We start from the raw sequence: 56,140 nt of genomic DNA, 5'->3' as shown, positions 1-56,140 counted from the left end.
GGAGCGCGAGTCGGGCGAGGGCGAGAGCCGCGTCGAGTACATCGCCCCGGAGACGGTCACGGGCGTTTCGGCATCCAACAGCTCACCGGCACCCGAACGGCCTTCGAGGCGCGGACTGTTGACGGCCGCGGCGGGCGGGGCGCTGGTCGCAGCCACCGGGGGAGCGGGGTGGTGGGTGTGGCAGCGGGGGAACGGAACGCAGGGAGCAGGAACCTCCACGCCCCCCGCGACCGCGTCCGCCGTGGGTGTGGAGAATCCCGCCGCGCTCGCCTGGCAGTACGACGCCGCCGGGCTCGGCGGCCTGCACGGACCCTGCGTCGCCGTGTCGCCGGACGGCGAAACCGTCTACTTCGGTGACGCGAACGGAAAGCTGCACGCTCTGTCCCGTGCGGGCCGGCGACGCTGGGCGGTCAGGCTCGGTGAGTCGGTGTCGACGCCCGTCGTCACCCCGGACGGAATCTTCTGCGTCGTGTGGGACCGGGAGAGGGTGCGGCGCCGGCTGTGCGCGGTGGACGAGGCGGGCAAGCCCAGCTGGAGCGAGGCCGTCGGCGAGAACGGCTACGCCCCGCCGGTTCTCGCGGGTGAGGGCGTGGTGGTGGCCACCGGAGACACCGACGAGGGCGGGCTCCGCTGCTACGCGGCCGACGGCAGCGTGCTGTGGAGTGCGGCCACGCCCGCCGGTCCGACCGAGGTCCCCCTGGTGGCGGACGGTGTGATCTATACGGGTACCTTCGGCGACCAGCTGGTGGCCCTGGACGCCGACGACGGGACCGAGCTCTGGTCGGTCACCGCGGGCATGGACATCGGCCGGCCCGCGCTCGTCGGCGACATCCTCGTCGTCGCGTCGGGCGGACTCGTGAACCGGCACGCGTTCGGCCTGGACGGCAAGCGGCTGTGGTCGGACGAGACCGACGGTGGACCGATGGTCGCCGGGAACCGGTCGCTCGCGATCACCACCGGGCAGGGCACCATCGAGGCGGTCAGGGCGGTCGACGGCAGCACGGCGTGGACGTACGAGATAGGCGGCGACTGGCTGCCGGACCCCCTGGTGAGCGGGGACCGGATCTATCTGCGAAGCGGGCTCGTCCTGTGCGCCCTGGGACTGGACGGCAAGCCGGTGTGGAGCGAGGCGCTCGGCGACTCGACCGGAGAGGACCAGCACAGCCCCGTGCTCAGCGGTGAGCGTCTCTATGTTCCCTCGGGGGACGGAATCGCCGCCGTGGACATCAGCGGCTGAGTGCGGACGAGGCCCGGCCGCGGGCTCTCAGCCGTCCAGGCCGATCGCGAACGCCGCCTCCAGGTCGTGCTGGGAGTACGTGCGGAACGCCACGTGGGTGTCCGTGCCCTCGACGCCCGGGATCTTGCTGATGCTGCCCGGGATGACGTCCGCCAGGTCGTCATGGGCCTTCACGCGGACCATCGCGATCAGGTCGTACGTACCGGTGACCGAGAAGACCTCGCTGACGCTGTCGAGGGCGGCGATCGATTCCGCGATCTCGGGGATCCGGTCCACGCTGGTCTTGATGAGCACGATCGCGGTGATCACGGCTGGTTTTCTCCCTCGGGGGCCGCGGCTGGGGCTTTTACTCTAGTCGTCCGGCCGAAACGCACCCACGCGTAGCCGAAGCCGAGGGAGAAGCCCACCAGGTGGGCCAGATAGGCGACCCCGGGGCCGGCGGAGGCGCGGCCCGCCGCCAGCCACTGCAGGGTCACCCAGAAGGGCAGCACCACCCAGGCCGGGAAGCGCAGCGGCAGGAAGAAGAGGAACGGGAAAAGACTGGTCACCCGCGCCTTGGGGAACAGGTACAGGAACGCGCCGAGCACCGCGGAGATCGCCCCGGAGGCGCCGACCAGGGTCTGCTGGGACTCCGCGTTGGCGACCGCGTAGCCCAGCAGGGCGAGAGAGCCGCAGCCCAGATAGAAGAGGGCGAACTCGACGCGGCCCATCCGTTCCTCCGTCATCACCCCGAAGACGTAGAAGAAGAGCATGTTGCCCAGGAGGTGGAGCCAGCCGCCGTGGATGAACAGGGCCGTGGCGGGCGTGAGCGCCGCACGTGGGTCGCCGGTGAGGAGTTCGGAGGGGATCACACCCCAGCGCCGGAAGTAGGCCCGCTGGGCGGCCAGCAGCTCGTCCCCGGTGCCGTACACCGGATTGAGGCCGGACGCCGGGCCGATCACGAAGATCAGGCAGGACAGGGCGATCAGCCCGTACGTCACCGGTGCAGGCCGACTCCGCACCGCCCTGCCGACCGTCGTACTCCAGTTGCCGATCATGGTGCAGAGCATGGCGTAACAGGACGGATGCGCACAGAGTGCCTCGCCGCAGTGGACGGCCGAGCGTCGAGTACCCGCCAGGCCTTAGGGTTACGAGCCATACACGCCAGGGAGACTGGCGCGGTACGAACACCAGAAGGAACGACACCACATGACGGTTCCCCTCCCGACTGCCGAGACCCGGTGGCGCTGCACGCTCTGCGGCAACCTCACGCGTTTCGACGTGACCCGCTCGTCGAAGGTCGTCGAGTATGTGCATCTCGACCTCGCCGGGGAACCCAAGGTCGAGGAGCGCGAGGTGGTCAGTGAGACCATCGAGTCGGTGCGGTGCCGCTGGTGCAACGCGTTGGACCAGGTGGAACTAGTGGACAGGCCGGGCGCCGGCTCCTGAGGGAGCGGGCCCCGCACACGTAATGGGGTGACGGATGGTGGAGACCACAGGCGGGGAGCCGGACGACGGCACCGCCGAGGTGCTCGACCGTCCGCTGCCCGACGGTGTGCGCCGGCGGGTCGTGCAGATCGTCTCCGACGGCTTCGGCGGGCTGACCATCGGCGAACTACCCACGCAGTTGCGGCAGTTCGCACGGTTCGCGCCCAATCGACGGGCCAAGTTCGCCGGTAACGCCATGGCGGCCGCGCTGGAGACGGACCCTCTCTTCAGACAGCGCATCGCCGAGAAGCTGAGAGAGGCGCAGTCCGAGCTGACCGGCGCACTCGACTCGGGCGCGCCGCCTCCGGCCGCGGATCCGCTGGACGTGGCGGCCGCGGCCTATGTGCTGCGCCCGACGGGCTGGGTGAAGCTGGTGGCCGCCGCGGGCGAGGAGGCCCTGCGGGCGGACGCCGAGCGCGCCGACGAGGAGAGCCGCGCCGAAATGGAGCGGCTGCGTCACGAGCTGGCGGAGGCCCGCGCCCAGACGAAGGCGGAGACCGAGCGGCTGCGTACGGAGCTGGAGTCGGCGAAGAAGGAAGCCGAATCGCTTCACCGCAAGCTGCGCGGGGCGCTCAGTGACGTCAAGCGCGGCGAGGCGGCCGTACGGAAGCTGCAGGCCGAGACGGACACCGGGCGGGCGGAGGCGCAGGTCCAGGTGTCCGCCGCCGAGAGCGAGATCCGGCGGCTCAAGACGCGGCTCGGGGAGGCCGAGGCGGCCCTGGAGGCGACCCGGAGAGCGACACGCGAGGGCCGCAGCGTCGAGGACATGCGCGTACGACTGCTGCTCGACACCGTCCTTGAGGCCACCCAGGGGCTGCGGCGGGAGCTCGCACTGCCGCCCGTGTCCGTGCGGCCCGCCGAGACGGTCGACGCGGTCGAACCGGGAAGGATGACGCCGAAGGACATCGCGACCCGGGCGCTTTCCGAACACGACCCGGCGATTCTCGATCAGCTCCTTGCACTGCCGCAGGCCCATCTGGTGGTCGACGGCTACAACGTCACCAAGACCGGCTATCCGCAGATGCCGCTGGAGAAGCAGCGGCTCAGGCTGCTCGGGCAGCTCTCGCAGCTCGCCGCGCAGACCGGGGCCGAGGTGACGTGTGTCTTCGACGGGGCCGAGCTGGCCGCGCCGGTGCTGCTCGCGCCGCCGCGCGGGGTGCGCGTGCTGTTCTCCAAGCCCGGTGTCACGGCGGACGAGTTGATCCGCCAGCTGGTGCGCGCCGAGCCGCCGGGCCGGCCGGTCATCGTCGTCTCCACCGACCGTGAGGTGGCCGACGGGATCGCCAAGGCGGGTGCGCGGCCGGTGGCTTCGGTGGTGCTCCTCAAGCGCTTCTCACGCGGCTAGCCGGATGCCGCGTACGCCCCATAGGCAACCTAAGTGCCATGCGTAACGTCTGGGTGTGATGCCCGGATTGGCGCGACCTTCACGCAACGTAGTGTCAAGTGCGCATTACTGCTTGTGAGTTGTCGGCAAAGAAACCCTCAGTGACCGAGATTTTTCCTGTCAGGATTTGAACTGATCACAAGAAGGTCACTAGGGTCAGGCCTCGAACCTCTGCTCGGGTGATCACTCATTGGGAGTGACGGCGGAGGGGGCCCGCCCGTCGGAGCAATCGGCAGGCGGCTGGAGGAAGAAGGAGCTCGCCTTCGTGGCGTCCCACCGTCGACCCAAGCAGCCGAGCCGCGCCCGTGTGACCGTGCTCACCACCGCCGCGGCCGCAGCCGTGGTCCTCAGCGCGAATGCCGCCAACGCCGCGCCGAGTGAGAAGCCGAGCGTGGACGAGGTCAAGTCCCAGGTCGACAAGCTCCAGGACGAGGCCGAGCAGGCCAGCGAGAAGCTCAACGGCGCCACGGAGAAGCAGGACAAGCTCCAGAAGGAGATCGACACCCTTCAGGACAACGTGGCCCGCGGCCAGCAGGAGCTCAACGACCTGCGCGACGGCCTCGGTTCGATGGCCACCGCCCAGTACCGCACCGGCGCCATCGACCCCTCCGTACAGCTCTTCCTCTCGGCGGACCCGGACGACTACCTGGACAAGGCGTCCACGATGGACCAGCTGAGCAATCAGCAGGTCGAGACGTTGAAGGAGGTCCAGGAGAAGCAGCGCGCGCTCGCCCAGCAGCGTTCGGAAGCCTCCGAGAAGCTCAAGGACCTCGCCGCGACGCGCACCGAGCTCGCCAAGAACAAGAAGGAAGTCCAGGCCAAGCTCGCCGAGGCCAACACGCTCCTCAACACCCTCACGGCCGCGGAGCAGGCAGCCCTCGACGCGAAGGAGGCGCAGGCCAGCACCGCCGCCCAGAACGCCGCGCTGAGCGGCTCCGGCGCTCCCGCCTCCGGCCGCGCCGGCTCCGCGTACGCCGCCGCGCAGTCCGTGATCGGCTCGCCGTACGTCTACGGCGCCTCCGGCCCCTCCTCGTTCGACTGCTCGGGTCTGACCTCCTGGGCCTTCGCCCAGGCCGGTGTGTCCATACCCCGGACCTCGCAGGAACAGGCCAACGCCGGCACCCGGATCTACTCGCAGAGCGACCTGCAGGTCGGCGACCTGGTCATCTTCTACGACGATCTGCACCACGTCGGTTTCTACGCGGGCAACGGCCAGGTGCTGCACGCCCCGCGCTCCGGCACGGTCGTGCGCTACGAGTCGATCAACAACATGCCCTTCCAGTTCGGCGTCCGGATCTGACGCACGCGCTCCGAGAAGGCCCTCGCCACGCCGCCCGAACGGGCGAATCGCGGTGACGTCGGCTGACCCCCCACCCCGTCGGTGACCTGCGTCTCCGGCGGGGTGTCACGTTGTGTGCCCGCCGGGGTCTTTGGCCAGTGCGTAGTCGCACGGCTACTGTCTGCGGCGTTTCCTCCAACTCCGGGGGAGCGTCAGCGGAAGGGAGAGCGGCTACTCGTGGGGTCCCATCGCCGCTTTGCAGCGCCCGGCCTGGACCGGGGCGCCGGTGCCGCCGGTCTCGCCGTCTGCGTGATGTCCGCCGCCGCCGCGGCCCTCGGCGCCGTACCGGCCGCCGCAGTGCCACAGGACGACACCCGGGCCGAGGTGGACCGCCTGTACGAGCAGGCCGAGCAGGCCACCGAGGCGTACAACAAGGCCGACGAGCGCGCCGACTCGCTGCGCGAGGAGGTGAGTGAGGCCCAGGACGAGATCGCCCGGCAGCAGGAGCGGATCAACACCAGGCGTGACGCGCTCGGTTCGCTCGCCGGGGCCCAGTACCGCTCGGGCGGTATCGACCCCTCCCTCGCGCTGCTGTTCTCCGAAGACCCGGACGACTACCTCGACAAGGCCGCCGTCCTCGACCGGATCAACACCCACCAGGCCGGCGAGCTCAAGGAGCTCCAGTCCGCCATGCGCGACCTCGCCCAGCACCGCGAGGAGGCCACCGGCAAGCTCGCCGAGCTGGAGAAGAGCCGCAAGGCCGTCGCCGAGCACAAGAGCACCGTCGAGCAGAAGCTGACCAGGGCGCGGCAGTTGCTCAACGCGCTGCCCGACTCCGTGCGCGCCGCCTATGACCGGGCGTCCCGCTCCGGGCGCTCCGACATGCCCGACTTCGCGGGCTCGGCCCCCGCGTCGGGGCGCGCGGCAGCCGCCGTCGCCGCGGCCCGTTCCGCGCTCGGCCGCCCGTACGTCTGGGGCTCCAACGGGCCCGGCGGCTTCGACTGTTCGGGCCTCATGCAGTGGTCGTACGGGCAGGCCGGGGTCGGTCTGCCGCGCACCTCGCAGGCCCAGCGGTACGCCGGACGGCAGGTGCCGCTCGCCCAGGCACAGCCCGGTGACCTGATCGCCTACCGCGACGACGCCAGCCACATCGCGATGTACATGGGCAACGGGCAGGTGATCCACGCGCCCTACCCGGGCGCGCCCGTCCGCTACGACCCCGTGGGCATGATGCCCGTCTCGTCGGTCACCAGGGTCTGACCCCGCGCGAAGTCACCGTACGATCGGGAACGTGGCTGGTCGAAGGCGCGCATCGCGAGCGGGGCTCTCCCTGGTGCTGCTGCTCGCCGTGCTGGTCGGCTGCGGCGGCAGCGCGGTCCCGGACACCGCGGCGGCCGAGGTGCAGCGGGTCCTGGACCGGCGGGCGGTGGCCCTCCTGGACCGGGACGAGCAGGCGTACCGGTCCACCGAACAACCGGGCGCCCCCGTCACCGAGTTCGGGAATCTCCGCGAGGTGCCGCTGGCGGCCTGGTCGTACCGCGTGACCGGCTTCCACCGCTCCGGCGACCGGGCCACCGCCGACGCCGAGCTGAGCTACCGCGTCGACGGCTACGACACCGCGCCCGTGACGGCCGCCCGCACCCTGAGCCTGACCCGCACCGACGGTAACTGGTACGTCGCCTCGGACAAGCCCGCCGAGGACGCGAGCGAGCAGTTGTGGGAGCAGGGCGCGGTGACGGTCCTACGGGGCGAGCACAGCCTGGTGATGGGGGTCGGCCAGTCGCAGGACCGGCTGCGCGCCTACGCGGATCTCGCGGACCGTGCCGTGCCCGCCGTGTCCAAGGCGTGGGGCACCGACTGGTCGGGTCACGTCGTCGTGCTCGTACCGCGGTCGCTGGAGGGCATGGCGGGGCTGCTGGGCGCTCCGGCGTCCGGGTACCAGGGCATCGCGGCGGTCACCACCGGCGAGGCGGGGGCCTCGGCGAAGGCGCCCGCGGACCGGATCATCGTCAACCCCGACGCGTACGGCATCCTCGGTGACCTCGGCAAACAGGTCGTCCTCACCCACGAGACCACGCACGTCGCCACCCGCGCCCACACCGACGCCGCCACGCCGCTGTGGCTCTCCGAGGGCTACGCGGACTGGGTCGGCTACCTCGGCAGCGGGCGCACCGTCACGCAGATCGCCCCGGAGCTGGAGCGCGCCGTCGCGGACGGGCATGTACCGGCCGCGCTCCCGCACGATGCGGACTTCGGATTCACCGGGGACGGGGCACAGCTGGCGCAGGCGTACGAAGGCGGCTGGCTGGCCTGCCGGCTGATCGCCGAACGCTGGGGCGAGGCCCGCCTGAACGACTTCTACCGGGCCGTCGGCGGCCACGACGAGCGGACGGGAGCGGTCGAGGACGCCCTCCGGGACGTGCTGCACACGACACCGGAGAAGTTCACGGAGCAGTGGCGGGAGTATCTGCGGGCGCAGCTGGGCTGAGGTCGGGAGGCGCAACCCAGCGGGATGCAGGGCGTGTTCAGCTCTCCGTTCGCGAGCCACTTTCGCTCCGCCCGCGGTGCGTGCCGTCAGGAGGACGCCGAGGTCTCCTTGGTGCGGGTCGCCTGAGCGGGGAGTGTCGGGGTGGGGTGGGAGACCGTGTCGCGCCACAGGGTCACCGCGGCGGTCACGGTGGCGATCACCAGCAGGCCGTTGCGGACGAACAGGAGGGTGACACCGAGGCCGTCGCTGACCACGACGTGCGAGAACCAGATCGGGAACTCCAGGACCGTCACGAACGACGCGATCAGCACCAGGCCGACCGGCACCGTCATCCGGCTGGCACGGAAGCAGAGACAGACGGCCGCGAGGCCGACCAGCCACACCATGTACTGCGGGCTGATCACCCGGCTCGTGGTCGTGAACATCAGCACCGCCACGAACGCGGCGTCGGCCGGCGTGTGCGTCAGGAACCGCTTGGCGCACAGCCGCCACAGCAGCAGCCAGCCGAAGGCGAGCGCCGTGAGCACCAGCGCCAGCGTGCTCACCAGGTCGACGCCCGGGCCCAGGAACTCCACGGAACCGTAGTTGAGCAGCACCTGGCCGTCCCAGCCGTACTGCCGGGCCACATGGAAGACGAGGGACCCCAGCGACTCCACCTCGGTGCCGCGGTCGCGCTGGAAGGTCAGGAAGGCGAAGGCGCCGGGCATCGACACCGCGAACAGCACCGCGATCCCCGCCGCGGAGACCGCCGCCGCGGCCCACGCACGGCGCCTGACGACCCCGACGAGCAGCAGCACCGGCCACACCTTCAGCATCGCCCCGAAGCCCACCAGCGCCCCCATCACCCGCGGATGACGCGCCCCGGCGAGCAGCGCCGCCACCGCGACGGCCGTCACCATGACGTCGTAGCGCGCGTAGACGGTCGGCCCTAGCAGCGGTACGCCCACCACCCACACCCAGGCGCCGCGCAGCGACCTGCCGGAGCGCTGTCCCGCGTACTGGAGAAGCCAGAACACCAGGACGTCGGCGGCGAAGGCCAGCAGGAAGAAGGCCGACGCGTAGTCGAGGAAGGGCAGCAGGCCGGGGGAAAGGATCGGCAGGGCGGCGGCCGGCGGGTACTGCCAGGTGACGTCGTCCAGCGGGAAGGTGCCGGTGCGCAGAACCTCGTACCAGCCCCGGTAGATCACGGAGACGTCGCTGGTGACGTCCGGGCCCGGGAAGACGAAGTACCTGAAGACGAAGAGCAGCAGTAGCAGCCTGGTCAGGCCCCAGATTCCCGTCATCGCGTACGGGAACCTCGCCCCCTTTGCGCCCGTCATGCGTACCTGGCCCTCGTTCGTCCGGATCTCGCGCGAGCCGACGATGCTCTGCGGATGTGTTTTGGCGGGGTCATGATGGCGCGCGATGCTGTGCGGAGCCATCAAGCGCGGCCGTACGGAGCTGTGAGTATAGGTTCGATAGTGTCGAACGCGATGCACAAGACCCTGATCGTGACGAACGACTTCCCGCCCAGGCCCGGCGGCATCCAGGCATTCCTGCACAACATGGCGCTGCGCCTGGATCCCGAGCGGCTCGTCGTCTACGCCTCCACCTGGAAGCGGGGCCGTGAGGGCGCCGAGGCGACCGCCGCCTTCGACGCCGAGCAGCCCTTCACCGTCGTACGGGACCGCACGACGATGCTGCTGCCCACTCCGGCCGCCACCCGGCGCGCGGTCGGGCTGCTGCGGGAACACGGCTGTACGTCGGTGTGGTTCGGGGCGGCGGCCCCACTCGGCCTGATGGCGCCCGCGCTGCGCAGGGCGGGCGCGCGGCGGCTGGTGGCGACCACCCACGGGCACGAGGCCGGGTGGGCCCAACTGCCCGCCGCACGTGGGCTGTTGCGCCGGATCGGCGATTCCACGGACACCCTCACCTATCTCGGGGAGTACACGCGCTCGCGGATCGCCGGCGCGCTGACCCCCGAGGCGGCCGGGCGGATGGTCCAACTGCCGCCCGGTGTCGACGAGAAGACCTTCCACCCGGGCTCCGGCGGCGCCGAGGTCCGCGCCCGGCTCGGGCTCACCGACCGCCCCGTCGTCGTGTGCGTCTCGCGGCTCGTCCCGCGCAAGGGGCAGGACACCCTCATCCTCGCGATGCCCCGCATCCTGGCCGAGGAGCCGGAGGCGGTGCTGCTGATCGTCGGAGGCGGGCCGTACGAGAAGGAGCTGCGGAAGCTCGCGCACGAGACCGGTGTCACCGACTCGGTCCGCTTCACCGGCGCGGTGCCCTGGTCGGAGCTGCCGGCCCACTACGGCGCGGGTGACGTGTTCGCCATGCCCTGCCGTACGCGGCGCGGCGGGCTCGATGTCGAGGGGCTCGGCATCGTCTATCTGGAGGCGTCGGCGACCGGTCTGCCCGTTGTCGCGGGGGATTCCGGGGGCGCGCCTGACGCGGTGCTGGACGGCGAGACGGGGTGGGTCGTCCGCGGCGGGTCGCCCGAGGCGGCGGCCGATCGCATCCTCCCGCTGCTCGGCGACTCCGAGCTGCGGCGCCGGATGGGGGAGCGGGGGCGGGAGTGGGTCGAGGAGAGGTGGCGCTGGGATCTGCTGGCGGGGCGGTTGCGGGAGTTGCTATAGCGCTGGCAGGGGTGCCGCTTGCCGGCTCCCGGCGGCTGCGGGTGGTTGTGGGTTGCTCGCGCAGTTCCCCGCGCCCGCGCCCCTGAAGGCGCGCTTCTGCGGAGGCGCCCTGAAGGGGCGCGGGGAACTGCGCGACCAGCCACGCACGGCCGGTGGTTCGTCATCGAACCTTCGCCCCTACGGCGGGAGTTCGTTTCCGGGGCGTCAGCCCCGGTAGATCTTCTCGATCTCGTCGGCGTAATCCTTCGCCACCACGTTCCGCTTGAGCTTCAGCGAGGGCGTGAGATGCCCCGACTCCTCGGTGAACTGCGAGCCGAGGATCCGGAACTTCCGCACCGACTCCGCCTTCGACACCGCCGCGTTGCCGTCGTCGATCGCGCTCTGGATCGCTGCCAGCAGGTCCGCGTCCTCGCCCAGCGACGTTGCGGTGGAGCCGGCCGGCTTGCCGTGCTCGGCGGCCCAGCGGCCCAGGAACTCGTCGTCGATGGTGATGAGCGCGCCGACGAAGGGGCGCCCGTCGCCGACCACCATGCACTCCGCGACCAGTGCGTGCGCGCGGATGCGGTCCTCGATCACGGCCGGGGCGACGTTCTTGCCGCCCGCGGTGACGATGATCTCCTTCTTGCGGCCGGTGATCCGGAGATAGCCGTCCTCGTCGAGCGTGCCGATGTCACCGGTGTGGAACCAGCCGTCGGCAAGGGCCTCGGCGGTCGCCGCCTCGTTGTTCCAGTACTCCTTGAACAGGTGCTCGCCGTGCAGCAGTACCTCGCCGTCGTCCGCGATCCGCACCACCGAACCGGGCAGCGGCTGGCCGACCGTGCCGATCTTCTGGCGGTCCCACGGGTTGAAGGCGGTGGCCGCGCAGGACTCGGTCAGGCCGTAGCCCTCCAGGACCGTGAAGCCGATGCCCCGGAAGAAGTGGCCGAGGCGCTCGCCGAGCGGGGCGCCGCCGGAGATGGCGAACTCGCCCTTGCCGCCGAGCACCGCCCGCAGCTTGCTGTAGACGAGCTTGTCGAAGGTCCGGTGCTTGATCTTCAGACCGAAGGACGGGCCCGAGGGGGTGTCCAGCGCACGGCTGTACGCGATAGCCGCGTCCGCCGCCTTGTCGAAGATCTTGCCCTTGCCGTCCGCCTGCGCCTTGGCGCGCGCCGAGTTGTAGACCTTCTCGAAGACGCGCGGCACACCCAGGATCAACGTCGGCCGGAACGAGGCCAGTTCGTCGGTGAGGTTCTTGATGTCGGGGACGAGGCCCAGCTTGATCGGCGCCATCATCGGCGCGACCTGCACCAGGCGTCCGAAGACGTGCGCGAGCGGCAGGAAGAGGAGCACCGAGCATTCGCCCGTACGGAACAGGGGGCGCAGCCGCTCCACGATGTTGCCGCACTCGGCGAAGAAGCTGCGGTGGGTGAGGACGCACCCCTTGGGGCGGCCGGTCGTCCCGCTCGTGTAGACGATGGTGGCCGGGTCGTCGGCCTTGGCGAGCGAGCTGCGCACCTCGACCGACTCGTCGGTGATGTCCTTGCCCGCGCGGCCCAGCTCCTCCACGCCGCCGCCCTCGATCTGCCACACCTGCTTCAGCGCGGGCAGCCGGTCGCGTACCGACTCGACGGTGGCCGCGTGCGCGTCCAGCTCGACGACGCAGGCGGTCGCGCCCGAGTCGCTGAGGATCCACTGCACCTGCTCCGCCGAGCTGGTCTCGTACACCGGCACGGTGACCGCGCCCGCGCTCCAGATCGCGAAGTCGAGCAGGGTCCACTCGTAGCGGGTACGCGACATCAGGCCGACGCGGTCACCGGGCTCCACGCCCGACGCGATCAGACCCTTGGCGGCGGCCCGCACCTCGGCGAGGAAGACGGTGGCGGTGACATCCGTCCACGTGCCGCCCACCTTTCGGGCGATGACGGCGACGTCGGGATGCTGCGCGGCGTTTCTACGGACGATGTCGGTCAGATTTCCGTCCGCAGGGACCTCGTACAAAGCCGGAAGGCTGAACTCGCGCAAGACTGCTGCTCCTCATTGGGCACCGACGCCACGACTCTGTGTGCTGCGACGGTGCGTTCCAAGGCTTGGGCAGGCACTCAGGGGGATCATTGTTGAAAACCTGAGTACGAATGGACTGCCCGGACGTTACCCGTCGGTATGGCTACTTCGACAGGGGGGTCGGACGAGATGTTCGCCGTGTCACACAGGTTGCTGTTCCTTGGCGCAGAGTAGTCCACGGCTTTCTCGACTGGCCAGTAACCGCTGGTCCGGCCCGCTCCTGTTCACGTATGCCGCACACGCCTACGCTTGATCGTCATGGCACTCACACCAGGCGGTAACGGCAGGACGCGCATTCATGTGGTCAGTGACGTGCACGGCAATGCCCGTGACCTGGCCAGGGCCGGCGATGGCGCGGACGCGCTGATCTGCCTCGGTGACCTCGTGCTCTTCCTCGACTACGCCGACCACTCGCGCGGCATCTTCCCCGACCTCTTCGGCGTCGAGAACGCGGACCGCATCGTCGAGCTGCGCACCGCCCGCCGCTTCGAGGAGGCGCGGGACTTCGGGGCCCGGCTGTGGGCCGGCGTCGGCACGGGCCGGGCGACCACCATCGAGAAGGCGGTGCGCAAGCAGTACGCCGAGCTGTTCGCCGCTTTCCCGACACCGACGTACGCGACCTACGGCAATGTCGACATGCCCCTGCTGTGGCCGGAATACGCCGGACCCGGCACGACGGTGCTCGACGGCCAGCGGGTGGAGATCGGCGGCCGGACCTTCGGCTTCGTCGGCGGAGGGCTGACGACCCCCATGCGCACGCCCTACGAGATCAGCGACGAGGAGTACGCGGCGAAGATCGAGGCCGTCGGCGAGGTCGACGTGCTGTGCACCCACATCCCGCCCGAGGTGCCGGAACTGGTCTACGACACGGTGGCTCGTCGCTTCGAACGCGGCAGCCTGGCCCTCCTGGACGCGATCCGCCGTACCCGGCCCCGCTACTCGCTCTTCGGCCACGTCCACCAGCCGCTGGCACGGCGAATGCGGATCGGGGCGACCGAGTGCGTGAACGTGGGCCACTTCGCCGGCTCAGGGCGGCCGTGGGCCCTGGAGTGGTGAGGGACCGACCCTGCTCCCGGCCGGGTGCGGGTGACGGCACCCCGTCCGTTGCGCGGTAGCCTTCACGCTGCACACACGTGCGCACCACCCTCCCTCACCGGACCGTATCTGGAGGAGCCACGGCGATGGCTGAACACACCAGTTCGAGCATCACGATCGAGGCGGCACCGGCTGATGTCATGGCGGTCATCGCCGACTTCGCCCGCTACCCGGACTGGACCGGCGAGGTGAAGGAGGCGGAGGTACTCGCCACGGACGACCAGGGCCGCGCGGAGCAGGTGCGCCTCGTCATGGACGCCGGCGCCATCAAGGACGACCAGACCCTCGGATACACCTGGACCGGCGACCACGAGGTCTCCTGGACCCTGGTCAAGTCCCAGATGCTCCGCTCCCTCGACGGCTCGTACATCCTCAAGCCCGCGGGCACCGGCGCCACCCAGGTCACCTACCTGCTCACGGTCGACGTCAAGATCCCCATGCTCGGCATGATCAAGCGCAAGGCGGAGAAGGTCATCATCGACCGTGCGCTGGCGGGCCTGAAGAAGCGGGTGGAGGAGACCAAGTAGCCCAAGATCTTTCAGCCCGTCCGGGGCTGAGATCTTTCCTCTTCAGCCCGTCCGGCGTTTGAGGACGAGCGCGTTCAGCGCGATACGGGGGTCTGGGGGCGGAGCCCCCAGGAACAAGGGACGGGCAGGGGCGGAGGGGGCGAAAAACGCCTCTACGCCGACACGGGCGCCGGGTGCCAAGCAAACGGGGTTGCACCGAACCCCGCCAAGGCGCCCCCGCCAGCCCAGGTACCGTTCACCCTCATGCGCACCATCCTGATCACAGGCCCCGGCGGCTCCGGCCGTACCACCGTCGCCGCGGCCACCGCGCTGAAGGCCGCCCGCGACGGCACCCGCACCCTCGTCCTGAGTGCCGACCGCACGGACACCCTGGGCGCCGCCCTCGGCGTACGGACGGGGCCCGCTCCGGCAGAGGCGGGCGACAACCTCACCACCTGGCGCCCCGACGCCACCGAGCGGTTCCGCGCCGACCTCACCGCCTTCCAGGACCGCGCCACCACCGCCCTCGACCTGCTCGGCGCCAACCGACTGGACGCAGAGGAGGTCACCCCCCTGCCCGGCGCCGAGGAACTCGCCCTGCTCCGCGCCCTGCGCGACGCGGCGACCTCGGACACGTACGACCTTCTCGTCGTCGACCTTCCCCCGGCCCCGCAGGCCCTCGCCCTCCTCTCCCTCCCCGAGGAGCTCCGCCGCTATCTGCGCCGCCTCCTCCCGGCGGAACGCCAGGCGGCGCGCGCCCTGCGTCCCGTCCTCGGCCGCCTCGCGGGGGTCCCGATGCCCGCGGAGTGGCTGTACGAGACGGCGGCCCGCTGGGACCTCGAACTGGCCGCGGTGGAGGCAGTCGTCGAGGACCGTGCCACGACCGTACGACTGGTCGCCGAGCCGGGTCCCGCCGGTGCCGACGCCGTACGCGCCGCCGGCACCGCTCTCGCCCTGCGCGGCATCTCCGTCGACGCCCTGGTCGCCAACCGCGTGCTGCCGGGAGCCACGAACGACACCTGGCTCGCCGCCCTCGCCGCCCAGCAGCGCAAGGGCCTGGACGAGTGGCAGGAGGCGTACGACGTCCACGAGGTCCCCCACCGCGGCCACGACCCGCGCGGCACCGACGACCTCGCCGCGCTCCCCGTACCCGGTGTCGTCAACCGGACGCCGCCCCCTGTCGAGTGGCCCCTCGAGGACCGTCTTGCCGACGAGGGCGTCCTCGTCTGGCGCATCCCGCTCCCCGGCGCCATACGCGAGGAGCTGGACCTGATCCGGCGCGGCGACGAACTCGTCGTCACCGCCGGACAGTTCCGCCGGATCGTGCCGCTGCCCTCGGCCCTGCGGCGCTGCACCGTGGACGGCGCCGCCCTGCGTGAGGGCGAGCTGAGGATCCGATTCGCGCCGGACCCCGGACTGTGGCCGCGCACACGGTGAATCACGTACCTCCGTTCGGGTAACGTCGGAGGGACGAAACGTAGTCAGGAGAACCGCCATGAGCGAAGAGCGCACGCCGTCCGACGCCGCTCAGGAAGCGGCTGGTGAAGCCCGTGCGGCCGACGTCGATGCCGACGCCTGGGCGCACGCGGTGGCCGAGGATCTCGCGGCGGAGAAGGCCCGGCGCCGCGCCCAGTACGGCACACCGCCCGGCTCGGCCGCCGAGGAACTGCGCAAGCTCGTCGACACCGTCGCCGACAAGCTGTCCGGACTGCAGTCGCCGCTCCTCGGTGCGGTCGCCGGCGGCGCTGCCCAGCAGATGGTCAACCAGGTCGTACAGCAGGCCAAGGCAGCCGTCGAACCCGTCATAGAGCGCAACCCCGAGGTCTTCGACCACCTCGCGACCGCGGGCTCCGAGCTGCTCGCCGCCTACCGGTCGGCCGTCGAGGCACAGGAACGGCGCTGGACGACCCGGGACAGGGGTCCTCACGACGAGGGCACCGGTCCAGGGGAACACATCGACTTGGACTAATGGCAGCTCGGGTACGGTTGGCCGTAGCGGGGCTCGACCGAAACTGAGGGATTCATGGGACTCACCATCGGCGTCGATATCGGCGGCACGAAGATCGCGGCCGGTGTGGTCGATGAGGAAGGCAACATCCTCTCGACCCACAAGGTGCCGACTCCCACCACGCCGCAGGCCATCGTGGACGCCATCGCCTCCGCGGTGGAGGGTGCGCGCGCCGGGCACGAGATCGTGGGCGTCGGTATCGGTGCGGCGGGATACGTGAACCGCCAGCGCTCGACGGTGTACTTCGCGCCGAACATCGACTGGCGGCAGGAGCCGCTGAAGGCCGAGGTCGAATCGCGCGTGGGGCTGCCGGTCGTCGTCGAGAACGACGCCAACGCGGCCGCCTGGGGCGAGTACAAGTTCGGCGCGGGCAAGGGCCACCGGAACGTCATCTGCATCACGCTGGGCACGGGTCTCGGCGGCGGCATCATCATCGGCAACAAGCTGCGGCGCGGGCACTTCGGTGTCGCCGCCGAGTTCGGCCACATCCGGATGGTGCCCGACGGCCTGCTGTGCGGGTGCGGGTCGCAGGGGTGCTGGGAGCAGTACGCCTCCGGGCGGGCGCTCGTCCGGTACGCCAAGCAGCGGGCGAACGCGACTCCCGAGAACGCGGAGATCCTGCTCGCGCTGGGCGACGGCAGCCCCGACGGCATCGAGGGCAAGCACATCTCGGTCGCCGCGCGTCAGGGTGACCCGGTCGCGGTGGACTCCTACCGTGAGCTGGCCCGTTGGGCCGGTGCGGGCCTTGCCGACCTGGCCTCGCTCTTCGACCCGTCCGCCTTCATCGTGGGCGGCGGTCTGTCGGACGAGGGCGAGCTGGTTCTCGACCCCATTCGCAAGTCGTACAAGCGGTGGCTGGTGGGGGGCAACTGGCGGCCCGTCGCTGATGTGATCGCGGCGCAGCTGGGGAACAAGGCCGGACTTGTGGGGGCGGCGGACCTGGCCCGGGAGCCGGATCCGATCATGTGACGTCCGCTGTGTGATGTGCGCCCGCCGTGCCCCTCTCCGGGGGGCGGCGGGCGTTGTCGTGCGTCTGGTGCGTCTGGTGCGTCTGGTGCGTCTGGTGCGACCAATGTGACCAGTGCGTGGGCGGCTGCGGGTGTTCCCCCGGCGGTCATCCATGCGGGCGCGGGGCGTGCCGGGGTCTCGGAGGCTGTGTTGTCGTATCTTGATCGTCATGCCTACGAACTCGTCCGGTGGGGTCAGGGTGCTGCCCAACTCCGGTACTGAAGCTGATGGTTCGGCTGTTGTTCGGGTCCTCAGTTACAACGTTCGGTCGATGCGTGATGACACGGATGCGCTTGCGCGGGTGATCGGTGCCTGTTCGCCGGACCTTGTGCTGGTGCAGGAGGCTCCGCGGTTCTTTCGGTGGCGGAAGAAGCTGGCGCGGCTTGCGGCGGCGTCCGGGCAGGTTGTTCTGTCGGGTGGGGGTACCGCGTCCGGGCCGGCGCTGCTGTGCTCACTGCGGGCGACGGTGGAGCGTACCGAGGACGTTCTGCTTCCGCTCACGCCCGGGCTGCACCGGCGCGGGTTCGCGACGGCGGTGGTCCGGTTCGGTGGTGTCCGGGTGGGGGTGGTGAGCTGTCATCTCTCGCTGCGGGAGGACGAGCGGTTCGAGCAGGGCGGCATGCTGCTCGAGCAGGTGGCCCGTCTTGGCACGACTCATGCTGTCGTGGGCGGCGATCTCAATGAGCGGGCGGACGGACGCACCTTCAAGCGGCTCGGCGCTGCCCTTCAGGACGGCTGGGCCACCCGGCCCTGGGGCGGTGAGCTGACCTCCACCGCGGTGGATCCGCACCAGCGGATCGACGCGATCTTTGCCACGGAGGGGGTGGAGGTGCTGGGCTGCGGGGTGCCGCTGGGCCTTCCGGGTGTTGCGGAGGGGGACCTTGTGAGGGCGACCGATCACCTTCCGGTGCTGGCCGCCCTCCGGGTGCCGATCAGATAGGACCTGTCCGGCCGATCAAGTCGCAGGAAAGGGCCAGGGCCTTGTGAACACCGTGAGCGGGGTGTGGTGCGTGCAGCTGCAAGGCGGAGGAGGGAGTCGACGCGGAGCGTCGGCGAGTGACGACAACGCGGCAGATGGGCGTGCCACACCCCGCGTCTGCGGCATGATCGGCCGGACAGGTCCTAGCGCAGTGCGGGGTCAGACCACCGCGCCCCGGCCCGGGTCGTCCCCGTCCTCGTCGTCGCTCTTCATGCGGGTCACCAGCGTGGCGAAGCCGCCGAGGAAGCCGCCGATGCCGAGGGTGGCGAGCCACCAGGTCATGTCCCAGCCGAGAAGGACGGCCAGCAGGAGCAGGACGGGGCCGCCGAGGACGGCGAGCCAGGCGAACTTGGCCGTGGTGTCGGCCGCGGGCAGCGGGGGCGGCTCGGGCGGTACGAAGTGGCCCTCGTCGTCCTCGTCGAAGTCTTCGTCGGCGGGCTCGGGAGCCCGGAAGTCACGCGGGCCGGCGACGCCGGGGGCGAAGGCGACCGAGCTGCCGACGGGCTTCGCGGGTGAGGACTTGTCCCCGGTCACGTCCCCGGTCACGTCCTCAGCCGTGTCGTCGGTCGTGCTCTCCGTCGCGGTCCCGGCCTTGTCGTCGTTCGTCTCGGGTTCCAGCAGGGCCAGGTCCTCCACCGACTTGAACGGCTTTGCGCCCGGCGGGTCCTTGGGCTCCTCGCCGTACCCGGAGACGATCGCCTGCCACGCGGCCTCCTCGTCGAAGGGCACGCTCTGTTCGTCGCCGAGGGGCTCACCGAAGGGTTCGCCCAGGGGCACGCCCTTCTCCTCGGAATCGTCGCGGTCCGCCTCGTGCTCAGCCACCCGTGGCCGTCCCTTCCTGCTGAACCGGTCGACCCGCGTCGGACTCCTTGCCGACGCTGGGTGCGAGCCGGCCGATGAACGCGTAGCTCTCCTCGAAGACCCGGTCCGCGTCGTGGTCCAACGTCGCGACGTGGTAGCTCTGTTCCAGCAGGATCTCCGTCACGTCCGTGGACGACACGCGGCTGAGGATCCGTGCCGAGTCGGCGGGCGGCACCACATGGTCCTGCGGGCTGCGCAGGAGCAGCATCGGCTGGGTGACCTGGGGCAGTTCGCCGTCGACGAGCCGGTAGAAACTCCGCATCGAGTGCGCCGCGTGCAGCGGCACCTTGGTGTAGCCGATCTCGATGCTGCTGTCCTTGGCGATGTCGCTCGTGATGCCGTGCACCGTGCGGACGACGTGCCGGATCACCGGAAGGGCGTACGCCGCCAGGCCGTGCACCTTGATCGCCGGGTTGACGACGACGATGCCGCTCACCTCGTCGCCGTGCTTCGCGGCGAGCCGCAGGGTCAGCGCTCCGCCCATGGAGAGGCCGAAGACGAACACCTGCGCGCACCGCTCGCGCAGGGCGCGCAGCTCGCGGTCCACCTCGGCGTACCAGTCCTGCCAGCCGGTGAGCTGCATGTCCTCCCAGCGGGTGCCGTGCCCGGGCAGCAACGGCAGAGCGACGGTCAGACCGCGCTCGGCGAGATACTCCGCCCAGGGGCGCAGCGACTGCGGGGAACCGGTGAAACCGTGGCAGAGGAGGACGCCGACCTCTCCGCCTTCATGGCGGAACGGCTCGGCTCCAGGAAGGACCGGCACCTTCGGTCTCCTGTTCATGAGACGGGCGGAATGGGACAAGCGGCGGGAGCAGGACACGACCCCGGGAGTTCGAGGCGTACTTCACCGTACGCGACCGCACTGACACCGACCAGGGTCGTCGGGCCCTTTGACAGTGCTCCGGGATAAGGTCTGACCTACTACACAGGAGGCACTCGGTTGATCTACGGCGCAATGAAGTTCTCCATCGGAGGGCCGCTGAAGCTCGCCTTCAGACCTTGGGTGGAAGGCCTCGAGAACATCCCCGCCGAGGGCCCCGCCATTCTGGCGAGCAATCATCTGTCGTTCTCGGACTCGTTCTTCCTGCCTGCAGTCCTCGACCGCAAGGTGACCTTCATCGCGAAGGCCGAGTACTTCACGACACCCGGGATCAAGGGCCGGATGACCGCCGCCTTCTTCAAGGGCGTCGGCCAGCTCCCGGTGGACCGCTCCGGTGCGCGCGGCGCGGGCGAGGCGGCCGTCAAGAGCGGTATCGACGTCCTGGAGCGCGGTGAGCTGTTCGGTATCTATCCGGAGGGCACGCGCTCGCCCGACGGCCGGCTCTACCGCGGCAAACCCGGTGGCCTCGCGCGCGTGGCGCTCGCCGGCGGGGCGCCCGTCATCCCGGTCGCGATGATCGACACCGAGAAGATCCAGCCGCCGGGCAAGGTGATGCCCAAGCTGATGCGACCGGGCATCCGTATCGGCAAGCCGCTCGACTTCAGCCGTTACAGCGGCATGGAGCACGACCGTTTCGTGCTGCGCGCGGTGACCGACGAGGTCATGTACGAAATCATGAAGCTCTCCGGCCAGGAGTACGTCGACATCTACGCGACGGCCGCCAAGCGGCAGATCGCGGAGGCGGCGAAGGCCGAGAAGCAGGCGCACAAGGAAGCCGAGAAGGAAGCCGAACAGGTAAGGAAGCAGGCTGCGAAGGCCGCCGAGGCCCAGGCTGCGAAGGCCGCCGAGGCCGAGGCCGAAAAAGCGGCTGCTGAGGCTGCCGCGAAGGAACGGGCCGGCTCCTAGACGCGTCCGTCATTGCTGTGGGGTTGGGGTATGGGGTGGGGGACATGGCCAAGCGCGAGCGAGTCATGAGGATGTCGGTCGAGCAGCCGCTGTGGCGTGCGCTCAGCGGCTACCGCTTGCTGACGATGGTGTACGCGATCGGGCTCTTCGTCACCGCCTACGACACCTTCGCCCGGCCCTGGGTGGCCATCGCGTACTTCGCCGTGCTGGCCGTGTGGACCGTCGCGACGCTGCCCAGGGTCGCCAACGCGGCCAGCTGCACCAAACGCTTCCTCGCCGCCGACCTGACCGTCGCGCTTGTCGGCATCCTGCTCACCCGGGTCGCCGACGACGCGGCCCGGATAGAGGCCGGCGGTCCGACCCTGCCGTCGATATGGACCGCGGGCTCCGTCCTGGCATTCGCGATCAAGGGCGGCTGGCGCTGGGCGGCGTTCGCCTCCACGCTCGTCGCGGTCGCCAACATCGTCCAGCGCGGCGCCCCGACCCGCGACACCGTCCACAACGTGCTCCTCGTCTGGGTAGCCTCCATCGCCATCGGATACGTCGTCGAGGTCGCCCGCGCCTCCGAGCGCACCCTCGCCCGCGCCCTGGAGATCGAGGCCGCCACCCGCGAACGGGAACGCCTGGCCCGCGACATCCACGACGGCGTGCTCCAGGTCCTCGCCATGGTCCAGCGCCGCGGCTCGGCCCTCGGCGGTGAGGCCGCCGAGCTGGGCCGGATGGCCGGCGAGCAGGAGGTGGCGCTGCGCACGCTGGTCTCGGGCGGCCTGCTGCCCGTCTCCCGGGTGTCCGAGGACGCGGCGCTCGGTGCCGTCGTACGCGCCGTCGAGGAACCGGACGACGACGAGGACCTCACGGGCCCGGTCGACCTGCGCGCACTCCTCGCCCCGTACACCACCGCGCGCGTGACCCTCTCCGAGCCCGGCGCGCCCGTGCCGCTCGCACCGGCCGCCGCCAGGGAGCTGACCGCGGCTGTCGGCGCGGCCCTGGACAATGTCCGCAAGCACGTCGGAGCAGACGCCCGCGCCTGGATCCTGGTCGAGGACGAACCGGACGCGGTGATCGTGACCGTACGCGACGAAGGCCCCGGCATTCCGGAGGGGCGGCTCGCCCAGGCCGAGGGTGAGGGGCGGCTCGGCGTCGCCCTGTCGATCCGCGGCCGGCTGCGAGAGATCGGCGGCGCGGCCGAGCTGATCTCGGTCCCCGGGCAGGGCACGGAAGTCGAGCTGAAGGTGCCGAAAGCGGCGGGGTCGGAGCAGCGTCCTGAAGTGCCGGCGGGTTCGAAGGGTTCACGGGGGAAGGTGGAGCGGGCATGAGTGAGCAGCAGACCGGGCCGATCAGGGTCATGGTGGTGGACGACCACCCCATGTGGCGGGACGCCGTCGCCCGGGATCTCGCCGAGTCCGGCTTCGACGTGGTGGCCACCGCGGGCGACGGTGAGCAGGCCGTGCGCCGTGCCCGGGCCGCCGAGCCCGATGTCCTCGTGCTCGACCTGAACCTGCCGGCCAAGCCCGGAGTCCAGGTCTGCAAGGAGCTGGTCGGAGCCAACCCGGCGCTGCGCGTCCTCGTCCTGTCGGCCAGCGGTGAGCACGCCGACGTCCTGGAGGCGGTCAAGTCCGGCGCCACGGGCTATCTGCTCAAGTCGGCCTCCACGGAGGAGTTGATCGACGCGGTGCGCCGCACGGCGGTCGGCGATCCGGTGTTCACGCCGGGCCTCGCGGGCCTGGTCCTCGGTGAGTACCGCCGCCTCGCCTCCGACCCCGGGCCCGCCTCGGGCGGCGACGAGCCCAGGGCTCCGCAGCTCACCGACCGCGAGACCGAGGTGCTCCGCCTGGTCGCCAAGGGCCTCAGCTACAAGCAGATCGCCGAGCGCCTGGTCATCTCCCATCGCACGGTCCAGAACCATGTGCAGAACACCCTGGGCAAGCTGCAGCTCCACAACCGGGTGGAGCTGGTCCGCTACGCGATCGAACGCGGCCTCGACGAGGTGTAGTAGGGCTCGCGCGCATGTGCCCGTTGCCCACCTTCGGGTGACGACAGGTGATCAACACCCGCACAATTCACCGGAATTGACCTTCCGCACCATGCCGAAGTGACCTGGATCACTATTAGCGTGAGTTCCATCAGCCAACCATGGCGAAGGGACTTTTCCATGCGGGTCGGAGTACTGACCGGAGGCGGCGACTGCCCCGGGCTCAACGCCGTCATCCGGGGCATCGTCCGCAAGGGCGTGCAGGAGTACGGCTATGACTTCGTCGGGTTCCGGGACGGCTGGCGGGGGCCGATCGAAGGCGACACCGTCCGGCTCGACATCCCCGCCGTACGGGGCATCCTGCCCCGGGGCGGCACCATCCTGGGCTCCTCGCGCACCAACCCGCTCAAGGTCGAGAACGGCATCCGCCGGATCAAGGAGACGCTCGCCGGGCAGGACGTCGGGGCGCTCATCGCGATCGGCGGCGAGGACACACTCGGCGTCGCCGCGCGCCTCAACGACGAGTTCGGCGTTCCCGTCGTCGGTGTACCGAAGACCATCGACAACGACCTGTCCGCCACCGACTACACCTTCGGCTTCCACACCGCCGTCAACATCGCCACCGAGGCGATCGACCGGCTGCACACCACCGCCGAGTCGCACATGCGGGTGCTCGTCTGCGAGGTGATGGGCCGGCACGCCGGCTGGATCGCCCTCCACTCGGGCCTCGCCGGCGGCGCGAACGTCATTCTCATCCCCGAGCAGCGTTTCGACGTGGAGCAGGTCTGCTCCTGGGTGACCTCCCGTTTCAAGGACTCGTACGCCCCGATCGTGGTCATCTCCGAGGGCGCCATGCCCAAGGACGGCGACGTGGTCCTCAAGGACGGTTCGCTCGACGCCTTCGGGCATGTCCGGCTCTCCGGTGTCGGGGAATGGCTGGCCAAGGAGATCGAGAGGCGCACCGGCAAGGAGGCCAGGACCACGGTCCTCGGGCACGTCCAGCGCGGCGGTACCCCCAGCGCCTTCGACCGCTGGCTCGCCACCCGCTTCGGCCTGCACGCCATCGAAGCCGTCCGGGACGGCGACTTCGGCAAGATGGTCGCCCTGCGCGGCACGGACATCGTCCGCGTCCCGATCGCGGAGGCCACGGCCAAGCTGAAGACGGTGGATCCCAAGCTCTACGAGGAGGTTGGCGTCTTCTTCGGCTGACCGAGGTCGGCACGGGCCGAGCCTGGGACTGGCCGAGCTGGGAACTGGCCGAGGTCTTCTGCACGGGGCCGGGCCGACGCCGGGACTGTCCGACGTCGGCCGGTGCCGGGCCCGGCCGGGGGCGGCGGGTGTCCCGACACCACCCTGGGCAACGTCCTCGACTACACCGCGGGCCGCCGCTCGGAGAACGTGCCGGCCCCGCGCAGCTGACCCAGCAACTCCCGTACGATCCCGGTGCCGCGCAGCGACAGCACCGACTCCGGGTGGAACTGCACGCCGGCGACCGCGTTCATGGGCACGCCTCCGGCACGACGCGGCCCACGCAGCGCATGCACCTCGCCTGTCCCGCCGCGGCTGACCTCGATGCCATGGGCCGACAGCTCGGCGGCCGTCTCGTCGTCGCAGTGCGCCACGAAGCTGTTGTAGAAGCCGACGGTCTCCATCCGCCCGAAGAGGTCGATCTCGGTCTGCGTGCCCTGGTGGGGCACCTCCTTGCGGACGATCTCCAGCCCCAGCTCGGCCGCGATCAGCTCATGACCGAGGCAGACCCCGAGCACGCCGTGGCCGTGGGTACGCAGAACCTCGGCGGTCAGCTCGCGCAGAAAACGCATCTTGGGGTCGTGCACATCGCACGGATCGCCCGGGCCCGGGCCCAGCACGAGCGGCCCCTCGTGCCGCACGACCGCCTCCCGCAGCCCCGGCTCGTCGTACCGACGCACCGTCACGTCAAGACCCGACGACCGCAGCACATGCGCGAGCATCGCCGTGAACGTGTCCTCGCCGTCCACGACCAGCGCGTGCCCTTCCAGGACGTCCGTCCGCTCCTGCATCCGGAGCCAGAACGGCGCGAGCGAGGCCCGGCGCCCGTCCAGCGCCGCCCGCACCCGCGGATCGTCGGCCAGCTTCGGCCGTACGCCCTCCGCGCGCGGCCTGCCGTCACGGACCCCCAGAGCCGTGAGCACCCCCGCCGCCTTGGCATGGGTCTCGGCGACCTCGCTCGCGGGATCCGATCCCCGTACGAGGGTGGCGCCGACCGGTACCCGCAGCCGCCCGGCCGCGTCGATGTCGGCGGTCCGGATGAGGATGGGGGAGTCGAGGGTCTGGGCGCCTCCCGCGTCCCGTCCGATGAGCGCCAGCGCGCCCGCGTAGTACCCCCGCCCGCCGACCTCGTGCCGCTCGATGACCCGGCAGGCGTTCTGCACCGGTGACCCGGTCACGGTGGCGGCGAACATCGTCTCGCGCAGCACATCCCGTACGTCCAACGACGAGCGGCCCCGCAACTCGTACTCCGTGTGCGCGAGATGGGCCATCTCCTTGAGCCGCGGCCCGATCACCACCCCGCCCATGTCACCGACGGTGCACATCATCTTGAGCTCCTCGTCGACGACCATCGAGAGTTCGTCGATCTCCTTGCCGTCCGCGAGGAAGCCGAGCAGATCCTCCGGCGTCGGGCCGTCGGCCGGGTAGCGGTACGTCCCGCTGATCGGGTTCATGACGACCGTGCCGCCCGACATCCGCACATGTACCTCGGGACTCGCCCCGACCAGCGTCCGCTCCCCGGTGTGCACGACGAACGTCCAGTACGCGCCCCGCTCGCCGACGAGCAGCCGCCGGAAGAGGGCCAGGGCGTCGGCCTTCCCGAACCCCGGGATCTCACCCTCGTACGTCCGCCGGATGACGAAGTTCGCGCCCTCGCCGCTCCCGATCTCCTCGCGCAGGACGCGCCCGACGATACCGGCGTACTCCTCGTCGCCGACGTCGAAGCCGCCGCCCTCGACCCGCACGCCGTGTGACGGCAGCTCCGCCAGGGCCCTCTCCAGCGGGAGTTCGTACGTCTCCTCGGCGGTCAGCACCGCGAGCGGCGTGCCGTCGTCGCGGACGTCGAAGCCGCGCTCCCTGATCTGGCGGAAGGGGATCAGCGCGAGGCCCTTGTCGGGGAGGTCGGCGAGACGGTCGCAGGTGCTGACGGGGCCGAGCAGGACCTCGACCGTGTCGTGATCGTGGCCGGGCGTGCGGCGGCGCAGCAGGGCGAACGGACGGGGATCGTCCAGCAGATCGAGCAGGTTCATCGGTCCTGTTCCTTCTCTCGGAGAGGTCTGGGTGGCTCAGAGAGGAACGGCTCCGGAAAACGCCGAAGGCCGCCCCTCGGGCGGCCTTCGCGAAGTCTTGAGTACGCGCAGTCAGCGGGCCGCCGGATGAGCGGTCCACCACCAGGTCTGGATCGAAAGCGCGAACATGCGCCGCACCCTACCCGACGCCGGTGGCCGGGCAACAGCGTGAACCGCGGGGGGACGGGGTTCGCGCTGCCCGGTAGGCGGCCATTGATGGGTTCACAGCCCGATCGAGGAGCCCGACCTAGGAGAGAGTCATTCACGCAGTTCGTTCACCCCTGTCCCGCCGGAGCGGCGCACGCGCGCTCACGGTCCTAGCCGCCGCCGCGGTCCTTGCCGCCGGCTGGCCCGGCGCCGCCCTGTCGGCCCCGCGCCCGGCCGAATCCGACGACATCACCCAGGTCGGCTACCGCGGCCACGAGTTCGCCGTCCCCGCCTCCTGGGAGGTCGTGGACCTGGAGAAGAACCCGGACGCCTGTGTCCGCTTCGACCGCCACGCCGTGTACCTCGGCACGCCCGGGGGCCGGCAGGACTGTCCGGCGCGCCTGCGGGGACGTACCGAAGCGCTTCTCGTCCAGCCCGCCACCGCAGCCGGGAGCACCGTCACCGAGAACCGCACGGCCCGCACCTACCGGGCCACCGCCGACCGTATCGCCGTGACCGCCGCCTACGGCGACGACCGCGGCAGCATCCAGCGGATCCTGCGCAGCGCCGGTCTGCCCGTCGCGACCGCGCAGCCCGAACAGGCCGCGGCGGCGCCCCTCCCCGCGAACGCCACGTCCTTCCGGGGCGAGGGCTTCGACGCCTGCACCGCGCCGAGCCAGTCCGCGATGAACGCCTGGCGGGACGCGTCCGAGTACGGCGCCATCGGCATCTACATCGGCGGGCTCAACCGCGCCTGCGCCCAGCCGAATCTGACCGCCGCCTGGGTGCGCACGCAGTACGCCAACGGCTGGCGCTTCTTCCCGCTGTACGTCGGCCGGCAGCCCTCGTCCGACGGCGGCAGCTGCGGTGGAGGCTGCGCGTCCATCACCGACCCGGTGCCGCAGGGCACCGCGGCCGCCGACGACGCGGCCAAGCAGGCCGCCGCGCTGGGGCTCGGCAAGGGGTCGGTGATCTACAACGACCTGGAGCACTACGCCCCCGGCGGCACGGTGACCGCCCGGGTACTGGCCTACATCGACGCCTACACCGAGCGCCTGCACCAGCTCGGCTACCGCTCGGGCGCCTACGGCAGCGTCTCGTCCCTGATCACCGACCTGGTGGCCAACGCCCAGAAGATCACCCCGCCCGACGTGATCCACTTCGCCCGGTGGAACTACGAGTCGACGACCACGGACTCCGCGATCCCCGCGAACCTGTGGCCCGACCACCAGCGGATCCACCAGTACGTGGGCGACACGACCGAGACCCACGGCGGCGTACGGATCAGCATCGACCGCAACCGCCTCGACGTCGACTAGCCGCCTCCTCCCTGCTCCGGGCGACCGTACGCACCCGTCGTACGGTCGCCCGGCGCGCGTCCCCGTCGAGTTCGGCCTGTCTCATTTTGTGAGCAGGTGAAAAGTGGCTCGACACGACCCCGTAATGTTTACGAGGTGACCGTGAACGCTGAATCCGAGGCCATCGCCGCCAAGGCGAGCTGGCTAGACCTGCCCGCGGCGCAGCAGCCCGAGTACCCCGATGCCGAGGCTCTGCGCGATGTGATCGCGGACCTCCAGTCGTATCCGCCGCTCGTCTTCGCGGGCGAGTGCGACCAGCTGCGCGCCCGTCTGGCGGCCGTCGCGAAGGGCGACGCGTTCCTGCTGCAGGGCGGTGACTGCGCCGAGTCCTTCGACGCGGTGAGCGCCGAGCACATTCGGGCCAAGCTCAAGACGCTGCTCCAGATGGGTGCTGTCCTCACGTATGCGGCTTCGGTGCCGGTCGTGAAGGTCGGCCGTATCGCGGGCCAGTACTCCAAACCGCGCTCCAAGGGCACCGAGACCCGCGACGGTGTGACCCTGCCGACCTACCGCGGCGACTCGGTCAACGGCTTCGCCTTCGACGAGAAGTCCCGCATCCCGGACCCCGAGCGCCTGAAGCGGATGTACAACGCGTCCGCCTCCACGCTCAACCTGGTGCGCGCCTTCACCACCGGCGGCTACGCCGACCTGCGTCAGGTGCACGCCTGGAACCAGGACTTCGTGAAGTCGTCCCCCTCGGGCCAGCGCTACGAGCAGCTGGCACGCGAGATCGACCAGGCGCTGAACTTCATGCACGCCTGCGGGGCCGACCCGGAGGAGTTCAGGACCGTCGAGTTCTACGCCTCCCACGAGGCGCTGCTCCTGGACTACGAGTCGGCGCTGACCCGGGTGGATTCGCGTACGGGCCAGCTGTACGACGTGTCGGGCCACATGGTGTGGATCGGTGAGCGCACCCGTCAGCTGGACGGCGCGCACATCGAGTTCGCCTCGAAGATCCGCAACCCGATCGGCATCAAGCTGGGCCCGACGACGACGGCCCAGGAGGCGCTGCAGTACATCGAGCGGCTCGACCCGGACCGTGAGCCGGGCCGTCTCACCTTCATCGTGCGGATGGGCGCGGACAAGGTCCGCGACAAGCTGCCCGAGCTGGTCGAGAAGGTCACCGCCTCCGGGGCGACCGTCGCCTGGATCACCGACCCGATGCACGGCAACACCTACGAGGCGGCCTCCGGCCACAAGACCCGCCGTTTCGACGACGTGCTGGACGAGGTCAAGGGCTTCTTCGAGGTCCACAAGGGTCTGGGCACCCACCCGGGCGGCATCCATGTCGAGCTCACCGGCGACGATGTCACCGAGTGCGTGGGCGGCGGCGACGAGATCTTCGTCGACGATCTGCACCAGCGCTACGAGACGGCCTGCGACCCCCGGCTGAACCGCAGCCAGTCTCTTGACCTGGCCTTCCTCGTCGCGGAGATGTACCGCGACCAGTAGCGGAGCCTAGTAGCGGACGCTCAGCCGTTTCGGCTGTTACAGGAGCGTGAATTGGGGCGCGGATCACATACGATCCGCGCCCCACCGCACTTTTACGGTCTCGGCGAGACGGGTAAGGTTAGGTTAGCCTCACCGATCATCGGGATGGCACGACCTAGGAATCCCCCGTCGGGAGGTGGACCGCGTGTACGTCTGCAACTGCTTCGGTGTCACCGAGGCGCAGGTGAAGAAGCACGCGGAGGACGGGGTCTGCACCCCTCGCCAGATAGCGTCGGTGAGCAAGGCGGGCACGGACTGTGGTTCGTGCGTCCGCCGCATTCAGGCCCTGCTGGGCCGGGGAGCGTGCCCGCGCCGCGAACTGGCGGACGAGGGCCGGCCGGTCCTTTCGCAGGTCCCGGTGCCCGCATCGCTGGACGAGGCGGCTTAGCGGGACGGTCAGCTGTCCGGCTGCTCGATCTGCTGTGCGATGTAGAGCGCCTCGCCGAGCTTCTCGACCAGTTCGAGCTGTGTGTCCAGGTAGTCGATGTGGTGCTCCTCGTCCTCGAGGATGTCCTCGAAGATGTTCGCGGAGGTGATGTCGCCCTTCGTGCGCATCACCTCGATCCCCCGCTTGAGACGGTCGATCGCCTCGACCTCCACCTGTCGGTCGGCCTGGAACATCTCGGTGAGCGTCTGCCCCACCCGGACGTGGAACAGCCGCTGGTAGTTCGGCAGACCGTCCAGCATGAGGATGCGCTCGGTGATCTTGTCCGCGTGCTTCATCTCATCGATGGACTCGGAACGCGTGTACTTGGCGAGTTTCGTCCAGCCGTTGTTGTCCTGGATGCGGTAGTGCAGCCAGTACTGGTTGATCGCCGTCAGCTCGCCGGTGAGCTGTTCGTTCAGAAACTCGAGGACCTCGGGGTCGCCCTGCATTGCAGAGGCTCCTTCCAGGCAGGCGGGGAACGGGGCAGATTGCGCCGCATCCTCGCACCGGCCCTCTCGGAACGTCCAGTAAGTGCACGCTTAGTAGGAGTTGCCGGAATCGCAGTCGGGCTGGTCAGGTGCATCGCCCGGGGTCTGTCAGGATGGAGTCATGGGTCAGCCGGTGGAGCGTGAATCTGGAGAAGCGGCGCAGTCCGAGCTTCCGCCGGGGCAGCGACTGCAGCGCGGCTGGCCGGTCACGCACTACGGTCCCGTACCCAAGTTCCGCCCCGAACGCTGGGAGTTCAGGGTCTTCGGAGCGACCGCCGACGGTGAGAAGCACTGCTGGAACCACGAGGAGTTCACGGCCCTGCCGTACGCCTCGGTGATCGCCGATCTGCACTGCGTCACGAAGTTCAGCATGATCGGGGCCGAGTGGGGCGGCATTCCGGCCCGTACGATCCTGGACATCGCCCCACCGGCACCCACCGTCACGCATGTCATGGTCTGGGCCGAGTACGGGTTCAGTTCGAACCTCCGCCTCGACGACTTCGCCTCCGACCGCACGATCTTCGCCACCCACAAGGACGGCGAACTCCTGACGGCGGAACACGGCTTCCCCCTCCGCCTCGTCGTGCCGCAGCTCTACGCCTGGAAGGGCCCCAAGTGGGTCCGTGGAGTGGAGTACATGACGGCGGACCGACGTGGCTTCTGGGAGGAGCGCGGTTACCACAACGTCGGTAACCCGTGGCGCGAGCAGCGCTACTCCTACCAGGAGGAGCCCGGGGACGGCCCCGAGCTCTGAGTCCCGCGTAGCTCCAGCTCCTGCTTCTGTGCGTGCTCCTGCTCCTGCTCCTGTGCCGGTCGGCGGCCGGTCAGTGGTACTGGTGCACCACCGCGTGGCCCTTGCCGCGGCCGATCATCCACTTGTTGACGGGGGTGGTGATCACGAACGCGGCGGCGAGGGCGATGGCCAGCACCCACCAGAAGGCCGCGTCGCCGAGCTCCGTGTCCATCGCACCCGGCCAAAGGACGATCACTCCGTTGTCGATCAGCTCCATCACGGCGATGGAGAGGGTGTCGGCGGCGAGCGCGACCCGGATCGCGGCCTTCAGGCCGATGCCCGCCTTCAGAACGCCGCGCAGCGTGAGCAGGTATCCGAAGAAGAAGGCGAGCGCGATCGCCAGGATCAGCGTCGGTACGTTGCCCCAGCCCAGCGCGGTTCCGATCACCATGCCGAGGACCTCGCCGATGGCGCAGCCGGTGAGGCAGTGGAGCGTTGCCTGGGCGGCCATGGACCAGGTGGCCCTGGCCCCGCTGCCGGGGCCGTGCGTCCCGTGACTGTGTGCTGCGTGACTGTGCGACGCGTGAGCGTGCGGTTCATGAGCGTGCGGCTCGTGAGCGTGTGCGTCGTGCTGCATGGTAGGCCCCCGGAGTCGGGTGGTGGTGCCTGTCGTCCAGCAAGAACTGGATACCCCCCAGGGGTATTCCTCACTCGCGGAGTTTCTTCAGGCGCTCGATGTCCCCCGCGTGTCCCTCCAGGCCGCCCGGCGTCTCGATGATCAGAGGCACGCCCTCGGTGGCCGGGTGGGTCATCAGGGCCCGGAACGGATCCTCACCGATATGGCCGGAGCCGATGTTCTCGTGGCGGTCCTTGTGCGCGCCCACCACATCCTTGGAGTCATTGGCGTGGATCAGCCTGAGGCGGCCCTCACCGACCGTGTCCACCAGCAGGTCGAGGGTCTGGTGCATCCCGCTCGGCCCGGTCAGGTCATGGCCCGCCGCGTAGATGTGGCAGGTGTCGAGGCAGACACCCAGCTTCGGGTGGGCGTCGAGCGCCTCGAAGTACGGTCCGAAGTCCCAGGTGCGGGAGCAGAGCGAGGCGCCCTGGCCGGCCGTCGACTCGAGCAGCAGGTACGGGTCGTCGTCGTGGGTCAGCTCGTCGAGCAGCGGCAGCATGTGCTCGCGCACCTGCGCCAGGGCCACGGCACGCTCCCTGCCTCCGGTGGCGCTCCCTGTGTGCACGACCACACCCAGCGCGCCGATCTCCCGGCCCCGGCGCAGCGAGTGCCGCAGCGATTCGACGGACCTCTCGACCGTCGCCTCGGTGTGCGAGCCGAAGTTGATCAGATACGGGGCATGGACGTACGCCGGGATCGACTCCGCGGCGCAGGTCGCGCGGAACTCCTCATCCTGCCGGGGATTACCGGCGGGCGTCGCCCAGCCGCGGGGATTGGCGACGAAGACCTGGACGGTCTCGGCCTTGAGCTCGCGGGCGTAGCCCAGGCCGACGGAGTTGAGGCCGCCGGCCACGGGGACATGGCCGCCGACGGGGTTGCGGAGCTGCTTGCTGGTCACACCCATCAGGGTGTCACGCGCCTGCGCCCGTCCCGTCGGCGGACCTCGTGCGGGGGACCGGTGAGGTGCGGTTCAAGCGATCTCGATCGTGATCGTCGACCCCTTGGGCGCCGTGTCGCCGCCGTCGACCGACTGGCTCTTCACCGTGTTCCCGAAGAGGTTGAGCAGTCCGCGGTTCTCGTCGACCTGGAACCCGGCGTCCTCCAGCGACTGCTTCGCGTCGTCCACGCTGTCGCCCACGACGTCGGGCACCTCGACCAGCTCGGGACCCTTGGAGATCGTCAGCGTCACGGTGTCGCCCTCGGCCGCCTCGCTGCCCTCGCCCGGGGACTGTTCGGCGACCAGTCCCTTGTCGAACTCCGAATTGACCTGCGTGGAGGCGATCTTCACCTTCAGACCCGCTTCCTCCAGCTCCGCGGTGGCGTCCTCGACGGACGCTCCGGTGACATCGGCCACCTCGACCGGGCTGCCCTTGCTGACGGTGATCGCGATGGCGGAGCCCGCACGGCGCTCGGTGCCCGCTGCCGGGTCCGTGCTGATCACGGAGCCGTTGGGGATGGCGTCGCTGAACTCCCGGGTGACCATGCCCGCTGCCAGACCGCTGTCCTTCAGCGTGGCCTTCGCACTGTCCAGGGCCGCGCCCTTGACGTCCGGCACCTTCACTGTCTCCGGGCCGTCGGAGATCGTCAGGTCCACGGAGTCGTTGTCCCGGATCCGGGCGCCGACCTCCGGGTCGCTGCTGATGACGCTGCCGCGCTCCACCGTGTCGCTGTACGCGTGCTTGACCTCACCGGCGTCCAGCCCGGCGTCCGCCAGCCGGTCCTTGGCCTGCTCCTCGGTGACCGCCAGGACCGCCGGGACCTTGGTGAACTGGCCCGAGTTGATGTACCAGACGCCCGCGCCCAGGCCGAGCACCAGAAGGACCGCGGTGACGATCGCGATCATTCCGCGCCGGGGGCGCCCAGGGGCGCGCCGTGCGGGCGGGGCGCCCTCGGACGCGAACTGGCTGGTCCGCTCGAACCGGCTGGTCGGGTTGAGTACGGCGTCCTCGCCCTGATACTCGTTCACCGGCAGCGGGCGCTGCAGGGACAGCGAGCGCGGGATCACGCTCGTACGGTCCTCGGCGTTGTGGTGCCCCATACCGAGGGCCTGCGGCGGTACGGCGTCGAGCTGCTCGGCGCTGAGCTCCGCCCGCGCCTCCAGCACCTGACCGAGCAGCGCCACCGCGTCGTACGGGCGGACCTCGGGGTTGCGTGCGGTCGCCGAGGTGACCAGCTCGTCGAGCTGGAACGCCAGATCCGGTACGGCGGCGGACGGCGGCGGTACGTCCGCGTGGAGGTGCTGGTAGAACACCTGGGCGGGGGAGTCACCGGAGTGCGGCTTGCCGCCGGTGAGCATCTCGTAGAGCACGATGCCGCACGCGTACACGTCGACGCGGGCGTCGGCGGTGCCGTGCTCGATCTGCTCGGGGGCGAGATACGAGACGGTGCCGAGGACCGCGCCCGTCGTGTTGGTGACGGTGTCCACGGCTCGTACGAGCCCGAAGTCCGCCACCTTGACCCGGCCGTCGTCCCCTATGAGCACGTTCTCCGGCTTCATGTCGCGGTGCACGAAACCGGCGCGGTGGGCCGCGCCGAGCGCCGCGAGCACCGGCTCGAAGATGTCGAGCGCGGCCCGCGGCTGGAGGGCCCCGCGCTCGCGCAGGACGTCGCGCAGGGTGCACCCGGCGACATACTCCATGGCCAGATAGACGTACGATCCGTGCGCCCCCTGGTCGAAGACCTGCACCACATTGGGGTGGGCGAGCCGGGCCACCGACTTGGCCTCGCGGATGAACCGTTCGACGAACGAGCCGTCGGCAGCCAGGGCCGGGTGCATCACCTTGAGGGCGAGCACACGGTCGAGGCGGGTGTCCAGGGCCCGGTAGACCGTGGCCATCCCGCCGACCGCGATGCGCGCGTCCACGCGGTAGCGGCCGTCGAGCAGCTGCCCGACAAGCGGGTCCTGAAGGGTCGTATCCACGCAGGTGAGTCTACGAGCCACCACTGTCAGCCCCACCCGTTCAGCCGATACCGGGGCTGGACTGAAGCCGACCTGTGACGCACGCCGCACAGGCCATGAGGTACCCGGCAGTCGCCGACGGCGGGTCGCCGCACGGGAGACCAGCACTTTTCAACGAGGTGGAAACGGGCGGTGCGCGGGCGGGAAAGTCCTGAAGCCGCAACCACGGACGGCGGACGGCCAAGGTCAGAACGCCGGCCGCTCCGGATCCAGCCGGGCCAGCCCCTCCGCAGGAGACGACGCCTCGGCGAAGTGCCGCCGAGGAATCCGCCCCGCCCGGTAGGCGAGCCGCCCCGCCTCCACCGCGTGCCGCATGCCCTCGGCCATGAGCACCGGCTCCTGGGCCCGCGTCACGGCCGAGGCGAGCATCACCCCCGCGCACCCCAGCTCCATCGCGAGCGCGGCATCGGACGCTGTCCCGGCTCCCGCGTCCAGGATCACCGGCACGCGCGCGTGCTCCACGATCAGCTGGAAGTTGTGCGGGTTGCGGATCCCGAGCCCGGACCCGATCGGCGACCCCAGCGGCATGATCGCGGCGCACCCGACGTCTTCCAGTTTCCGCGCGAGCACCGGGTCGTCGTTCGTGTACGGCAGCACGGTGAAGCCGTCGTCCACCAGCGTCTCCGCCGCGTCGAGCAGCTCGATCGGATCGGGCAGCAGCGTGCGCTCGTCGGCGATGACCTCCAGCTTGATCACGTCGGTGCCCAGGGCCTCGCGCGCGAGGCGGGCGGTCAGTACGGCCTCGCCGGCGGTGAAGCAGCCCGCCGTGTTCGGCAGCACCCGGATGCCGAGCCGGTCGAGGACGGAGAGCACGGAACCGTGTACGTAAGCGTTTACGCGCCGCATGGCGACCGTCGTCAGCTCCGTACCGGAAGCGACGAGCGAGCGCTCCAGGACATCGAGGCTGGGCGCACCCCCCGTACCCATGATCAGACGGGACGAGAAGGACGTACCACCGAGGACAAAGGGATCGTCGGCCATGGGTCAGCCTCCTTGGACGGCAGTGAGGACTTCGACACGGTCTCCCTCGGAGAGGGAGGTGGAGGACCACTGCCCTCGCGGGACGACGGTTTCGTTGAGCGCGGCGGCGACACCGGACGGAGCCGGGGTGAGCGCCGCGACGAGGGTGTCGAGAGCGGTTCCGGCGGCGACCCGCTGCCGCTCTCCGTTGACGAAGACGCTGACGAGGATGCTCATACGGGCTGCTCCGTGCGTGCCGGGCTGAAGCGCTTGGGGGAGAAGGGGCGTGCCACGTCCGGGAGTTCACCGGTGGTCAGGGCGTGCGCCATCGCGTCACCGGTGACGGGGGTCAGCAGGACGCCGTTGCGGTAGTGCCCGGTCGCCAGGAGGAGCCCGTCGAGCTCGGTGGGACCGAGCAGCGGCGCGTTGTCCGGCGACCCGGGGCGCAGTCCTGCGCGGGTCTCGGTGAGCGGCAGCTCGGTGATTCCGGGGACCAGCTCATGGGCGTCGCGCAGCAGCTCGTACACGCCGCCCGCGGTCACCGTCGTGTCCCAGCCCAGCTCCTCGCTGGTCGCGCCGACGACGAGCTCGCCGTTCTCGCGCGGCACCAGATAGACATGGCTGCCGCGCACGACGGCACGCACGGTGCGGCTGAGGAAGGGCGCGTACGGCCGTGGCACGGTAAGCCGCAGCACCTGCCCCTTCACGGGGCGCACGGGCGGTAGCAGAGCCTCGGGAACGCCCGCGAGGCGCCCGCTGAGGCTGCCCGCGGCGAGGACCACCTGCCCGGCCGACAGCTTGACGCCGTCCGCGGTGACGACTCCCTGGGCCCGGTCCCGTACCACGCCCAGGCGCTCGGCCCACGTCCGGCGGAACACCACTCCGGCCCGCTCGCAGGCCGTGACCAGGGCCTTCGCGAGCCGGCGCGGATCGATCTGGTGGTCGCCGTCCACCCGCAGCCCGCCCCGCACGCCGGGCGCGAGCATCGGTTCGAGGCGGCGGCACTCACGGCCGCTGAGCCACTCGGAGTCGAGCCCGGACTGACGTTGCAGGGTGTGCAGTTCACGCAGGTGCACACGGTCGTCGGCGTCGAGTGCGACGGCCAGGGTGCCGCACCGGCGGTAGCCGAGGTCCTGGCCCGTCGCCTCGGTGAGCTCGGCGACGAAGTCCGGATAGCGGTGCGCGGAGGCCAGGTTGAGGCCCAGCAGGGTCTGCTCTCCGTAGTGCAGTTCGGTGACGGCGGCGAGCATGCCGGCCGCGACCTGCGCGGCGCCGCCGCCGGGCTCGGGGTCCACCAGCGTGGTCGTCAGTCCGCGCTGCGCGGCCCGCCAGGCCGTCACCAGCCCGATGATTCCGCCCCCGATGACGAGGACGTCTGAGATGCCTGGTGACACGGACGTACGGGATGTGTCAGGCGGTGTATGCGACATGGGCGTCCAGCCCCTCCCTTCGCCGGCATGACCCGGATCAGGTTCGTACGGTCGGAGGCCGTCCAGCCTCCCTCTCAGCCCGGTCGTCCGGACTCCCGCGAGTGCTTTACGTTGACCAGCCTAGCTCGCTGCCGTATGTCTCAGTAAGGGAGCCTCCGTCCATGGCCCGTTCGCTCGACGGCCTCGCCCTGTCGCCGGTCGCCGACCAGGCGCCCGGCGGCACCTCCTCGGGGCACTGCGTGTCCCGCGTGACCGAGCTGCCCGACGGGCGTGTCCGCCTGGAGGAGACGTGGGAGTGGGAGTCGCAGCGGGGCAGCGGGACCAGTTCGGTGGAAGAGGTCCGCCCCAGCGACACCCCCTAGTGGTGCCGTGCGGGTCTGTGGTGGTGCCGTGCGGATCCGTCCGGGCGGTGCTGCCCAGTCGTGTGGAGCAGGTCGGGTCGGGCGGTGCGGAGCAGGTCAGGTCGGGGCGGTGTGGAGCAGGTCACTGAGCACGCCCGCTGACTGACGAATTGTCAGCTGTCTATGGTGATCAGGTGACCGACAAGACGCAGGTTCAGGAGCGGGCGGTACGGCAGGTCGTCGTCGTGGGCGCGGGCATGGCGGGCGTACAGACCGCGGTCGCCCTGCGGGAACAGGGCTTCGCCGGCGGCGTGACGCTGATCGGGGCGGAGCCGCACCAGCCGTACGACCGCCCACCGCTGTCCAAGGCCGTACTGCTCGGCAAGGCCGAGGGCTCCGCCTTCGACCTCGACTTCGAGGCACTGGGCATCGACCTGTGGCTCGGGCGCGAGGCGCTCGGTGTACGCCCCGGGGACCATGAGCTGGACACGGTGGCGGGGCCGGTGCCGTACGACGTCCTGGTCGTCGCGACCGGCGCGGAACCGATCCGGCTGCCGGGCACGGAGGGCGTGCCCGGGGTCCATCTGCTGCGCACCCTGGACGACGCCGAGCGGCTGCGTCCCGTCCTCGCCCAGCAGCACGACATCGTGGTGGTGGGGGCGGGCTGGATCGGCGCCGAATTCGCCACCGCAGCGCGTGAGGCCGGATGTGTGGTGACCGTCATCGAGGCCGCCGACCGGCCGCTCGCCGGGGCGCTGCCCGCCGAGGTGGCCGCCCCGATGGCCGCCTGGTACGCGGACAGCGGAGCCTCGTTGCGCACCCACGCGCGCGTGGAGCGCGTCGAGCCCGGCGCCGTGGTGCTGGACGACGGCTCACGGGTGCCCGCGGGCGCCGTGATCGTCGGCATCGGAGCGCGCCCCGCCACCGCCTGGCTCAGCGGCTCCGGCATCGAGCTCGGCGCCCACCGAGAGGTCCTGGCCGACGACCATCTGCGCACCTCCGTGCCGGACGTCTACGCGGTCGGCGACTGCGCTTCCTTCCCTTCGGGAAGGTACGAGGACCGCCTTCTGGTCCACCACTGGGACAACGCCCTCCAGGGACCGCGCACGGTGGCGGCGAACATCATCGGCGAGTCCCCTGTGGCGTACGACCCGGTCCCGTACTTCTGGTCCGAACAGTTCGGCCGCTTCGTCCAGTACGTCGGCCACCACGCCCCCGCCGACACCACCCTCTGGCGCGGTGACCCGTCCGGCGCGGCCTGGACGGTCTGCTGGCTCCACGGCGGCCGGCTGGTCGCCCTCCTCGCGGTCGGCCGGCCCAGGGACCTGGCCCAGGGCCGGAAACTCATCGAGGCGGGCACCCTGATGGACCCGGAGCTGCTGTCGGATCCTTCGCGGCCGCTGAAGACGGCGACGCTGACGCCTTAGGCGGGGCTGGTTCGCCGTGGGCGGAACCGGTGTCGGCCGGGGCGATCCAGCCGTGCGGTGCCCCGATTCCGATGGGATTCGGCCGTGCGGCGCCCCGATCCAGACGGGATCCGGCTGTGCGGTAACCCGATCCCGACGGGACTCGGCTACCGAGTGTCAGTCCGGGATGGCAGGCTTGTCCTGTGACCGAGATTGACGCAAAGATCGATGCTCTCGTCCCCGCCTGGCTCACCCTGCCCGACATCGCCGAGCAGTTCGGTGTCGAGGTGACCCGCGTCCGGCAGCTGGTCAGGGAGGGCCAGCTGATCGCCGTACGCCGCGGTGAGAACCGTGCGCTGCATGTCCCCGCCGCTTTCATCGACGGGGCCGAGCAGAAGGTCGTCAAGGGCCTGACAGGCACCCTGACGCTCCTGCGGGACGACGGTTTCTCCGACGAAGAGATGCTCGAGTGGCTCTTCACTCCCGACCCGAGCCTGCCCGGCACCCCCGCACAGGCTCTCAGCGAGAATCGCGGCACGGAGGTGAAGCGTCGCGCCCAGGCGCTCGCCGTCTGACCGAGACAGACCGTCCGACGTTCGGACCACGGCGCCATGGACCACCCCGGCCGCCGTGGTCCCCACGCACCGACAACGGGGGTAACACGCATGCCCGACAACGCCGCCACCGCACGCGCCCAGCTCGCCGACGCCCGTGTCTACCTGTGCACGGACGCCCGCAGGAGCCAGGGCGACCTCGCCGATTTCCTGGACGCGGTCCTGGACGGCGGTGTCGACATCGTGCAGCTGCGTGACAAGGGCATGGAGGCGGCCGAGGAGCTGGAGCACCTCCAGGTCTTCGCGGACGCCTGCGCGCGCCACGGCAAGCTGCTCGCGGTCAACGACCGGGCGGATGTGGCCCACGCCGCCGGCGCCGACGTGCTGCACCTGGGCCAGGGCGATCTCCCGGTTGCAGCCGCCCGCGCCATCCTCGGCGACGAAGTCCTGACAGGCCGCTCCACGCATGCCGAGTCCGAGGCCGCGGCAGCCGCCGTCCAGGAGGGCGTGGACTACTTCTGCACCGGCCCCTGCTGGCCGACGCCCACCAAGCCCGGCCGCCACGCGCCAGGCCTGGACCTGGTCCGGTACACGGCCTCGCTGGGTACCGCCCGCCCGTGGTTCGCCATCGGAGGCATCGACCTCGGCAACCTCGACGAGGTGCTGGAGGCGGGTGCCCGCCGCGCCGTCGTGGTGCGGGCGATCACGGAGGCGGACGACCCGGGAGCGGCGGCGGCGGAGTTCGCGAAACGGCTGCGCGGCGTACAGCTGTCCGAGTAGCCGTGCGTGTAGCCGACCGAGGAGTTCCCTGAACAGCCGTCCGGTTGACTGAACAGCCGTCCGGTTACCTGAACGGTTGTCCGGCCTCTGTCCGAGGAGTGGACAAGAATTCGACAAATCGGGCAATTCCCGGCCGTGCGGTTGGGGGACCCGATCCCCCTGGCTAACCTGCGGGTATGGCCTTCGGATCTGCTTCCACCAGGACTGACCGCGCACGAACCGTGCGCGACATGCTCGCGACCGGCAACAAGACGTACTCGTTCGAGTTCTCCGCGCCGAAGACCCCCAAGGGCGAGCGGAACCTGTGGAACGCGCTGCGCCGGGTGGAAGCGGTCGCACCCGACTTCGTCTCGGTGACGTACGGAGCCGGCGGATCCACCCGCGCGGGCACGGTGAAGGAGACCCAGCAGATCGTCGCCGACACGACGCTCACCCCGGTCGCACACCTCACCGCGGTCAACCACTCCGTCGCGGAGCTGCGCAACATCATCGGCCAGTACGCGGACGCCGGGATCCGCAACATCCTCGCCGTGCGCGGCGACCCGCCCGGGGACCCCATGGGCGACTGGGTGCCGCACCCCCAGGGCCTGACCTACGCGGCCGATCTCGTCCGTCTCATCAAGGAGTCCGGCGACTTCTGCGTAGGCGTCGCGGCCTTCCCCGAGATGCATCCGCGCTCCGAGACCTGGGACCTGGACACCGGGCACTTCGTCGACAAGTGCCGCGCCGGCGCCGACTACGCGATCACGCAGATGTTCTTCCACCCCGAGTCGTATCTCCGCCTGCGCGACCGCGTAGCCGGGGCCGGCTGTGCGACTCCGGTGATTCCCGAGGTCATGCCGGTGACGAGTGTGAAGATGCTGGAGAGGCTTCCGAAGCTCAGCAATGCGTCGTTCCCGGACGTTCTGAAAGAGCGGATCCTCACAGCCAAAGATGATGCGGCGGCTGTACGCTCCATTGGCATCGAGTTCGCGACGGAGTTCTGCGCGAGGCTGTTGGCCGAGGGAGTCCCCGGACTGCACTTCATCACGCTCAACAACTCCACGGCAACGCTGGAAATCTACGACAATCTGGGCCTGCACCACCCGCAGCAGGCCTAGACCGGTCGCACCCACGTACGACACACTGCGTAGCGGCCACTGGGAGAGGGGCGTACATGGGCTGGACGGTCCTCTATATCGCTTTCGGCGTCGTCGCGCTCTGGCTGCTCGGCGAGGTTCTGCTGCAGTACAAGGCGCGGCTGCGTTACCGGTTGCTCGCCTTCGCCGGCTTCCTCGGCGTGGTCTTCGGCGTGCTGATCCCCTCCGTCGTGGTCATCGGCCTGGGCGCTGCGGCGTTCGCGGTCGGCCAGACGTATGTGACGTTGTCGTTCCGCCGCGGGTTCGCGGAGGGCTGGGCCGTCGGAAACCGCCAGGGCGCCGACAAGGCCAAGGGCAAGAGCAAACGCCGCCGTGGTGAGCCTGAGCACCAGGACCCGACGCTGGAGGTCACCGACCTCGAAGCGGCAGACGCCACGGCATTTCCGCAGGAGGACGAGTTCGCGGGCGAGGACAACGTCTTCTCACCCGCGCAGTCCGACCGCTTCATGCCGCCGGGTGCGGGTGAGCCCGGCGCCGCCGAGACCACTGCCGTGTACGAGCCGCAGCCCCTGCCCGACGACACCGGCTCCTACGGCGTGTACGACGCCAACGCGTATGCGGCAGCGGCCGATCAGTCCTACGCGTCCGCGGCCCAGGGCCAGGACCAGCAGGCCTATGCGTACGACGGCTACTCCGGCTACGACCAGCAGCAGTACGGCTACGACAGCAACGGCCAGCAGCAGTACGCCGCCTACTCCGACCCGTACATCGGCACGCAGACGTACAGCGGTGCCTCGTACGACAACACCACCTACGGTGGCGGCGAGCAGCAGCAGTACGGGCAGCAGGGCTACGGTCAGGACCAGTACGCCGCCGGTACGTACGGTGACGGCACCCCGCCCGGTGGAGTCTGGGTGCCGCAGCAGCGCACCGACGAGTACGGCGGCGAACTCCCGCCGGAACAGCCGTATCCGTACCAGGAGAACAACAACGGCAACAACAACGGCAACAACGGCACCGGGTACGACGAGCAGCAGTACCGGTACTGAGGGCGGCACGGGTACTGAGGGGCAGCACCGGTACGGGAGGAGCGGCACGGTACTGAGTGCGGCCCGCGCCGGTGTTGGTACGGGCCCTTCTCTGCGTCAGCGTGCCGGGATCACTGCGAGCCCCGGAACTCCGGTCCTTCCACGATCAGTCCCGCCACCAGCGCGCCCGACATGCCCGCATGGGGCAGGCCGCCGCCCGGGTGGGCCCAGCCGCCGACCGCGAACAGGCCCGGCAGGCGAGTGCTGTTGGCGGGGTGCAGCCGGGTCCCCGCCGCGCCCGACAGTGAGGGTGCCGGTATCCCGCCGCCCTGCGCGCCGGTCTCCTCCTCCGTGTGCACGGGAGTGCGCACCTCGCGCCACAGCACCCGGTCACGCAGCCCCGGAACGGCCCGCTCGGCGGCGGCGGTCATTCGGTCCGCGAAAGTGTCGGCGGCCCCGGCCGCCGTCCAGTCGTGAAGGGCCTGGGACGGCACCGTCGACGTGAGCACCACCGACTCGTGCGCGTCATCGGGGCGCAGCCGTGGGTCGTTCGGTCGCTCGACCCATACGGTCGGCCGCGCGGGCGGGGCACCGAGTCCGAAGAGGTCGAGTTCCGCCTCCCGGTCGGTGGTGTGGACGACCGTGCGGTGCGCGGCGCCCTGCTCGCGCGCGCCGCGCAGCGCGAGACAGACCACGACCTTGCCTGCGAAGCGGGTTTCCGGGTGCGGCTGCACACCGTCCCCCGCGTACAGCTCGGGGCGACTCAGGCCGCTCAGCCGCCAGGGCCCGCTGCCGACGACCGTGTCCGCCTCGGCGACGGTCCCGTCCCGCAGCTCGACCCCCGCGGCCCGGCCGTCCTTCTCGACGACCCCCGTGACCTCGGCGCCGAAGACGAACTCGACCTTCCGTGCCAGGCACCGCTCGTACACCGCGCGCGCCAACTCCCTCATCCCGCCGCGCACATACCAGGTGCCGAAGGCGTGCTCCATGTACGGCAGCACGGCTGCGCTCGCCGGGGCGACGCGAGGGTCCAGCCCGTACGCGAGGGCGTGGCTCTCCAGGAGGGCACTCAGGCGCGGGTCGCGCAGCTCCCAGGCGCCTACCTCGGCGAGAGTGGCGGCCCGGCGGGTGCGCAGCAGCCGCTTGTGCGGCACCGCGGGGTAGGGCTCGCGCTCGGCGAGCACCTGCCAGTTGGGCCACAGCGGCTCCTCCAGGAGCGGCCTGCGCGTGCGGTCCCACGCCTCGCGTGCCCGCACCAGGAAGTCGCCCCACCGGTCGCCCGCGCCCGCGCCGAGCGCCCCGGTCAGTGCGCTGACGACGCCCGCGCGGGACGCGTTCGGCAACGAGGCGTCCGTGCCGTCCGCGAAGACATGGCGTGACGACGGGTCCACCTGGACGAGCTCGACGCACGCCTCCAGCGGCTCCCTGCCCGTCTTGAGGAACAGGTCGCGATAGACCGCCGGCAGCGGCAGCAGCCCCGGGCCCGTGTCGAAGGCGAAACCGTCGCGCTCGACACGGCGCACCGCACCGCCGTACGTCGCCGTGCGCTCGTACACCACCACCCGGTGGCCCGCGACGGCCAGCCGGGCGGCTGCCGCCATCGCGCCCATCCCGGCGCCCATCACCGCAATTCGTGCCATGCCAGGGACCTTATCGGCCGCCACTGACAACCCCCGCCCTGCGGTCAGTCGGGCGATCGGCCCACCCCCGCCGCCAGCCTTTTCTCCTCCCGGCGCTGGGCCCTGCGGCGCCGGAACCGTCTGATCCGCGAGACCAGGAAGAAGAGCACCACGAGCCCGGCGAGCAGCAGGACAGCCGCGATGACCGCCGCGGCTTCGGGGTGGAACATCGCGAAGGTGAGGATCCCCGCGACTCCGAGATCCTCGGCGGTGCTCATGAGGACGTTGCTGAACGGCTCCGGCGAGGTGTTGATCGCCATCCGTGTCCCGGCCTTGACGGTGTGGCTCGCCAGCGCGGTCGAACCGCCGATCGCGCCCGCCGCCAGATCGGGAAGCGAACCGCTCTGTCCGGCGAGCAGCGCGCCGACCACCGCGCCCGACACGGGCCGGATCACCGTGTGCACGGAGTCCCACACGGAATCCACGTACGGGATCTTGTCGGCGACCGCCTCACAGAGGAAAAGAACGCCGGCTGTGACGAGGATCTCAGGGCGCTGAAGGGCCTCCGGGACGTCGTCGCTCAGGCCGGTCGCGCCGAAGACGCCGAGGAGCAGCACCACCGCGTACGCGTTGATGCCGCTGGCCCAGCCGCTGGTGAAGACCAGAGGGAGTACGGACACGGAGGCGATCGTAACCAGTGGGCAGCCGAGCGTCCTGGGCTTGAGAGCGCAGGGCTGAGTACGCGTACCTAGTGGGTGAGATGAGTACGCGCGCGGATGGGCCCGACCTGCGTGAACGACAGAGTGGAGACACGGAAAGGGGCGCGGCTCCGGTACCGCCGACACGGGGCGGCGGAACGGTTCTCGCGTCCTTGTCCGCTCCTTCCGCCGATTCGTCGGCGGGAGTGAGGCAACGGGGGACCCGGCGCTGACCGGCCGGGGTCCAACGGGGGAAACAGGGGGAGTTCGGGGGAGCACGGCGAAGCGCCGGTTCGAGTGGCCCGCGGGGGACGCGGCCACCTCGGACCGGCGCTTTCGTGTGTGCTGGTTACGCGGTAGGTCAGCCGTTGCCGCTCACACGGCCCTGGAGCAGCCGCGAGAGGGCCGCGTGGACGTCGTCCAGGGAGCGCTCGGGCTGGAAGGCCTGCCAGTCCAGGGCGGCCACCAGGACCATGCCGACCAGCGCGGCAGCGGTCAGCGGGATGTCGATCTCGTCGCTGAGTTCGCCGTTCGCCACGGCATCGCGCAGGACGCCCTCGACGACCGCGACCGCCTGCTGCCGGACGACCATGAGCGTGGACTGCCAGGCCCGGTTGGTGCGCCACAGCTCCGCCACGTAGAGCTGGGTGAAGGCCGGATAGCGGTCGATGAAGACGAGCCCGGCCCGGATCATCGCGTCCAGTGCGTCGACCTTGCTGCCGCCGTCCCTGGCGGTCTTCTCGGCCGCCTCCCGCAGGGAGGCGGTGAGCAGGCCGACGCCGTGTCGCAGCAGCTCTTCGAAGAGGACGGACTTGCTCGCGAAGTTGTAGTAGACCGTGCCCTTCGCGACCCCGGCGCGCTCGGCGATCTCGTCCACCGTGGTGGCGGAGAAGCCCTGTTCGGCTATGAGGGTGACGGCCGCCTCGTAGAGCTTCTGGCGGGTCGCCTCGCGGCGGCTGCCGCCGGCCGCCGTGGTGTTGCTGCTTTCCATGGCCCTGATTGTCACAGCAACGCCCCCGCGCGCGGTCACAGGCTCAGCTCCGGGTGCAGCCGGTCGAGGGTCCAGACCTGCTTACGGTGTGCGGACAGGGCGGTGAGAGCCAGGGCGCCCAGGGTGAAGGCCGCGAGCACGGCGCACGCCTGCCAGACCGGCCCGAGGCCGCCCCCTGTGATGAGCCTTCTGAGGGCCTCGACCACGTAGCTCATCGGCAGGAAGGGGTGGATCGCGTTGAAGAAGCCCGGACTGGTCTGGACGGGGTAGGTGCCGCCCGCCGATGTCAGCTGGAGCATCAGGAAGGCGAGGACGAGGATCCGGCCGGCCGCTCCGAAGCGTGCGTTCAGCCACTGCACGATCGCCGCGAAGCACGCCGTCACCAGGAACAGGAAGCCCACCGTCCCGGCCGCGTGGGTCATTTCCAGGCCGATCGCCCAGTGCAGCACGGACATCAGGGCCGCCGTCTGCAGCACCCCCAGAGCGGCCACCGGCAGCCAGCCCGCCAGCGCGATGCGCCAGGCCGAGCCGCCCGCCGCGAGCGCGCGCCGGTTGAGCGGCTGGATCAGCATGTACGCCACCATCGCGCCCACCCACAGGGACAGCGGGATGAAGTACGGGGCGAAGCCGGTGCCGTAGTTGGGCGCCTTGTGGAGGTCCTGCGAGGCTAGCTGCACCGGGTCCGCCATGACCTCGGTCCGCTGGTCCCGGTCCTGTTCGTCGTAGTCGGGGATCTGGCCGGCGCCGTCGTGCAGTCCGTCGGCGAGCGTCCCTGAGCCGTCGACGAGCTTGTACAGGCCGGCGTCCAGGTCGCTCGCGCCCGTCTTCAGCTTCCCGACACCCGTGTCGAGGTCCGCCGCACCGGTCTTGGCCGTGCCGAGCCCCGAGTGCAGCGACTTCGCTCCGTCGGCGACCTTCTCTGCGCCCTCGTTCAGCTCATTGATCCTGGAGACGGCGTCGGTGAGGTCCTCGGAGAGGTTCGGCGAGCGGTCGGCGAGCGCCTGGGCCTGCTTCTGGAGCGTGGCCAGGTTCTTGTCCAGTTTGTCGAGATCGCCGTCCTGGTCCTCGATCAGCGTGTTGACGTCGTCGGCGACGGCGGCCACGTCCGCGGCCGCCTGCTCGGCCTTCTTCAGGTCGGGGCATGCGGCGTCCGGCACCGGCAGGGTCTCGCAGCGTGCCTGGTAGACGGTGTCCAGGGTGGCGGAGGCCGTGTGGGCACCCTTGGCCGCGGCCGGGGCCGTCTCCACCAGGGTGCCGAGGTCGGCGCGGATCCCGGAGGCGGCGTCGGCGACCAGCTGGGCCGTGTCACCGATCGACTTCTCGTTGTCCTTCACGAAAGGGCCCACGTCATCCGCGACCCCGTTGACCTTGTCGGCCAGGGCCTGCGTACCGTCCGCGACCTGCCGCGAGCCGTCCTCCAGGTCGCCCGCGCCCGTGTTGAGCTTCTTCAGGCCCGAGGAGAGCTTCCCGCTGCCCGCCTTGGCGTCCTTCAGACCGTCCGCGAGATCCTCGGCCCCCTTCTCCGCCGTGCCGATCCCGCTCTCCAGTTTGTCGGCCCCCTTGGCGGCCTTCTCGGTCTCGCCGTGGATGTCCGAGAAGGAGACGAAGATCTTGTCGAGGAACGACCGGGAGGCCTTCGTGGACGCGGCCGTGCGCACCTCGCTGAACACCGTCCGGGAGATCTGCCCGACGATGTAGTTGTTCGCGTCGTTCGTACGCACCTGGAGCGCGCCCGTCTCCGGCGAATCCCCGGAACTGGAGGCGATCCGCTCGCTGAAGTCGCTCGGCATCGTCAATGACAGGTAGTACGTGCCGTCCTCGACGCCCTCCCGGGCCTCGGCCGCGCCCACCTCGTGCCACTCGAACGTGTCACTGTCGCGCAGCCCCTTGGTGATGTCGTCGCCCGCCGTCAGCTTCTTGCCCGCGGCGGTCGCCCCCTTGTCGTCGTTCACGAGCGCCACGGGGATGCGGTCAAGACGGCCGTACGGGTCCCAGAACGACCACAGGTAGAGGGCGCCGTAGAGCAGGGGCAACAGCAGGAGCGCGACCAGCGCGGCCCGCGGAAGCTTGCCCCTGCCGAAGCGCCGGAGCTCAAGCGAGGCCAGTCTCGGCGAACGCATCGGCCGTCTCCTTGTTGTCGTTTCCGGTGGTCGCGGTGGTCGCGGTGGTCGCGGTGGTCGCGGTGGTCGCGGTGCTCTGGGCGTTCTGGTCGTTCTCGGGGGTCTTGTGGTCGGGCTGTCGCTCGGCTGCCGCTTCGGGTACGTCCTTGGGCCCGGTGGATACGATGACGGCGTCCTCCGGAGCCTCGTGGCACACCGCGACGACCGTGGTCCCGGACTCGGCGAGCGACCTCAACAGGGCCCAGGCATCGGCCCGTTCGGCATCCGACAGCTTGAGGTCGAGATCGTCGACGGCGAGCAGGCGCGGACGGCCGACGAGGGCCAGCGCGACGGACAGCCGCAGCGCCTCCAAGCGCTCCAGATCGCGTACGGACGTCCGGGAGCCCTTGGGCAGCGTCTCCCGGTCGAGCCCCGCGGCGGCCAGAGCGGTGTCGATCCGCAGCTTCGCCTCGTTCGCACGCTCGGCACGCGGTCGCAGCAGCCCCCGCAGAGATCCTCCGAACCGCCGTTGCAGCAGCGCCCGTTCCAGCAGGTGCTCGCCTACGGTCAGAGCCGGGTCCAGATCGGTGACGCCCGGGACATGAGCCGGCGCGCTGATCCGGCGCACGGCGGACATCTCCCCGGGCAGCCGGAAGGGGCCGACCGTGGCCTGCCCCTCGCTGGACTTCATCCGCCCGGCGAGCGCCAGCAGCAGACAGGTCCGGCCGGAACCGGACGGCCCCACCACCGCGATCAGCGACCCGGGTCCGGCCCCGATCCTCACGTCCCGGAACGCCCAGCCGCGCGGCCCTTTGAGCCCGAACCCCTCGGCACTGACGGCGACTCCGCGCTGCTCGCCCACAGCTCCCCCTCTTCGAGCCGACCGACGGGCCGACTCTTTTTGTACTGACTGGTCAGTGCAAAAAGTATCTCGAACTGTCGATCGAAGCAAAAGCGCAGGTCAGGACGCATTGTCAGTGGGATACCTCACGATGGGCACATACGGCCACAGAGCCGTCACACAGACGACAGGAGGTTCGTCATGGCCAACTCATCCGCAGCCGCCTCCCACCGGCGCCGCGCCACCGGCCCTGCCCCCTCACTGACCGGCCCGGCGAGCGACGTGCACCCCGTGCTCCGCCGGGCCACGGCCCCACCCGCCGCCCTCGAACTGCTCGCCCAGGCCCACGCCGGACTCGACGAGGCGACCGCCCTCGAAGCGCCCAACGAGCGCTATGCGACCGCGCACTTGGCCGCCCTGCGCACCGCCGCCGCCGTCCTGGCCGCGCGCGGACGCCCCGAACCCACCCCCCGACGCAGGGCACGCATCCGGAGCGCCTGGGAAGTGCTCCCCGAAATCGCGCCCGAACTCGCCGAGTGGAGCGCGCTGTTCGCCTCCGGAGCGACCCGCCGTGCCCGTGCCGAGGCGGGCATACAGGGCGCGGCGCGCAGCCGCGACGCCGACGATCTGATACGCGACGTGGCGATGTTCCTGCGCCTCGTCGAGCGGATGCTGGTACTGCAGCCCGTGCTGCCCCAACCCAGGCAGGAAGGAGACCACCAAGTCCCGGACGCGGGCTGACCGGAAGGCAGGCCGCGGACCGCCGTTCCCTTCGGTGAGCCCCACGGTCTGCCCACGGGTTCGTGGCTCGGGAGCCGATCGGCGATGATCGCTTCGCCGCCCACTAGGGTGGAAGTGCCTGAAGCCTGCCGACCCGAAAGGGCACCGGGAGGCCCCCCGATCGCTCCGCCGAGCAAGAGGCGGTGCCGCGCCGAGGAGTCAACTGCCGTGCCGGACCCGATGCGCCCCCGCGCCTCTCTCCGTACCGCCGTGGTCTGGGAGGTCCTCAAGGACGCCCTGGACCGGCGGGTCAAAGCCACCGGCCGGGAGTCCCTGGACGTCCTCGACACCGGGGGCGGCAGCGGCAACTTCGCGGTACCGGTGGCCCGCCTCGGCCACCGAGTCACCGTCGTGGACCCCAGCCCGAACGCGCTCTTCGCATTGGAGCGCCGCACCGCCGAGGCCTCGGTCGCCGACCGGGTGCGCGGCGTCCAGGGCGACGCGCACGGCCTCTTCGACGTCGTCGAGCGCGGTGGCTACGACGCGGTGCTGTGCCACGGGGTCCTGGAGTACGTGGACGACCCGGCCCAGGGCGTCCGCAACGTGGTGGACGCGCTGCGCCCCGAAGGCGTCCTCAGCCTCCTTGCCGCCGGCCTCGGCGGAGCCGTGCTGGCCCGGGCCCTCGCCGGGCACTTCACGGAGGCCAGGCAGGCGCTCCATGACCCGGACGGACGCTGGGGCGAGGGTGATCCCGTACCCCACCGCTTCACCGCCGAACAGCTCACCGCCCTGGTCGAGGGCGCGGGCCTGAACGTCGCCGCCGTACACGGCGTACGGGTCTTCGCCGACCTGGTCCCCGGCGTCCTCGTGGACACCGAGCCCGGCGCCCTGGAAGCGCTGCTCAAACTGGAGGCTGCAGCGGCCGAACTCGCCGCGTTCCACTCCGTGGCGACGCAGCTTCACGTGCTCGGTGAGGCACCGGGGGCCGGTGAGGGCTGAGCAGCCTGCTGAGGTGCAGCGCTGATCAGGGGCTTGAGTGCAGATGGAGTACGCCACAGGCCCCCCGATCCGGCGCTCGGCGCCGTATGATCGAGGGAGACCGTTCGGCATGAGAGGCCGGTTCCTGGGGAATGTACGCCTCAGTGGATCCGGGTGTCATGGCGGCTTCCGGTCGGCGAATTGGCGTAGAGGGGCGGGTTTCACGGGGGCGATTCCCTGCCTATCCTGAAGGGGACCCCCGGTCGCCCCGGCGACTGCACGATGAGGAGGACTCCGTGCCGCTCTCGGAGCACGAGCAGCGAATGCTCGAGCAGATGGAGCGAGCGCTGTACGCCGAAGATCCCAAGTTCGCGACAGCGCTTGAGGGAAGCGGGCTGCGTACGTACACCCGGCGACGGGTGTACCAGGCGGTCGCGGGCTTCCTGGTGGGTATCGCGCTCCTCATGGCCGGAATGGTCACGGTGCAGATCTGGCTGAGCGTGGTGGGTTTTCTCGTCATGCTGGGCTGCGCGGTGCTCGCCGTCACCGGTTGGCGCAAGGCCCCCAAACCGGGCGAGCAGCCGACCGTGCCAGGCGGCGCGCCGGCCGCACGCGGTCAAGGCCGACAGCGCCGCTCCCTGATGGACCGCATCGAACAGCGTTGGCAGCGCCGCCGCGACGAACAGGGCCAGTAGCCCCTCCGAGCGCCGCAGCTACAGACATTCCGTGAGGGGGTGTCCACCAGTCAGGTGGACACCCCCTCACGCACGCCCTGAAACGGTGAGTGATGGCAGTCATGTCGTGGCTGCGGGCGTGCGTTCCGGGCGCCACGTCCGTCCCATAAGGGCGTCACCCCCGTGAGCGCCGGGGCGCTTGTACCACCCCCTACCCCCCGTCTCAGTGCGGACAGCCGTGCGGCCCCCACCCCGGTCAGGGCGAGGGCCGCACACCGAGCAGGGACGGGTCAGCCGTTCTGTCCCGAAGGGCGCCGCAGCAAGGTCTCTCGCCGGGCCGCGAGGCGGGCGGACAGGGCCGCCCAGTGGGCGGAGGCCGCCCAGGCCACCCGGATGGCCGAGCGAGGAGCGAAGAGTGCGCGGAGTCGGGCCGAACGGCTCGCCGAGGTGCGGAAGGCGTCCGCGATCTGACGGGCGTCCTCGGCGAGGCCCGCCGTGGGAAGGGGACGCGGGGCGTAGAGCATCTGCTCCACGGCCGCAGCCAACCGGTGCACCGCCTCCGCCGCCGTCGGTTCGAGGAGCCCGAGACGAACGATCCGCTCGGCGGCTTTGCGAGGCGTCTGCGAGTCGTCCGGCTCGATCCCGTAGTCCCACGCCGTATCGGTCACTTCCAGCCAGGCACCCAGCGTGTACACCGCCACATCCGCCTCGGTGCGTCCGTGCCCGCCGAGCCGCAGGCCCCGTATCCGCAGGCGCCAGAGCATCGGCAGCAAGGGCACGCCCAGCACCAGGAGCCCGGCCAGTGCCAGCCCCAGGATCTGCAGCCACGGTATGCCCTCGTCTTCGGAGCCCACCGCCGCCGGCGCGGATTCGCTCGGGCAGGCCTCGAGCTTCCTCTCCTGTGCGGAGCAGCTCTCGGTGGCCGACGCCGAGGCGGCGGGCTCCGAGGACGCGGAAGTCGTCGGCCGCGGTGCGGTCGGCACATCGGTGCCGGACGTCTCCGGCTGGGTGTACTCCGGTACCGAGCCCCGGTTCGGAGTCGGCTCGAAGCGGGTCCAGCCCACCCCTTCGAAGTACAACTCGGGCCAAGCGTGCGCGTCCCGCAACCCCACCGTCATCGAACCGTCGGGCTGCGCGGAACCAGGCGTGAAGCCCACCGCGACGCGAGCCGGTATCCCCAGCGTGCGGGCCATCGCGGCCATCGCGAAGGAGAAGTGGACGCAGAAGCCCTCCTTGTCCTTCAGGAAGCGCGCGATCGCGGCAGAACCGCTGCCGACCTGTACCTCTGTGTCGTACGTGAACCCCCCGCTCACGGCGAAGTAGTCCTGGAGCTTGACCGCCTGCTCGTAGTGATTGGCCGATCCCGCGGTGACCTCGCGCGCGGTGTCGGCCACCACCGACGGCAGCGAATCCGGCACCTCGGTGAACTCGCGCTTCAGGGCCGGATCCGGCTCCGGCGCGTTCGCCAGCTGTTCCGCGGTCGGCTGCACGAGCAGGCTCGTGACCTCGTACTGCACACCTCGCGTGTTCTGGCCGTGGTCCCCGACGAGCGTGCGCCCCACCGGCTCGTACCGCCAACTGCCCTGGATGTCCACCTGGCTGGCCGGGTAGGGCATCGGGAGCCAGTCCTGCGCGTACCAGTCGGCTGCCGAGACGCGGGTCTGGATCGAGGTCTGGCGGACATCGCTCCCGAGCCCGGTCGGCGCCGGGAACGTCTCCGGCACATCGAGGACGTGCCGCTGGGCCGGCTTCCAGGCCGTCCCGTCGAAGTCGTCCAGGGAGACGATCCGCAGATACATGTCCTGGGTGTCGTCGGTGTTGGTGCGGTACGACAAGACCTCGCGGTCCTCGTCCACATTCAGACTGTCGTGGAGCGAGACCAGCGGGTTCACCGCGGAGATCGTGCCGCCGCCTTCGGAGCCCCCGCCCGTCGCCAAGCCGTCCAGCAGGCCGCCGTCGAGCGAGGGCAGGGCGAGTGGCACCACCAGGGCGACGCCCAGCGCGACCGCGCCGATACGCCGCCCGGTGCGGACGGGCGTGACGGGGCCGTCCGAGGACTCGGGGCCCGGTGCGCGGGACGCCCCGCCGAAGACGCGGCCCCACTGCGAGAGCCGGTCGCGGCCCTCGGCCAGCAGCAGCGTCAGGTAGCCGACGGCAGCGAGCAGGAACCACAGCCAGGCGGCACCGCCGCCGGACAGCCCCGCGGCGACCGAGTACAGCGCGAGCAGCGGGAGGCCGGCGGGAGCCGCACTGCGGAACGTCACGGCGAGCGCGTCCACCGCCAGCCCGATCAACAGGACACCGCCGACCAGCATCAGCCGGATGCCGTCGGACAGCGGCGCCGGAATGGCGAACCGTCCGACATCGTCCGCGCCCGACTGCAGCAGCACCCCGAACTGGTTGAAGGCCTCGGGCCCCGGGATGATCCCGAGGAAGGCCTGCTGCCGGGCGAACACCAGCGTCAGCAGCAGCAGCGTCACCACCGCCTGCACCGCCACGGTCAGCGGCCTGGCCAGCGGAACCCGCCTGGTCAGCGCGCCCGCACCGGACTGCACGGCCAGCAGAAACGCCGCCTGGAAGAGCCAGGTCGCCGGGTCGACCAGCGGCAGCAGAGCACATGCGGCCATGATCGTGGCCGCCGTCGCACACAGCGCCAGACGCGCACTTCCGCTCACGGAGCACCACCCCCTGACGTACTTCCCGTCGACGCGACGCCCGTGCGCTGCCGGTCGGCCTCACGCCACAGGTCGGCGATCCCCGCACCCCGCGGCACCTTCACAGCTGTCCAGCCCGCCTCGCGCAGCATGCGCAGTTGATCCTCGCTCTTGTCCAACGGCCCGGGGGCATCTGCCGGTTCCCGCATCCATGCCTCGCTGTCCAGCAGAAAAGCGACGGCCCGGCCGCTGTGCTGGCGCATCTTGGCGAGCACCGTGGCCTGTTCCTCGTCCAGCTCGCCGAGGAAGGCAATCAGCAGTCCTTGGTTCCCGCCGCGCAGGACGTCGTACGCACGGGACAGACCCGTGCCGTCCGAGTGGTCGACGACGGCGAGCGTGTCCATCATCAGCCCGGCCGCGTCCGCCGACTCATGGCTCGCGCCGGCGAATCCGTCGGCGCCCAAGCCAGGAACCGAAATGCCGATGTCGGTCAACAGTCGTACCGAAAAGCCCCGTTCGAGCATGTGCATCAGTGCCGACGCCGTGCCCGAGACGGCCCACTCGAAGGCCGAGTCCGGGCCCACGCCCTCGAAGGCGATGCCCCGGGTGTCGAGCAACACCGTGCAGCGGGAGCTCCGCGGCTGTTCCTCGCGCCGGACCATCAACTCGCCGTAGCGCGCGGTCAGGCGCCAGTGGACCCGGCGCAGATCGTCGCCGTAGCGATAGCCGCGCGGGATGATGTCGTCCTCGCCCGCCAGCGCCAGCGAGCGCTGCCGCCCGTCGCCATATCCCTTCGCCTCACCGGTCAGCCGCACCGGCGGCAGCGACTCCACGCGCGGGATGACCGTCAGGGTGTCGTACGTCGAGAAGGAACGGGTCAGCTCGCACATTCCGAAGGGGTCCGTGAGCCGTAGTTGCAGCGGGCCCAGCGGATATTGACCGCGCAGGTCCGAGCGCACCCGGTAGGACACCTCGCGGCGGCCGGCCGCCTCCACCCGGTCCAGGACGAACCGGGGCCGCGGACCGAGTACGTACGGCACCTGGTCCTGGAGCATCAGCAGTCCCGTGGGCAGCCGCGAGACGTTGTCCATCCGCAGATGGACCCGCGCCTCGGAACCGGCGGGCACGCGCGCGGGGGCGAGTCTGCGGCTGCCCGAGACCCGGTAACGGGTGCGGTACAGCATGGTCGCGCACACCAGGGGGAGGACCGAAAGCAGCAGGCCGACCCGGAGCAGATCGCTCTGCCCCAGGACGTAGGCGCAGATCGCGGCCGCGATTCCGGCGGCCAGGAAGGAGCGCCCCCGTGTGGTGAGCCCGGCGAGCGCTGTGCGCAGCCCGCCCTTGTCCTCCTCGGCGGCGTACCCCGTCCCTCCTTGCGTCATCCAAGCCTCCGCGGTGGCTGCTGGCCGTAGGCGGTCGTACCTCGGCCCACCGTGAAGCCGGCCTGCTGCTGGGGTGCGGCCGGGACGGGGGTGAGCTGCAGGATCTCCTGGACGACCTGCTCGGCCGTACGGCGGTTCAACTGTGCCTGTGCCGTGGGCAGCAGACGATGGGCCAGAACCGCCACGGCGAGTGCCTGGACGTCGTCCGGCAGCGCGTAGTCCCGGTCGCTCAGTGCGGCGGACGCCTTTGCCGCGCGCAGCAGATGCAAGGTGGCACGCGGGGAGGCGCCGAGTCTGAGGTCGGGGTGCGTGCGGGTGGCCCCGACCAGCTCCACCGCGTACCGCCGCACGGCGTCGGCGACGTGGACCGTGCGGACCGCGTCGATCAGCTTCACGATCTCGTGGGCGTGCGCCACCGGCTGGAGGTCGTCCAGCGGGCTGACCCCGCCGTGGATGTCCAGCATCTGCAACTCGGCCTCCGCGCTGGGATAGCCGATGGAGACACGGGCCATGAAACGGTCGCGCTGGGCCTCCGGCAGCGGGTAGGTGCCCTCCATCTCGACGGGGTTCTGCGTGGCCACCACCATGAAGGGGCTGGGCAGTTGGTAGGTGGTCCCGTCGATGGTGACCTGGCGCTCCTCCATCGACTCCAGGAGAGCGGACTGTGTCTTGGGCGAGGCGCGGTTGATCTCGTCGCCGATCACGATCTGCGCGAAGATCGCGCCCGGCTTGAACTCGAAGTCCCGGCGCTGCTGGTCCCAGATGGACACACCCGTGATGTCCGAGGGCAGCAGGTCGGGCGTGAACTGGATACGCCGCACCGAGCAGTCGATGGACCGCGCCAGCGCCTTCGCGAGCATGGTCTTGCCGACGCCCGGAACATCCTCGATCAGAAGATGACCCTCGGCGAGCAGCACGGTCAGCGAAAGCCGTACGACCTCAGGCTTGCCTTCGATCACTCCTTCCACCGAACTGCGGACACGCTCCACAGTGGCGGTCAGATCTGTAAGGCTCGCTCGATCGTCATAGGTCGTCACCCGGCCCTCCTCGGCCCTTTCGCGGGCCGACGCCCTGTGCGGACCGGCCCACCTCGAAACACGGACACCACGCGGGAACAGTTCCGCGTGACGCCACACCCGCATTCTTGTTGCCGTTACCGGTTCGTGTCATCCGCCTGTGGATAACTGGCCGCTATATGTCCGCCTTGCGGTCTTTTGGGCCTCGAACGCTCGTGATTTTTTGGTGAAGAGAGGTTCCCACAAGGGTTTCGGACCACCGTCGTGGGGCCCGGTGGAGGCGTCAGACGGGGTCGATCTCGCGCAGCAGACCCGTCGTGACGTCGAAGACGAAGCCGCGTACGTCGTCGGTGTGCAGCAGGAACGGCGAGGTGCGCACCCGCTGCATCGACTGCCGCACGTCCTGTTCGACGTCCCGGAAGGCCTCCACAGCCCAAGCGGGGCGCTGGCCGACCTCCATCTCCAGGTCGTGCCGGAAGTCCTCGGTGAGCGACTCCAGGCCGCAGCCGGTGTGGTGGATGAGGACGATGCTGCGGGTGCCGAGCGCCCGCTGGCTGATCGTGAGGGAG

At 70.6% G+C, this 56,140-nt stretch carries 54 protein-coding genes and 1 riboswitch (2 of these 55 running past the window's edge); of the genes, 30 read left to right on the top strand and 24 right to left on the bottom strand.

The features are described from left to right. Positions 1 to 1,237 carry the 3' portion of a PQQ-binding-like beta-propeller repeat protein gene (locus ACFYPC_RS18975; protein WP_388677261.1) on the top strand. It extends 890 nt beyond the left edge of the window, so the window shows 1,237 of its 2,127 coding nt (coding positions 891–2,127); the start codon falls outside the window, past its left edge; it ends in the stop codon at positions 1,235 to 1,237. Between the two features lie 27 nt (positions 1,238 to 1,264). Here ACFYPC_RS18975 and ACFYPC_RS18970 read toward each other — a convergent pair whose 3' ends face one another. Continuing rightward, positions 1,265 to 1,546 carry an Lrp/AsnC family transcriptional regulator gene (locus ACFYPC_RS18970; protein WP_388677259.1) on the bottom strand — a complete coding sequence of 94 codons (282 nt, stop codon included), beginning with the start codon at positions 1,544 to 1,546 and terminating at the stop codon, positions 1,265 to 1,267. Continuing rightward, positions 1,543 to 2,274, bottom strand: coding sequence for a rhomboid family intramembrane serine protease (locus ACFYPC_RS18965; protein WP_388677256.1), 732 nt, complete (start codon positions 2,272 to 2,274; stop codon positions 1,543 to 1,545). Before ACFYPC_RS18965 ends, ACFYPC_RS18970 begins: the two co-directional genes overlap by 4 nt. A 151-nt stretch (positions 2,275 to 2,425) precedes the next feature. Between ACFYPC_RS18965 and ACFYPC_RS18960 the strand changes: the two genes are divergently transcribed. From ACFYPC_RS18960 to ACFYPC_RS18940, 5 genes are all read left to right on the top strand, one after another. Next, complete coding sequence (locus ACFYPC_RS18960) at positions 2,426 to 2,665, top strand: hypothetical protein (RefSeq protein ID WP_266465096.1); 240 nt, start codon at positions 2,426 to 2,428, stop codon at positions 2,663 to 2,665. A gap of 34 nt (positions 2,666 to 2,699) precedes the next feature. Beyond that, complete coding sequence (locus ACFYPC_RS18955) at positions 2,700 to 4,049, top strand: NYN domain-containing protein (RefSeq protein ID WP_388677254.1); 1,350 nt, start codon at positions 2,700 to 2,702, stop codon at positions 4,047 to 4,049. A 304-nt stretch (positions 4,050 to 4,353) separates the two neighbouring features. Further along, positions 4,354 to 5,388 (top strand): NlpC/P60 family protein, encoded by a 1,035-nt coding sequence (locus ACFYPC_RS18950; protein WP_388677251.1) that lies wholly within the window; start codon positions 4,354 to 4,356, stop codon positions 5,386 to 5,388. 216 nt (positions 5,389 to 5,604) lie between these two features. Continuing rightward, on the top strand, positions 5,605 to 6,627 hold the full coding sequence (locus ACFYPC_RS18945) for an NlpC/P60 family protein (RefSeq protein WP_388677248.1): 1,023 nt from the start codon (positions 5,605 to 5,607) through the stop codon (positions 6,625 to 6,627). A gap of 31 nt (positions 6,628 to 6,658) precedes the next feature. Beyond that, positions 6,659 to 7,855 carry a hypothetical protein gene (locus tag ACFYPC_RS18940; protein WP_388677246.1) on the top strand — a complete coding sequence of 399 codons (1,197 nt, stop codon included), beginning with the start codon at positions 6,659 to 6,661 and terminating at the stop codon, positions 7,853 to 7,855. 86 nt (positions 7,856 to 7,941) lie between these two features. Here the strand turns inward: ACFYPC_RS18940 and ACFYPC_RS18935 are convergent, their stop codons facing one another. Continuing rightward, complete coding sequence (locus ACFYPC_RS18935; protein ID WP_388677317.1) at positions 7,942 to 9,174, bottom strand: glycosyltransferase 87 family protein; 1,233 nt, start codon at positions 9,172 to 9,174, stop codon at positions 7,942 to 7,944. Positions 9,175 to 9,327: 153 nt separating this feature from the next. Between ACFYPC_RS18935 and ACFYPC_RS18930 the strand changes: the two genes are divergently transcribed. Beyond that, a complete protein-coding gene (locus ACFYPC_RS18930; protein WP_388677244.1) occupies positions 9,328 to 10,470 on the top strand; it encodes a glycosyltransferase family 4 protein in 1,143 nt (380 codons plus the stop codon). Positions 10,471 to 10,674: 204 nt separating this feature from the next. Here the strand turns inward: ACFYPC_RS18930 and ACFYPC_RS18925 are convergent, their stop codons facing one another. Beyond that, positions 10,675 to 12,471 carry an AMP-dependent synthetase/ligase gene (locus ACFYPC_RS18925; protein ID WP_388677241.1) on the bottom strand — a complete coding sequence of 599 codons (1,797 nt, stop codon included), beginning with the start codon at positions 12,469 to 12,471 and terminating at the stop codon, positions 10,675 to 10,677. A gap of 297 nt (positions 12,472 to 12,768) precedes the next feature. On the opposite strand from ACFYPC_RS18925, the gene ACFYPC_RS18920 reads away from it, so the two are divergent. The 6 genes from ACFYPC_RS18920 to ACFYPC_RS18895 all read left to right on the top strand — a co-directional run bounded on the left by ACFYPC_RS18920 (position 12,769) and on the right by ACFYPC_RS18895 (position 18,067). Then, a complete protein-coding gene (locus ACFYPC_RS18920) occupies positions 12,769 to 13,566 on the top strand; it encodes a metallophosphoesterase (protein ID WP_388677238.1) in 798 nt (265 codons plus the stop codon). A 125-nt stretch (positions 13,567 to 13,691) separates the two neighbouring features. Continuing rightward, a complete protein-coding gene (locus ACFYPC_RS18915) occupies positions 13,692 to 14,132 on the top strand; it encodes an SRPBCC family protein (protein ID WP_384386652.1) in 441 nt (146 codons plus the stop codon). A 243-nt stretch (positions 14,133 to 14,375) separates the two neighbouring features. Beyond that, the gene (locus ACFYPC_RS18910; protein WP_388677235.1) at positions 14,376 to 15,548 is read left to right on the top strand and encodes an ArsA family ATPase; all 1,173 of its coding nucleotides are present in this window, start codon (positions 14,376 to 14,378) and stop codon (positions 15,546 to 15,548) included. 58 nt (positions 15,549 to 15,606) lie between these two features. Continuing rightward, a complete protein-coding gene (locus ACFYPC_RS18905; protein WP_388677233.1) occupies positions 15,607 to 16,080 on the top strand; it encodes a DUF5304 domain-containing protein in 474 nt (157 codons plus the stop codon). Positions 16,081 to 16,134: 54 nt separating this feature from the next. Further along, positions 16,135 to 17,088: an ROK family glucokinase gene (locus ACFYPC_RS18900; RefSeq protein WP_388677231.1), complete on the top strand. Its 954-nt coding sequence runs from the start codon at positions 16,135 to 16,137 to the stop codon at positions 17,086 to 17,088. A gap of 208 nt (positions 17,089 to 17,296) precedes the next feature. Next, positions 17,297 to 18,067, top strand: a complete 771-nt coding sequence (locus ACFYPC_RS18895) for an endonuclease/exonuclease/phosphatase family protein (protein WP_388677228.1) — start codon at positions 17,297 to 17,299, stop codon at positions 18,065 to 18,067. Between the two features lie 198 nt (positions 18,068 to 18,265). On the opposite strand, the gene ACFYPC_RS18890 is transcribed toward ACFYPC_RS18895, so the two are convergent. Continuing rightward, the gene (locus tag ACFYPC_RS18890) at positions 18,266 to 18,928 is read right to left on the bottom strand and encodes a hypothetical protein (RefSeq protein WP_388677225.1); all 663 of its coding nucleotides are present in this window, start codon (positions 18,926 to 18,928) and stop codon (positions 18,266 to 18,268) included. Beyond that, positions 18,921 to 19,730 carry an alpha/beta hydrolase gene (locus tag ACFYPC_RS18885; protein WP_388677222.1) on the bottom strand — a complete coding sequence of 270 codons (810 nt, stop codon included), beginning with the start codon at positions 19,728 to 19,730 and terminating at the stop codon, positions 18,921 to 18,923. Before ACFYPC_RS18885 ends, ACFYPC_RS18890 begins: the two co-directional genes overlap by 8 nt. 192 nt (positions 19,731 to 19,922) lie before the next feature. On the opposite strand from ACFYPC_RS18885, the gene ACFYPC_RS18880 reads away from it, so the two are divergent. From ACFYPC_RS18880 to ACFYPC_RS18865, 4 genes are all read left to right on the top strand, one after another. Next, positions 19,923 to 20,753 carry a lysophospholipid acyltransferase family protein gene (locus ACFYPC_RS18880; RefSeq protein WP_388677315.1) on the top strand — a complete coding sequence of 277 codons (831 nt, stop codon included), beginning with the start codon at positions 19,923 to 19,925 and terminating at the stop codon, positions 20,751 to 20,753. A 44-nt stretch (positions 20,754 to 20,797) separates the two neighbouring features. After that, positions 20,798 to 22,069 carry a MacS family sensor histidine kinase gene (gene macS, locus ACFYPC_RS18875; protein ID WP_388677219.1) on the top strand — a complete coding sequence of 424 codons (1,272 nt, stop codon included), beginning with the start codon at positions 20,798 to 20,800 and terminating at the stop codon, positions 22,067 to 22,069. Continuing rightward, positions 22,066 to 22,746, top strand: coding sequence for a response regulator (locus ACFYPC_RS18870; RefSeq protein ID WP_388677217.1), 681 nt, complete (start codon positions 22,066 to 22,068; stop codon positions 22,744 to 22,746). Before macS ends, ACFYPC_RS18870 begins: the two co-directional genes overlap by 4 nt. A gap of 159 nt (positions 22,747 to 22,905) precedes the next feature. Further along, the gene (locus tag ACFYPC_RS18865) at positions 22,906 to 23,934 is read left to right on the top strand and encodes a 6-phosphofructokinase (RefSeq protein ID WP_388677214.1); all 1,029 of its coding nucleotides are present in this window, start codon (positions 22,906 to 22,908) and stop codon (positions 23,932 to 23,934) included. A gap of 161 nt (positions 23,935 to 24,095) precedes the next feature. Here the strand turns inward: ACFYPC_RS18865 and ACFYPC_RS18860 are convergent, their stop codons facing one another. Then, positions 24,096 to 26,003 (bottom strand): anthranilate synthase family protein, encoded by a 1,908-nt coding sequence (locus ACFYPC_RS18860; protein WP_388677211.1) that lies wholly within the window; start codon positions 26,001 to 26,003, stop codon positions 24,096 to 24,098. A 111-nt stretch (positions 26,004 to 26,114) separates the two neighbouring features. Next, the gene (locus ACFYPC_RS18855; protein ID WP_388677313.1) at positions 26,115 to 26,171 is read right to left on the bottom strand and encodes a trp operon leader peptide; all 57 of its coding nucleotides are present in this window, start codon (positions 26,169 to 26,171) and stop codon (positions 26,115 to 26,117) included. Between the two features lie 323 nt (positions 26,172 to 26,494). On the opposite strand from ACFYPC_RS18855, the gene ACFYPC_RS18850 reads away from it, so the two are divergent. The 3 genes from ACFYPC_RS18850 to ACFYPC_RS18840 all read left to right on the top strand — a co-directional run bounded on the left by ACFYPC_RS18850 (position 26,495) and on the right by ACFYPC_RS18840 (position 29,426). After that, positions 26,495 to 27,508, top strand: a complete 1,014-nt coding sequence (locus ACFYPC_RS18850) for a glycoside hydrolase domain-containing protein (protein WP_388677208.1) — start codon at positions 26,495 to 26,497, stop codon at positions 27,506 to 27,508. Between the two features lie 135 nt (positions 27,509 to 27,643). Then, complete coding sequence (locus ACFYPC_RS18845; protein ID WP_388677205.1) at positions 27,644 to 28,999, top strand: class II 3-deoxy-7-phosphoheptulonate synthase; 1,356 nt, start codon at positions 27,644 to 27,646, stop codon at positions 28,997 to 28,999. Positions 29,000 to 29,174: 175 nt separating this feature from the next. Then, positions 29,175 to 29,426, top strand: a complete 252-nt coding sequence (locus ACFYPC_RS18840; RefSeq protein WP_388677203.1) for a bacterioferritin-associated ferredoxin — start codon at positions 29,175 to 29,177, stop codon at positions 29,424 to 29,426. A gap of 8 nt (positions 29,427 to 29,434) precedes the next feature. Here the strand turns inward: ACFYPC_RS18840 and bfr are convergent, their stop codons facing one another. Next, entirely contained in the window at positions 29,435 to 29,914 is a 480-nt protein-coding gene (bfr, locus tag ACFYPC_RS18835) for a bacterioferritin (RefSeq protein ID WP_365427454.1), read from the bottom strand. A 160-nt stretch (positions 29,915 to 30,074) separates the two neighbouring features. Between bfr and ACFYPC_RS18830 the strand changes: the two genes are divergently transcribed. Further along, the gene (locus ACFYPC_RS18830; RefSeq protein ID WP_388677200.1) at positions 30,075 to 30,707 is read left to right on the top strand and encodes a sulfite oxidase-like oxidoreductase; all 633 of its coding nucleotides are present in this window, start codon (positions 30,075 to 30,077) and stop codon (positions 30,705 to 30,707) included. Between the two features lie 70 nt (positions 30,708 to 30,777). Here ACFYPC_RS18830 and ACFYPC_RS18825 read toward each other — a convergent pair whose 3' ends face one another. The 6 genes from ACFYPC_RS18825 to thiO all read right to left on the bottom strand — a co-directional run bounded on the left by ACFYPC_RS18825 (position 30,778) and on the right by thiO (position 36,711). Then, positions 30,778 to 31,323 carry a DUF4396 domain-containing protein gene (locus ACFYPC_RS18825; protein WP_388677197.1) on the bottom strand — a complete coding sequence of 182 codons (546 nt, stop codon included), beginning with the start codon at positions 31,321 to 31,323 and terminating at the stop codon, positions 30,778 to 30,780. Between the two features lie 70 nt (positions 31,324 to 31,393). Next, positions 31,394 to 32,260 carry a deoxyribonuclease IV gene (locus ACFYPC_RS18820; RefSeq protein ID WP_388677194.1) on the bottom strand — a complete coding sequence of 289 codons (867 nt, stop codon included), beginning with the start codon at positions 32,258 to 32,260 and terminating at the stop codon, positions 31,394 to 31,396. 72 nt (positions 32,261 to 32,332) lie between these two features. Continuing rightward, a complete protein-coding gene (pknB, locus tag ACFYPC_RS18815; protein WP_388677191.1) occupies positions 32,333 to 34,282 on the bottom strand; it encodes a Stk1 family PASTA domain-containing Ser/Thr kinase in 1,950 nt (649 codons plus the stop codon). A 225-nt stretch (positions 34,283 to 34,507) separates the two neighbouring features. Next, positions 34,508 to 35,302, bottom strand: a complete 795-nt coding sequence (locus ACFYPC_RS18810) for a thiazole synthase (RefSeq protein WP_388677189.1) — start codon at positions 35,300 to 35,302, stop codon at positions 34,508 to 34,510. A gap of 3 nt (positions 35,303 to 35,305) precedes the next feature. Continuing rightward, positions 35,306 to 35,518 (bottom strand): sulfur carrier protein ThiS, encoded by a 213-nt coding sequence (gene thiS / locus ACFYPC_RS18805; protein WP_388677186.1) that lies wholly within the window; start codon positions 35,516 to 35,518, stop codon positions 35,306 to 35,308. Further along, on the bottom strand, positions 35,515 to 36,711 hold the full coding sequence (gene thiO / locus ACFYPC_RS18800; protein ID WP_388677184.1) for a glycine oxidase ThiO: 1,197 nt from the start codon (positions 36,709 to 36,711) through the stop codon (positions 35,515 to 35,517). Before thiO ends, thiS begins: the two co-directional genes overlap by 4 nt. Then, positions 36,709 to 36,820, bottom strand: a riboswitch (TPP riboswitch). (Overlaps the previous gene by 3 nt.) Positions 36,821 to 36,872: 52 nt before the next feature. Between thiO and ACFYPC_RS18795 the strand changes: the two genes are divergently transcribed. The 6 genes from ACFYPC_RS18795 to ACFYPC_RS18770 all read left to right on the top strand — a co-directional run bounded on the left by ACFYPC_RS18795 (position 36,873) and on the right by ACFYPC_RS18770 (position 41,920). After that, on the top strand, positions 36,873 to 37,073 hold the full coding sequence (locus tag ACFYPC_RS18795; RefSeq protein WP_388677181.1) for a hypothetical protein: 201 nt from the start codon (positions 36,873 to 36,875) through the stop codon (positions 37,071 to 37,073). A gap of 236 nt (positions 37,074 to 37,309) precedes the next feature. After that, on the top strand, positions 37,310 to 38,479 hold the full coding sequence (locus ACFYPC_RS18790) for an NAD(P)/FAD-dependent oxidoreductase (RefSeq protein WP_388677310.1): 1,170 nt from the start codon (positions 37,310 to 37,312) through the stop codon (positions 38,477 to 38,479). Positions 38,480 to 38,661: 182 nt separating this feature from the next. Further along, positions 38,662 to 39,033 (top strand): Rv2175c family DNA-binding protein, encoded by a 372-nt coding sequence (locus ACFYPC_RS18785; protein ID WP_365427474.1) that lies wholly within the window; start codon positions 38,662 to 38,664, stop codon positions 39,031 to 39,033. Positions 39,034 to 39,123: 90 nt separating this feature from the next. Continuing rightward, positions 39,124 to 39,792 carry a thiamine phosphate synthase gene (gene thiE, locus ACFYPC_RS18780; protein ID WP_388677177.1) on the top strand — a complete coding sequence of 223 codons (669 nt, stop codon included), beginning with the start codon at positions 39,124 to 39,126 and terminating at the stop codon, positions 39,790 to 39,792. A gap of 176 nt (positions 39,793 to 39,968) precedes the next feature. Further along, on the top strand, positions 39,969 to 40,892 hold the full coding sequence (gene metF / locus ACFYPC_RS18775) for a methylenetetrahydrofolate reductase [NAD(P)H] (RefSeq protein ID WP_388677174.1): 924 nt from the start codon (positions 39,969 to 39,971) through the stop codon (positions 40,890 to 40,892). Between the two features lie 56 nt (positions 40,893 to 40,948). Next, positions 40,949 to 41,920: a hypothetical protein gene (locus ACFYPC_RS18770; protein ID WP_388677171.1), complete on the top strand. Its 972-nt coding sequence runs from the start codon at positions 40,949 to 40,951 to the stop codon at positions 41,918 to 41,920. 110 nt (positions 41,921 to 42,030) lie between these two features. Here ACFYPC_RS18770 and ACFYPC_RS18765 read toward each other — a convergent pair whose 3' ends face one another. From ACFYPC_RS18765 to ACFYPC_RS18745, 5 genes are all read right to left on the bottom strand, one after another. After that, positions 42,031 to 43,539, bottom strand: a complete 1,509-nt coding sequence (locus tag ACFYPC_RS18765; RefSeq protein ID WP_388677168.1) for a phytoene desaturase family protein — start codon at positions 43,537 to 43,539, stop codon at positions 42,031 to 42,033. 44 nt (positions 43,540 to 43,583) lie between these two features. After that, entirely contained in the window at positions 43,584 to 44,198 is a 615-nt protein-coding gene (locus ACFYPC_RS18760) for a DUF4126 domain-containing protein (RefSeq protein WP_388677166.1), read from the bottom strand. 379 nt (positions 44,199 to 44,577) lie between these two features. Further along, entirely contained in the window at positions 44,578 to 45,207 is a 630-nt protein-coding gene (locus tag ACFYPC_RS18755; RefSeq protein WP_388677164.1) for a TetR/AcrR family transcriptional regulator, read from the bottom strand. A gap of 35 nt (positions 45,208 to 45,242) precedes the next feature. After that, positions 45,243 to 47,327, bottom strand: a complete 2,085-nt coding sequence (locus ACFYPC_RS18750) for a YhgE/Pip family protein (RefSeq protein WP_388677161.1) — start codon at positions 47,325 to 47,327, stop codon at positions 45,243 to 45,245. Next, entirely contained in the window at positions 47,299 to 48,168 is an 870-nt protein-coding gene (locus ACFYPC_RS18745) for an ATP-binding cassette domain-containing protein (protein WP_388677158.1), read from the bottom strand. The genes ACFYPC_RS18750 and ACFYPC_RS18745 overlap by 29 nt, the downstream gene beginning before the upstream one ends. A gap of 180 nt (positions 48,169 to 48,348) precedes the next feature. Here ACFYPC_RS18745 and ACFYPC_RS18740 point away from each other — a divergent pair, with 180 nt between their 5' ends. The 3 genes from ACFYPC_RS18740 to ACFYPC_RS18730 all read left to right on the top strand — a co-directional run bounded on the left by ACFYPC_RS18740 (position 48,349) and on the right by ACFYPC_RS18730 (position 50,540). Next, positions 48,349 to 48,888, top strand: coding sequence for an SAV_6107 family HEPN domain-containing protein (locus tag ACFYPC_RS18740; RefSeq protein ID WP_388677155.1), 540 nt, complete (start codon positions 48,349 to 48,351; stop codon positions 48,886 to 48,888). Positions 48,889 to 49,095: 207 nt separating this feature from the next. Then, positions 49,096 to 49,866, top strand: coding sequence for a methyltransferase (locus tag ACFYPC_RS18735; RefSeq protein WP_388677153.1), 771 nt, complete (start codon positions 49,096 to 49,098; stop codon positions 49,864 to 49,866). A gap of 275 nt (positions 49,867 to 50,141) precedes the next feature. After that, positions 50,142 to 50,540, top strand: a complete 399-nt coding sequence (locus ACFYPC_RS18730; RefSeq protein ID WP_388677151.1) for a DUF3040 domain-containing protein — start codon at positions 50,142 to 50,144, stop codon at positions 50,538 to 50,540. A 269-nt stretch (positions 50,541 to 50,809) separates the two neighbouring features. On the opposite strand, the gene ACFYPC_RS18725 is transcribed toward ACFYPC_RS18730, so the two are convergent. From ACFYPC_RS18725 to ACFYPC_RS18710, 4 genes are all read right to left on the bottom strand, one after another. Beyond that, positions 50,810 to 53,194 (bottom strand): DUF3488 and DUF4129 domain-containing transglutaminase family protein, encoded by a 2,385-nt coding sequence (locus ACFYPC_RS18725; RefSeq protein ID WP_388677148.1) that lies wholly within the window; start codon positions 53,192 to 53,194, stop codon positions 50,810 to 50,812. After that, entirely contained in the window at positions 53,191 to 54,555 is a 1,365-nt protein-coding gene (locus tag ACFYPC_RS18720) for a DUF58 domain-containing protein (RefSeq protein WP_388677145.1), read from the bottom strand. Before ACFYPC_RS18720 ends, ACFYPC_RS18725 begins: the two co-directional genes overlap by 4 nt. Next, positions 54,552 to 55,592 carry an AAA family ATPase gene (locus tag ACFYPC_RS18715; protein ID WP_388677144.1) on the bottom strand — a complete coding sequence of 347 codons (1,041 nt, stop codon included), beginning with the start codon at positions 55,590 to 55,592 and terminating at the stop codon, positions 54,552 to 54,554. The genes ACFYPC_RS18720 and ACFYPC_RS18715 overlap by 4 nt, the downstream gene beginning before the upstream one ends. A gap of 262 nt (positions 55,593 to 55,854) precedes the next feature. Beyond that, positions 55,855 to 56,140 carry the 3' portion of a beta-class carbonic anhydrase gene (locus ACFYPC_RS18710; protein ID WP_388677141.1) on the bottom strand. 266 nt of this gene lie beyond the right edge of the window, so 286 of the gene's 552 nt are visible here — the last part of the coding sequence; its start codon lies off the right edge, out of view — the gene reads right to left on this strand; the stop codon is at positions 55,855 to 55,857.

The organism is Streptomyces sp. NPDC005808, from assembly GCF_042871385.1.
Taxonomy (GTDB): Bacteria; Actinomycetota; Actinomycetes; order Streptomycetales; family Streptomycetaceae; genus Streptomyces.
Note: the sequence above shows the minus strand (reverse complement) of the source record. Positions and strands in the feature narration are given on the sequence as shown.

Coding starts and splice junctions, on each gene's coding strand:
- ACFYPC_RS18740 (WP_388677155.1), top strand. CDS start 48,349: ATGGCCAACTCATCCGCAGCCGCCTCCCACCGGCGCCGCGCCACCGGC.
- ACFYPC_RS18930 (WP_388677244.1), top strand. CDS start 9,328: ATGCACAAGACCCTGATCGTGACGAACGACTTCCCGCCCAGGCCCGGC.
- ACFYPC_RS18895 (WP_388677228.1), top strand. CDS start 17,297: ATGCCTACGAACTCGTCCGGTGGGGTCAGGGTGCTGCCCAACTCCGGT.
- bfr (WP_365427454.1), bottom strand. CDS start 29,914: ATGCAGGGCGACCCCGAGGTCCTCGAGTTTCTGAACGAACAGCTCACC.
- ACFYPC_RS18910 (WP_388677235.1), top strand. CDS start 14,376: ATGCGCACCATCCTGATCACAGGCCCCGGCGGCTCCGGCCGTACCACC.
- ACFYPC_RS18795 (WP_388677181.1), top strand. CDS start 36,873: ATGGCCCGTTCGCTCGACGGCCTCGCCCTGTCGCCGGTCGCCGACCAG.
- ACFYPC_RS18830 (WP_388677200.1), top strand. CDS start 30,075: ATGGGTCAGCCGGTGGAGCGTGAATCTGGAGAAGCGGCGCAGTCCGAG.
- ACFYPC_RS18765 (WP_388677168.1), bottom strand. CDS start 43,539: ATGGCACGAATTGCGGTGATGGGCGCCGGGATGGGCGCGATGGCGGCA.
- ACFYPC_RS18870 (WP_388677217.1), top strand. CDS start 22,066: ATGAGTGAGCAGCAGACCGGGCCGATCAGGGTCATGGTGGTGGACGAC.
- ACFYPC_RS18960 (WP_266465096.1), top strand. CDS start 2,426: ATGACGGTTCCCCTCCCGACTGCCGAGACCCGGTGGCGCTGCACGCTC.
- ACFYPC_RS18770 (WP_388677171.1), top strand. CDS start 40,949: ATGGGCTGGACGGTCCTCTATATCGCTTTCGGCGTCGTCGCGCTCTGG.
- thiS (WP_388677186.1), bottom strand. CDS start 35,518: ATGAGCATCCTCGTCAGCGTCTTCGTCAACGGAGAGCGGCAGCGGGTC.
- ACFYPC_RS18790 (WP_388677310.1), top strand. CDS start 37,310: ATGGCGGGCGTACAGACCGCGGTCGCCCTGCGGGAACAGGGCTTCGCC.
- ACFYPC_RS18920 (WP_388677238.1), top strand. CDS start 12,769: ATGGCACTCACACCAGGCGGTAACGGCAGGACGCGCATTCATGTGGTC.
- ACFYPC_RS18755 (WP_388677164.1), bottom strand. CDS start 45,207: ATGGAAAGCAGCAACACCACGGCGGCCGGCGGCAGCCGCCGCGAGGCG.
- ACFYPC_RS18810 (WP_388677189.1), bottom strand. CDS start 35,302: ATGGCCGACGATCCCTTTGTCCTCGGTGGTACGTCCTTCTCGTCCCGT.
- thiE (WP_388677177.1), top strand. CDS start 39,124: ATGCCCGACAACGCCGCCACCGCACGCGCCCAGCTCGCCGACGCCCGT.
- metF (WP_388677174.1), top strand. CDS start 39,969: ATGGCCTTCGGATCTGCTTCCACCAGGACTGACCGCGCACGAACCGTG.
- ACFYPC_RS18860 (WP_388677211.1), bottom strand. CDS start 26,003: ATGAACCTGCTCGATCTGCTGGACGATCCCCGTCCGTTCGCCCTGCTG.
- ACFYPC_RS18965 (WP_388677256.1), bottom strand. CDS start 2,274: ATGATCGGCAACTGGAGTACGACGGTCGGCAGGGCGGTGCGGAGTCGG.
- ACFYPC_RS18955 (WP_388677254.1), top strand. CDS start 2,700: ATGGTGGAGACCACAGGCGGGGAGCCGGACGACGGCACCGCCGAGGTG.
- ACFYPC_RS18900 (WP_388677231.1), top strand. CDS start 16,135: ATGGGACTCACCATCGGCGTCGATATCGGCGGCACGAAGATCGCGGCC.
- ACFYPC_RS18935 (WP_388677317.1), bottom strand. CDS start 9,174: ATGACGGGCGCAAAGGGGGCGAGGTTCCCGTACGCGATGACGGGAATC.
- ACFYPC_RS18720 (WP_388677145.1), bottom strand. CDS start 54,555: ATGACGCAAGGAGGGACGGGGTACGCCGCCGAGGAGGACAAGGGCGGG.
- ACFYPC_RS18825 (WP_388677197.1), bottom strand. CDS start 31,323: ATGCAGCACGACGCACACGCTCACGAGCCGCACGCTCATGAACCGCAC.
- ACFYPC_RS18905 (WP_388677233.1), top strand. CDS start 15,607: ATGAGCGAAGAGCGCACGCCGTCCGACGCCGCTCAGGAAGCGGCTGGT.
- ACFYPC_RS18880 (WP_388677315.1), top strand. CDS start 19,923: ATGAAGTTCTCCATCGGAGGGCCGCTGAAGCTCGCCTTCAGACCTTGG.
- ACFYPC_RS18915 (WP_384386652.1), top strand. CDS start 13,692: ATGGCTGAACACACCAGTTCGAGCATCACGATCGAGGCGGCACCGGCT.
- ACFYPC_RS18750 (WP_388677161.1), bottom strand. CDS start 47,327: ATGCGTTCGCCGAGACTGGCCTCGCTTGAGCTCCGGCGCTTCGGCAGG.
- thiO (WP_388677184.1), bottom strand. CDS start 36,711: ATGTCGCATACACCGCCTGACACATCCCGTACGTCCGTGTCACCAGGC.
- ACFYPC_RS18865 (WP_388677214.1), top strand. CDS start 22,906: ATGCGGGTCGGAGTACTGACCGGAGGCGGCGACTGCCCCGGGCTCAAC.
- macS (WP_388677219.1), top strand. CDS start 20,798: ATGGCCAAGCGCGAGCGAGTCATGAGGATGTCGGTCGAGCAGCCGCTG.